At 70.6% G+C, this 56,900-nt stretch carries 50 protein-coding genes and 1 pseudogene (2 of these 51 cut by a window edge); 28 read left to right on the forward strand and 23 right to left on the reverse strand.

All coding sequences use genetic code 11. The annotated features are described in order from the left end of the window. The 12 genes and pseudogenes from OO69_RS42190 to OO69_RS42245 all read left to right on the forward strand — a co-directional run. Nucleotides 1-526, forward strand: partial view of a DUF5685 family protein gene (locus tag OO69_RS42190; RefSeq protein ID WP_199811137.1) — the 3' end only. It extends 638 nt beyond the left edge of the window; only the last 526 of its 1,164 coding nucleotides appear in the window; the start codon falls outside the window, past its left edge; the stop codon is at nt 524-526. Nucleotides 527-731: 205 nt separating this feature from the next. Then, nucleotides 732-2,993, forward strand: a complete 2,262-nt coding sequence (locus OO69_RS42195; protein WP_051801626.1) for an ATP-binding protein — start codon at nt 732-734, stop codon at nt 2,991-2,993. Beyond that, nucleotides 2,990-3,418, forward strand: coding sequence for a roadblock/LC7 domain-containing protein (locus OO69_RS42200; protein WP_033286269.1), 429 nt, complete (start codon nt 2,990-2,992; stop codon nt 3,416-3,418). The genes OO69_RS42195 and OO69_RS42200 overlap by 4 nt, the downstream gene beginning before the upstream one ends. After that, a complete protein-coding gene (locus OO69_RS42205; RefSeq protein WP_033286270.1) occupies nt 3,415-3,771 on the forward strand; it encodes a DUF742 domain-containing protein in 357 nt (118 codons plus the stop codon). Before OO69_RS42200 ends, OO69_RS42205 begins: the two co-directional genes overlap by 4 nt. After that, nucleotides 3,755-4,357, forward strand: coding sequence for a GTP-binding protein (locus OO69_RS42210; RefSeq protein ID WP_033286271.1), 603 nt, complete (start codon nt 3,755-3,757; stop codon nt 4,355-4,357). Before OO69_RS42205 ends, OO69_RS42210 begins: the two co-directional genes overlap by 17 nt. 388 nt (nt 4,358-4,745) lie before the next feature. Further along, entirely contained in the window at nt 4,746-6,563 is a 1,818-nt protein-coding gene (locus tag OO69_RS42215) for an FAD/NAD(P)-binding protein (RefSeq protein ID WP_051801628.1), read from the forward strand. An 83-nt stretch (nt 6,564-6,646) separates the two neighbouring features. Next, nucleotides 6,647-7,723, forward strand: coding sequence for an LLM class flavin-dependent oxidoreductase (locus OO69_RS42220; protein WP_033286272.1), 1,077 nt, complete (start codon nt 6,647-6,649; stop codon nt 7,721-7,723). After that, nucleotides 7,720-9,024 carry an NtaA/DmoA family FMN-dependent monooxygenase gene (locus tag OO69_RS42225; RefSeq protein WP_033286273.1) on the forward strand — a complete coding sequence of 435 codons (1,305 nt, stop codon included), beginning with the start codon at nt 7,720-7,722 and terminating at the stop codon, nt 9,022-9,024. Before OO69_RS42220 ends, OO69_RS42225 begins: the two co-directional genes overlap by 4 nt. Before the next feature lie 44 nt (nt 9,025-9,068). Beyond that, nucleotides 9,069-9,863: a DUF1684 domain-containing protein gene (locus OO69_RS42230; RefSeq protein WP_033286274.1), complete on the forward strand. Its 795-nt coding sequence runs from the start codon at nt 9,069-9,071 to the stop codon at nt 9,861-9,863. Nucleotides 9,864-10,104: 241 nt separating this feature from the next. Further along, nucleotides 10,105-11,004 carry a S1 family peptidase gene (locus OO69_RS42235; protein WP_033286275.1) on the forward strand — a complete coding sequence of 300 codons (900 nt, stop codon included), beginning with the start codon at nt 10,105-10,107 and terminating at the stop codon, nt 11,002-11,004. A gap of 248 nt (nt 11,005-11,252) precedes the next feature. Beyond that, nucleotides 11,253-11,759, forward strand: a pseudogene (locus OO69_RS42240) (SPFH domain-containing protein); the annotation flags it as partial. 355 nt (nt 11,760-12,114) lie between these two features. Further along, nucleotides 12,115-13,197 (forward strand): S1 family peptidase, encoded by a 1,083-nt coding sequence (locus OO69_RS42245; RefSeq protein WP_033286276.1) that lies wholly within the window; start codon nt 12,115-12,117, stop codon nt 13,195-13,197. 78 nt (nt 13,198-13,275) lie between these two features. Here OO69_RS42245 and OO69_RS42250 read toward each other — a convergent pair whose 3' ends face one another. Both OO69_RS42250 and OO69_RS42255 read right to left on the reverse strand, forming a co-directional pair. After that, entirely contained in the window at nt 13,276-14,475 is a 1,200-nt protein-coding gene (locus tag OO69_RS42250; protein ID WP_033286277.1) for an AAA family ATPase, read from the reverse strand. Beyond that, the gene (locus OO69_RS42255) at nt 14,472-15,554 is read right to left on the reverse strand and encodes an ABC transporter permease (RefSeq protein WP_033286278.1); all 1,083 of its coding nucleotides are present in this window, start codon (nt 15,552-15,554) and stop codon (nt 14,472-14,474) included. Before OO69_RS42255 ends, OO69_RS42250 begins: the two co-directional genes overlap by 4 nt. A gap of 280 nt (nt 15,555-15,834) precedes the next feature. On the opposite strand from OO69_RS42255, the gene OO69_RS42260 reads away from it, so the two are divergent. Together OO69_RS42260 and OO69_RS42265 are read left to right on the forward strand one after the other, a co-directional pair. Then, nucleotides 15,835-19,284, forward strand: coding sequence for a DNA polymerase III subunit alpha (locus OO69_RS42260; protein WP_033286279.1), 3,450 nt, complete (start codon nt 15,835-15,837; stop codon nt 19,282-19,284). Then, on the forward strand, nt 19,281-20,261 hold the full coding sequence (locus OO69_RS42265) for a DNA polymerase Y family protein (RefSeq protein WP_033286280.1): 981 nt from the start codon (nt 19,281-19,283) through the stop codon (nt 20,259-20,261). Before OO69_RS42260 ends, OO69_RS42265 begins: the two co-directional genes overlap by 4 nt. 38 nt (nt 20,262-20,299) lie before the next feature. Here OO69_RS42265 and OO69_RS42270 read toward each other — a convergent pair whose 3' ends face one another. Both OO69_RS42270 and OO69_RS42275 read right to left on the reverse strand, forming a co-directional pair. Further along, complete coding sequence (locus OO69_RS42270) at nt 20,300-20,500, reverse strand: hypothetical protein (protein WP_033286281.1); 201 nt, start codon at nt 20,498-20,500, stop codon at nt 20,300-20,302. Between the two features lie 158 nt (nt 20,501-20,658). Next, nucleotides 20,659-21,435: an alpha/beta fold hydrolase gene (locus tag OO69_RS42275; protein ID WP_033286282.1), complete on the reverse strand. Its 777-nt coding sequence runs from the start codon at nt 21,433-21,435 to the stop codon at nt 20,659-20,661. A 184-nt stretch (nt 21,436-21,619) separates the two neighbouring features. Between OO69_RS42275 and OO69_RS52205 the strand changes: the two genes are divergently transcribed. Continuing rightward, entirely contained in the window at nt 21,620-22,204 is a 585-nt protein-coding gene (locus OO69_RS52205) for a TetR/AcrR family transcriptional regulator (protein ID WP_234444672.1), read from the forward strand. Nucleotides 22,205-22,343: 139 nt separating this feature from the next. Continuing rightward, nucleotides 22,344-23,861 carry an MFS transporter gene (locus OO69_RS42285; RefSeq protein WP_033286284.1) on the forward strand — a complete coding sequence of 506 codons (1,518 nt, stop codon included), beginning with the start codon at nt 22,344-22,346 and terminating at the stop codon, nt 23,859-23,861. A gap of 21 nt (nt 23,862-23,882) precedes the next feature. Here OO69_RS42285 and OO69_RS42290 read toward each other — a convergent pair whose 3' ends face one another. After that, entirely contained in the window at nt 23,883-24,257 is a 375-nt protein-coding gene (locus OO69_RS42290; RefSeq protein WP_033286326.1) for a cupin domain-containing protein, read from the reverse strand. A 95-nt stretch (nt 24,258-24,352) separates the two neighbouring features. Between OO69_RS42290 and OO69_RS42295 the strand changes: the two genes are divergently transcribed. Both OO69_RS42295 and OO69_RS42300 read left to right on the forward strand, forming a co-directional pair. Next, the gene (locus OO69_RS42295) at nt 24,353-24,796 is read left to right on the forward strand and encodes a MarR family winged helix-turn-helix transcriptional regulator (protein ID WP_033286285.1); all 444 of its coding nucleotides are present in this window, start codon (nt 24,353-24,355) and stop codon (nt 24,794-24,796) included. A gap of 146 nt (nt 24,797-24,942) precedes the next feature. Beyond that, the gene (locus OO69_RS42300; protein WP_033286286.1) at nt 24,943-25,803 is read left to right on the forward strand and encodes an esterase/lipase family protein; all 861 of its coding nucleotides are present in this window, start codon (nt 24,943-24,945) and stop codon (nt 25,801-25,803) included. A 69-nt stretch (nt 25,804-25,872) separates the two neighbouring features. On the opposite strand, the gene OO69_RS42305 is transcribed toward OO69_RS42300, so the two are convergent. Then, nucleotides 25,873-26,907, reverse strand: coding sequence for a lytic polysaccharide monooxygenase auxiliary activity family 9 protein (locus OO69_RS42305; RefSeq protein WP_033286287.1), 1,035 nt, complete (start codon nt 26,905-26,907; stop codon nt 25,873-25,875). 207 nt (nt 26,908-27,114) lie between these two features. Between OO69_RS42305 and OO69_RS42310 the strand changes: the two genes are divergently transcribed. After that, nucleotides 27,115-27,567 (forward strand): GNAT family N-acetyltransferase, encoded by a 453-nt coding sequence (locus OO69_RS42310; RefSeq protein ID WP_033286288.1) that lies wholly within the window; start codon nt 27,115-27,117, stop codon nt 27,565-27,567. A 20-nt stretch (nt 27,568-27,587) separates the two neighbouring features. On the opposite strand, the gene OO69_RS53645 is transcribed toward OO69_RS42310, so the two are convergent. Then, nucleotides 27,588-27,722 carry a hypothetical protein gene (locus tag OO69_RS53645; RefSeq protein ID WP_106971207.1) on the reverse strand — a complete coding sequence of 45 codons (135 nt, stop codon included), beginning with the start codon at nt 27,720-27,722 and terminating at the stop codon, nt 27,588-27,590. 134 nt (nt 27,723-27,856) lie between these two features. On the opposite strand from OO69_RS53645, the gene OO69_RS42315 reads away from it, so the two are divergent. Further along, complete coding sequence (locus OO69_RS42315) at nt 27,857-28,465, forward strand: class I SAM-dependent methyltransferase (protein ID WP_033286289.1); 609 nt, start codon at nt 27,857-27,859, stop codon at nt 28,463-28,465. Between the two features lie 16 nt (nt 28,466-28,481). Here OO69_RS42315 and OO69_RS42320 read toward each other — a convergent pair whose 3' ends face one another. Together OO69_RS42320 and OO69_RS42325 are read right to left on the reverse strand one after the other, a co-directional pair. Next, nucleotides 28,482-28,982 (reverse strand): DUF402 domain-containing protein, encoded by a 501-nt coding sequence (locus OO69_RS42320; RefSeq protein ID WP_033286290.1) that lies wholly within the window; start codon nt 28,980-28,982, stop codon nt 28,482-28,484. Next, the gene (locus tag OO69_RS42325) at nt 28,963-29,892 is read right to left on the reverse strand and encodes a GNAT family N-acetyltransferase (protein WP_033286291.1); all 930 of its coding nucleotides are present in this window, start codon (nt 29,890-29,892) and stop codon (nt 28,963-28,965) included. The genes OO69_RS42320 and OO69_RS42325 overlap by 20 nt, the downstream gene beginning before the upstream one ends. Nucleotides 29,893-30,003: 111 nt before the next feature. On the opposite strand from OO69_RS42325, the gene OO69_RS42330 reads away from it, so the two are divergent. Continuing rightward, nucleotides 30,004-30,372 (forward strand): GntR family transcriptional regulator, encoded by a 369-nt coding sequence (locus OO69_RS42330; RefSeq protein WP_033286292.1) that lies wholly within the window; start codon nt 30,004-30,006, stop codon nt 30,370-30,372. A 12-nt stretch (nt 30,373-30,384) separates the two neighbouring features. On the opposite strand, the gene OO69_RS42335 is transcribed toward OO69_RS42330, so the two are convergent. After that, on the reverse strand, nt 30,385-31,479 hold the full coding sequence (locus OO69_RS42335) for a DUF5925 domain-containing protein (protein WP_033286293.1): 1,095 nt from the start codon (nt 31,477-31,479) through the stop codon (nt 30,385-30,387). 250 nt (nt 31,480-31,729) lie between these two features. Here OO69_RS42335 and OO69_RS42340 point away from each other — a divergent pair, with 250 nt between their 5' ends. Next, nucleotides 31,730-33,145 carry a GH39 family glycosyl hydrolase gene (locus tag OO69_RS42340; protein WP_033286294.1) on the forward strand — a complete coding sequence of 472 codons (1,416 nt, stop codon included), beginning with the start codon at nt 31,730-31,732 and terminating at the stop codon, nt 33,143-33,145. Between the two features lie 24 nt (nt 33,146-33,169). On the opposite strand, the gene OO69_RS42345 is transcribed toward OO69_RS42340, so the two are convergent. The 5 genes from OO69_RS42345 to OO69_RS42365 form a co-directional block, all read right to left on the reverse strand. After that, entirely contained in the window at nt 33,170-37,024 is a 3,855-nt protein-coding gene (locus OO69_RS42345; protein WP_033286295.1) for a lipopolysaccharide biosynthesis protein, read from the reverse strand. Beyond that, entirely contained in the window at nt 37,017-37,817 is an 801-nt protein-coding gene (locus tag OO69_RS42350) for a polysaccharide deacetylase family protein (protein ID WP_199811138.1), read from the reverse strand. Before OO69_RS42350 ends, OO69_RS42345 begins: the two co-directional genes overlap by 8 nt. A 141-nt stretch (nt 37,818-37,958) precedes the next feature. Continuing rightward, nucleotides 37,959-39,014 (reverse strand): glycosyltransferase family 2 protein, encoded by a 1,056-nt coding sequence (locus OO69_RS42355; protein ID WP_033286297.1) that lies wholly within the window; start codon nt 39,012-39,014, stop codon nt 37,959-37,961. Continuing rightward, nucleotides 39,011-39,874 carry a glycosyltransferase family 2 protein gene (locus OO69_RS42360; RefSeq protein WP_033286298.1) on the reverse strand — a complete coding sequence of 288 codons (864 nt, stop codon included), beginning with the start codon at nt 39,872-39,874 and terminating at the stop codon, nt 39,011-39,013. The genes OO69_RS42355 and OO69_RS42360 overlap by 4 nt, the downstream gene beginning before the upstream one ends. A gap of 369 nt (nt 39,875-40,243) precedes the next feature. After that, on the reverse strand, nt 40,244-40,732 hold the full coding sequence (locus OO69_RS42365; protein WP_234444674.1) for a hypothetical protein: 489 nt from the start codon (nt 40,730-40,732) through the stop codon (nt 40,244-40,246). Between the two features lie 145 nt (nt 40,733-40,877). On the opposite strand from OO69_RS42365, the gene OO69_RS42370 reads away from it, so the two are divergent. Then, a complete protein-coding gene (locus tag OO69_RS42370) occupies nt 40,878-41,684 on the forward strand; it encodes an SGNH/GDSL hydrolase family protein (protein ID WP_063744494.1) in 807 nt (268 codons plus the stop codon). Nucleotides 41,685-41,688: 4 nt separating this feature from the next. On the opposite strand, the gene OO69_RS42375 is transcribed toward OO69_RS42370, so the two are convergent. The 4 genes from OO69_RS42375 to OO69_RS42390 all read right to left on the reverse strand — a co-directional run bounded on the left by OO69_RS42375 (nt 41,689) and on the right by OO69_RS42390 (nt 48,449). Next, entirely contained in the window at nt 41,689-43,314 is a 1,626-nt protein-coding gene (locus OO69_RS42375; RefSeq protein WP_033286300.1) for a serine/threonine-protein kinase, read from the reverse strand. Between the two features lie 45 nt (nt 43,315-43,359). Beyond that, nucleotides 43,360-45,039, reverse strand: coding sequence for a sulfite exporter TauE/SafE family protein (locus tag OO69_RS42380; RefSeq protein WP_033286301.1), 1,680 nt, complete (start codon nt 45,037-45,039; stop codon nt 43,360-43,362). Then, on the reverse strand, nt 45,036-46,784 hold the full coding sequence (locus OO69_RS42385; RefSeq protein ID WP_033286302.1) for a tetratricopeptide repeat protein: 1,749 nt from the start codon (nt 46,782-46,784) through the stop codon (nt 45,036-45,038). Before OO69_RS42385 ends, OO69_RS42380 begins: the two co-directional genes overlap by 4 nt. Nucleotides 46,785-46,907: 123 nt before the next feature. After that, the gene (locus tag OO69_RS42390; RefSeq protein WP_033286303.1) at nt 46,908-48,449 is read right to left on the reverse strand and encodes a DUF4331 domain-containing protein; all 1,542 of its coding nucleotides are present in this window, start codon (nt 48,447-48,449) and stop codon (nt 46,908-46,910) included. 229 nt (nt 48,450-48,678) lie between these two features. Here OO69_RS42390 and OO69_RS42395 point away from each other — a divergent pair, with 229 nt between their 5' ends. From OO69_RS42395 to OO69_RS42405, 3 genes are all read left to right on the forward strand, one after another. Further along, nucleotides 48,679-49,221, forward strand: coding sequence for a sigma-70 family RNA polymerase sigma factor (locus tag OO69_RS42395; RefSeq protein ID WP_019059221.1), 543 nt, complete (start codon nt 48,679-48,681; stop codon nt 49,219-49,221). Next, a complete protein-coding gene (locus OO69_RS42400) occupies nt 49,218-50,057 on the forward strand; it encodes an anti-sigma factor (RefSeq protein ID WP_033286304.1) in 840 nt (279 codons plus the stop codon). The genes OO69_RS42395 and OO69_RS42400 overlap by 4 nt, the downstream gene beginning before the upstream one ends. A 128-nt stretch (nt 50,058-50,185) precedes the next feature. Further along, nucleotides 50,186-50,452 (forward strand): hypothetical protein, encoded by a 267-nt coding sequence (locus OO69_RS42405; RefSeq protein WP_033286328.1) that lies wholly within the window; start codon nt 50,186-50,188, stop codon nt 50,450-50,452. Nucleotides 50,453-50,494: 42 nt separating this feature from the next. On the opposite strand, the gene OO69_RS42410 is transcribed toward OO69_RS42405, so the two are convergent. After that, complete coding sequence (locus OO69_RS42410) at nt 50,495-51,703, reverse strand: CaiB/BaiF CoA transferase family protein (RefSeq protein WP_199811139.1); 1,209 nt, start codon at nt 51,701-51,703, stop codon at nt 50,495-50,497. A gap of 83 nt (nt 51,704-51,786) precedes the next feature. Here OO69_RS42410 and OO69_RS42415 point away from each other — a divergent pair, with 83 nt between their 5' ends. Beyond that, nucleotides 51,787-53,433: an amidohydrolase gene (locus tag OO69_RS42415; RefSeq protein WP_234444673.1), complete on the forward strand. Its 1,647-nt coding sequence runs from the start codon at nt 51,787-51,789 to the stop codon at nt 53,431-53,433. Nucleotides 53,434-53,437: 4 nt separating this feature from the next. Here OO69_RS42415 and OO69_RS42420 read toward each other — a convergent pair whose 3' ends face one another. Both OO69_RS42420 and OO69_RS42425 read right to left on the reverse strand, forming a co-directional pair. Beyond that, nucleotides 53,438-54,220 (reverse strand): ABC transporter permease, encoded by a 783-nt coding sequence (locus tag OO69_RS42420; RefSeq protein ID WP_033286306.1) that lies wholly within the window; start codon nt 54,218-54,220, stop codon nt 53,438-53,440. Continuing rightward, nucleotides 54,217-55,185: a daunorubicin resistance protein DrrA family ABC transporter ATP-binding protein gene (locus tag OO69_RS42425; protein WP_033286307.1), complete on the reverse strand. Its 969-nt coding sequence runs from the start codon at nt 55,183-55,185 to the stop codon at nt 54,217-54,219. The genes OO69_RS42420 and OO69_RS42425 overlap by 4 nt, the downstream gene beginning before the upstream one ends. A gap of 63 nt (nt 55,186-55,248) precedes the next feature. Between OO69_RS42425 and OO69_RS42430 the strand changes: the two genes are divergently transcribed. Next, nucleotides 55,249-55,962, forward strand: coding sequence for a TetR/AcrR family transcriptional regulator (locus OO69_RS42430; RefSeq protein ID WP_033286308.1), 714 nt, complete (start codon nt 55,249-55,251; stop codon nt 55,960-55,962). A 73-nt stretch (nt 55,963-56,035) separates the two neighbouring features. Here OO69_RS42430 and OO69_RS42435 read toward each other — a convergent pair whose 3' ends face one another. Further along, a protein-coding gene (locus tag OO69_RS42435) for a type ISP restriction/modification enzyme (protein WP_033286309.1) crosses the window boundary here: on the reverse strand, nt 56,036-56,900 show its 3' portion. It continues 302 nt past the right edge of the window; the window shows 865 of its 1,167 coding nt (coding positions 303-1,167); its start codon lies off the right edge, out of view; the stop codon is at nt 56,036-56,038.

Raw genomic sequence — 56,900 nt, forward strand, 5'->3', positions numbered from 1 at the left:
GGACGCCGTGGAGGACAAGGAGTCCGACGCCGCGTCGGGCGCCTGGAACCCCCTCACCGCGACCGGCACCCCGCTCCCCGAGGCCCGCCGGCTCGCCGACGACGCGCTGCACGGAATACGGCTCGCGCTGCGCGAGGCGGAGTTCGTCGACGCCAAGCTCGCGCATCTGCTGCTCGCGCACGAACTGGGGCGCTCGGTGGACCGGGCCTTCGGCACCCAGTCGTGCGGGCACGGGCCGGAGAACGCCTTCGGGCCGCCGCGGACTCCGTATCTGCCGGGCGATCCGCGGCACGACGGCAATCCCTACGGTGGTGAGCCCCCGCGGCCCGACGGGCGCGGGTTCTGGGCCGGGTGCGCCGTGGCCCTCGGGCTCTGCTGCACCTGCAAGGTGTGCTGCGCCGACGAGTTCGAGGGGCCGTGGTCGGGGCGGCGGCGCGAGGGATGCTGCTCCAGCTGTGACTGCTCGTGCTGTGACGCGTGCGAATGCTGCGAATGTTGTGAATGTGTGTCGTGCTGCGACTGCTGACCATGACGGGCTGTCACCACCGTTGTATACGTGCGACACGGGGATCATGACCGACCTGCGGTGTCCGGCGGACGGTGTTTCAGAGCGGTAAAACAAAAACATGATCCGGTGACCGGTGTGCCATGAGTGTCGTTGGTCGGGAGCAGAACCATTTCTGCCCCAGGTTCGACTTCTGATCAACTCGCCACCCACTTAAGGCACTTCAGTGGACGTCACAACAAAAGCGACCACCAGCATCCGCGCCAGGCTGCTGAGGATTCTCGTCCTCGCCCTCGCGGTCCTGCTCGCCCTGCTCGGTATCGCGGCCGCCGACCAGATCTCCGCCTATCGCAACGCCTCCGCGACCGCCGACAACGCGCGCCTGGAAATCACCCTCCAGGGGCTCGTGCACGAACTGCAGAAGGAGCGCGGACTCACCACCGGATACGTCGGCGGTGTCCAGCAGTTCAGCGCCAAGCTGCCCGCGCAGCGCAAGGCGACCGACACCGCGCGCCAGCAGCTGGACGTGGCCCTGAAGGGGCGTGAGGACTCCGCCGCCGGTTCCGTGCGCGAGTCCCTCGGCCGGCTCGACGGCCTCGCCGGCATCCGCAAGGACGCCGACGACGGCACCGGCGTGGTGAAGGACACCTTCGACTACTTCACCACCACCATCACCGTCCTCGACCGGCTCGACCTCGGCCTCGAGGACGTCCACGACGGCACCCTGCGCGACGCCTACCAGGCGCTCCAAGTCCTCGGCAACGCGAAGGAGTTCACCGGCGAGGAGCGTGCCATCGTGCTCGGCTCGGTGCGCGCCGGGAAGTTCCGCGGCGACGACTACAGCCGGTTCATGGAGATCCGCGCCGGACGCCTGGCCGCCCTCGACGCCTTCCCCCGTTCGGCCACCGCCGTACAGGAACGGCGTCTGAACACCGCCCTCACCACGCCCGACGCCGAGCGCGCGCTGACGTACGAGAGCAAGGCGGTGCACGGCACCGGGAAGCTCAAGTCGAGCGCGATCCCGCCCATGGCCTGGTGGGACGCCATGACCTCCACCATCAACGGGATGCGGAACGTCCAGATCACCCTCGGCACCGATGTCGAGAACAGGGCCGCCCAGCTGGAGAGTTCGGCCCAGCGCGACCTGCTGCTGTTCCTGCTGCTCGCTCTCGCCACGGTCGTCGCGCTCGGCGCGCTGGCCCTCGACTGCGTACGGTCCGTCTCCACGCCGCTCGTCGAACTCGCCCGGCAGGCACGGGAGGTGGCCGGCAGCCGGCTGCCGCAGGCCGTGGCCGCCGTACAGGACGGGTCGTCCGGGGCGGCGCCGACGCCGCCCGCTCCGCTCGCCGTCGCCGACAGGGCGGGGGCCGAAGTGCGGGAGGTGGCCGACGCGTTCGACCGGGTGCAGCGGTCCGCCTTCGAACTCGCCACCGAGCAGGCCGTGTTGCGGCGCAACGCCACCGACTCCCTGGTGAGCCTGGGGCGTCGCAACCAGAACCTGGTGCGCCGTCAGATCAGCTTCATCAACAAGTTGGAGCACGAGGACGCCGATCCCGCGACCCTCGCCAACCTCTTCGAACTCGACCACCTGGCCACCCGTATGCGCCGCAACGCCGAAAGCCTCCTCGTGCTCGCCGGGGAGTCCAGCCCCCGCCCCTGGTCCACGCCGCTGGCCGTCAACGACGTGCTGCGCGCCGCGCTGTCCGAGGTCGAGGAGTACCGCCGGGTCACCCTGCGCCGGATCGAGCCCGCGTTCGTCACCGGCTCCGTCGTCGTCGAAATCGCCCATCTGCTCGCCGAGTTGGTGGAGAACGCGCTGAGCTTCTCGCCGCCGGACTCCGACGTGGAGATCGAGGGGCGGCGCACCAGCGCCGGGTATCTGGTCGCGATCGTCGACCACGGCTTCGGCATGGACAACCAGGCCCTCGCCGAGGCGAACGTACGGCTGTCCGGCACGGCCAGCTTCATGGCCGAACCCACCCGGTTCCTGGGCCACTTCGTGGTCGGCGCGCTCGCCCGCAAGTGCGGTATCGAGGTACGGCTCGGCGAGGCACCGGCGGCCGGTGTGGTCGCCCGAGTCCTCATCCCCGCGGGGCTGTTGACGGAGAAGGGGGTCGAGGAGGGGCCGGCGGTTCCCGCCCCGAGGAAGGCGGAGGCGGAGACGATGGAGAGCCCGGAGCCGGAAGCAGTGGTCCCCCCGGTCGCCGCCAAGGGCGGTTCGTCCGCCGCGCGCACCCGCAACGGCCTCGTCAAGCGGCCGCAGCGCAGCGGTATCGCGGCGGCGGTGAGCGAGACCGACCGGACCGGACGGCCCGCCCCCACCACACCGCCCAACCCGGAACGGACCCCCGAGCAGGTCTCGGGGATGCTCTCCACCCTGCGCAGCGCCCACATGCGGGGCGGGATCAGCGTCGAGAAGGAGAAGCAGCAGAAGACCGGGAAGAGTGCCGCGAAGAACGCCGACACGAACGAGGGTGCCGCCAAGTGACCACCGTCGACACCCCGCACGACTCGCAGACCTTCAACTGGCTGCTCGCCAACTTCGTCAAGAGCACCGACGGCGTACGCGACGCGGTCGCCGTCTCCTCCGACGGGCTGCTGATCGCCGTCTCGGACGGGCTCGGGCGCACCGAGGCCGACCATCTCGCCGCGATCGTCTCGGGGTTGAGCAGTCTGGCCCGCAGCGCGTCCAAGCGGTACAGCTTCGACGGGGTCAAGCTCATCATGATCGAGATGGGCCGGGGTTTCCTGCTCGTCTCGGCGATCCGGGACGGCAGCTGCCTCGGCGTCCTCGCCGACAGCAGCGGTGAACTGGGCCTGGTCGGCTACGAGATGGCGGTGCTCGCGGAGCGGGCGGGTGATCTGCTCACCCCGACGCTCATCGCCGATCTGCGGCAGGCGTTGCCACGGTGAACGGTGAACAGCCCAGGGACGTAGAACCTGACGAGGACGCGACGTTCGTCCGGCCGTTCATCATCACCGGCGGCCGGTCCGAGCCTCTCCAGGCCGATCTGCGGCTGGAGACGCTGGTCGTCGCCGTCGGCGTGCCGGATCCGTCGCTCGCGTTCGAGCGGCGCCACATCGTCGCGGTGTGCGAACAGCCGACGACCGTCGCCGAGGTGGCGCACCGCGTCGGCGTACCCCTCGGAGTGGCCAAGGTGCTCATCTCCGACCTCGTCGTCGCCGGGCAACTCGCCTGCCGGCAACCCGCGGAGCTGCCGCTCCCGATGCTCGAAAGGATCAGGGACCATGTCCGGGCGCTCTGACAAGATCGTGCCGCTGGCCGTGAAGATCGTGGTCAGCGGCGGCCTCGGGGTCGGCAAGACCACGTTCATCGGGGCCATTTCGGAGATCGAACCCCTCGACACCGAGGCGGCGATCACCGAAGTCTCCGTAGGCGTCGACTCGTTGGAGGGCGTCGAGGCGAAGACCACCACGACCGTCGCCCTCGACTTCGGGCGGATCACGCTCGACCCGACGATCGCGCTGTACCTGTTCGGGACGCCCGGGCAGGACCGGTTCTCCTTCCTCTGGGACGACCTGGTGGAGGGCGCGCTCGGCACGGTGGTCCTCGTGGACACCCGGCGGATCGAGGACTGCTTCCCGGCGGTCGACTACTTCGAGTCGCAGGGCGCGCCCTTCGTCCTCGCGGTGAACCGGTTCGACGGGGCGGAGCGGTTCGACGTGGACGAGGTCCGGGAGGCGCTCGGGCTGGGCGCGGACGTGCCGGTGCTGGAGTGCGACGCGCGGAACCGCGATTCCGTACGGGACGTGCTGGGAGCGCTGATGGACCGGGTGATCGGGGTCCGGGCGGCACCACGGCGCCGTACGACGGCGGCGCTGGCGCGGTGAAGGAGACATACGAGGAGGCAAACGCGAGGGGAGGGGTGCGCGTGTGAAGGCGGGAGAGCGGGAGAAACGCCCGATCAGGCGGGAGAACCGGGGATCAGGGCGTGCAGTGGGTCAGCTCAACAGGAGGAGGACCACACTCGACCGAGGTCGATGTGGGAGCGCTTGACCAGCCACTGCTGTGGATGCATGGGGTAAGTGGAACAGGCATCCGGTTGGGCGTCAACCGACTTGAGACGTAGCGCCCACAGTATGGACAACCTTGACAGCAAGGGGAAACGGCGCCGTACCCTCGGTGGACGGCCCTGCTGAGGGGCTCGGCCGTACGGTGCCGCCCAGGCGCCCTGTGTGAAGGCATTCGCCCGTGTTGCTCACGTCACGGAGTCTTCGCATGTCTTCCGACATACCCACCCCCGTATCCGCCGCCCCGGGCACAAGGCTCTCGCTCGTGATCGTCGGGGCCGGACCGCGGGGGACCGGCCTGATCGAGCGCATCGCCGCCAACGCGCCCGAGCTGTACGCCAGTTCGGGCGCCGAGAGCGTCGAGGGCCTCGACATCCACCTCGTCGACCCCCATCCGCCGGGCGCCGGACGCATCTGGCGCGCCGCCCAGTCGCCGCTGCTGTGGATGAACTCGCACGCCGAGGACGTCACCATGTTCACCGACGAGACGGTGGTCATGGAGGGTCCGGTACGCCCCGGTCCCACGCTGCACGAATGGGCGGACATCGAGGGCAGCACCTTCGCCGACCGCCAGCTCCAGGGCTCCTATCTGCGCTGGGTGCACGAGCGGTCCGTGGCCGCGCTGCCGCCCGGCGTCACCGTCCACCACCACCCGCGGCGGGCCCTCAGGATCAGTGGCCCGCGCGACGGACGCCAGCAGGTCTGGCTGGAGGGCGGCCCGGACCCGCTCCCCGCCGACCTCGTCGTCCTCGCCCTCGGCCACCTCGACGCCGAACTCGACCAGGACCAGCGCGAGTTGGCGGCCTACGCCCGCGCCCACGACCTGGTCCATCTGCCACCGGACTTCACCGCCGACAGCGACCTGTCCTCCCTCGCCCCCGGCGAACCCGTCCTCGTCCGCGGCTTCGGCCTCGCCTTCGTCGACCTGATGGTCCTGCTCACGGAGGGCAGGGGCGGACGCTACGACGGCGACACCTACGTCCCCTCGGGGCAGGAGCCGGTGCTGTACGTCGGGTCGCGGCGCGGAGTGCCGTACCACTCGAAGATCGGTTACGAGTGGAGCGGTGAACGGCCGCCGCTGCCACGGTTCTTCGGGCCCGCCGAGGTCGACGCGGTGCTCGCGCTGCCGGGGGGCTTCGACTTCCGGCGGGACGTATGGCCGCTGATCGAGAAGGAGTTGGGGTTCGCGCACTACCACCGGCTGTTCGGTGTGCACCCCGAGCGGACGAGCGTCGCCTGGACCGACTTCGAGGAGAAGTACGCGGCCGGGGAAGTGGCGGACCGCGAGGCCCTCGTGGCGTCCGCGGTGCCCGACCCCGCCGACCGGCTCGACCTCGCGGCGCTCGACCATCCGCTGGACGGGGTGCGGTACGGGTCGCACGAGGAGTTCCAGGAGGGGCTACGGGCCTATGTGGAGGGCGATCTGAGTCGCCGTCACGACCCGTCCAACAGCCAGGACCTGGCTGTGTTCCTCGGACTGCTCTCCGTCTACGGGCAGTTGATCCGGCTCGGTGACGTCGGGCCCTGGTGGCACGGCTTCTTCAGCTACCTCGCCTCCGGGCCGCCCGGACCCCGGCTGCGCCAACTCCTCGCGCTGTCCCGGGCCGGCGTCGTGCGGTTCGTCGGTGCGGACATGGCCGTAGCCGCCGAGGACGGGGTGTTCAGCGCGTCGAGCGCGACCGTGCCGGGGGTGACGATCGAGGCGCGGGCGCTGGTCGAGGCGCGGCTGCCGGAGCCCACGGTCGGGCGGTCCGTCGATCCGCTGCTGCGTCAACTCCACGCGGACGGGGCCGTGGTGGAGAGTCCCGAGGGGCTGCTGCGGGTGGACCGCGCCGACGGGCGGACCCTCGACCGGGACGGGCGGCCGCATCCCCGGCGGTTCGCGCTCGGGCCCTACACCGATGTACGGACGCCCGGCGCGTTCACCCGGCCGCGCACCGGCGGGCCGGCCTTCCGGCAGAACGACGCCACCGCGCGAGCCGTGCTGGCGTTCCTGCGCGACCTCGCGTGTCGGGCTGCCGCGTAGTCCCGAGCTTGTGAAGTCCCGGGCTTCATCGAGGACTTGGCCCTCTCCGAGGCGCTCCCGAACGACAGGAAGGCTTTCCTCCCATGACCTCCTCGCACGGCCGGGGCCTGCATCTGGCCGCCGCCGTCGACCAGCGGTCGGCCTACGACGCCGACTCCTACGTCGAGTTGGCGCGGCTCGCCGAGAGCGGCGGGCTCGACTTCGTGACGCTCGACGACACCTTCGCGCGCCCCGGACCCGACGCCCTCGCCGTCCTGTCCCGTGTCGCCCCGGCGACCAACCGGGTCGGCCTGGTGCCGACCGTGACCACCACGCACACCGAGCCCTTCCATGTGCAGGCCGCGGTCGCGACCCTGGACTGGGTCAGCCGGGGCCGGGCCGGCTGGCGGCTCGACGTGTCGACCACCGAGGGCGAGGCCCGCCTCTTCGGCCGCCGGCACGCCGCGGCCGCCGACGCGTTGTGGGCGGAGGCCGGTGAAGTCGCCGAGGTGGCCGCCCAGTTGTGGGACAGCTGGGAGGACGACGCCGAGATACGGGACACGGCCACCGGCCGTTTCGTCGACCGCGACAAGCTGCACCACGTCGACTTCGAGGGCTCCGAGTTCTCGGTCAAGGGCCCCTCGATCGTGCCCAGACCACCGCAGGGCCACCCCGTCCGCGTGGTCGACGCCACCGAGGGCCAGGCCCGGCGGACGGCCGCCCGGTACGCCGACGTGGCCCTCGTCCGCGCGGCGAGTTCCGCGCAGGCCGGGGCCGTACGGTCCGAACTGCGGGCGTCCGCCGAGAAGGCGGGCCGCGATCCCGACACCCTGCGGGTCCTGGTGAGCCTCGTCGTCGACCTCGGCGACGGCGAGCACGCGGCCGAACCGGGCCACGGCGGGGGCGGCCCCCGGCAGACCGCGCACGGCCCGCTGTACCGGGGCGGCCCGGTCGACCTCGCGGAGCTGATCGCCGGCTGGCACGGCGACCGTACCGTCGACGGCTTCCACCTCACGCCCGTCGAACCCCGCCGCGACCTGGAGCGGCTGGTCAACGGCACGGTCGCGCTGCTCCAACACCGGGGCCTGTTCCGCACGTTCTACCCGGGCAGCACCCTCAGGGAGCACCTGGGCCTGGCCCGGCCCGCCAACCAGTACGCCGTGACCGGGGGAGCGTCATGACCGTACGACCACGGAGGAAGATCCATCTGGCCGCGCACTTCCCCGGCGTCAACAGCACCACCGTGTGGGCCGATCCGCGGTCGAGGTCCCAGATCGCCTTCTCCTCCTTCGAGCAGCTCGCCCGCACCGCCGAACGCGGCCGCTTCGACTTCTTCTTCCTCGCCGAGGGGCTGCGGCTGCGCGAACACAAGGGCCGTATCCACGACTTGGACGTCGTCGGCCGCCCCGAGTCCCTCACGGTCCTCAACGCGCTCGCCGCCGTCACCGAACGGATCGGGCTGGCCGCCACGGTCAACGCGACCTTCAACGAACCGTACGAACTCGCCCGCAGACTCGCCACGTTGGACCACCTCAGCGGTGGCCGCGCGGCCTGGAACGTGGTGACGTCCTCCGACGCCTTCACCGGTGAGAACTTCCGGCGCGGGGGATACCTGGACCGCGCGGACCGGTACACCCGGGCGGCCGAATTCGTCGACGTGGCACGGGAGTTGTGGGACTCCTGGACCCCGGACGGAGTGTCCCGGCCCTTCGCCCACCGGGGCCGACACTTCGACATCGCGGGCGAGTTCACCGTGCCGCGCTCGCCGCAGGGGCATCCGGTGGTCATCCAGGCCGGGGACTCGGGGGAGGGGCGGGAGTTCGCGGCACGCACCGCCGACGTCATCTTCACCCGGCACGGCACGCTGGAGGACGGCCGCGCCTTCTACGCCGACGTGAAGGGACGCCTCGCCAAGTACGGCCGCAGCGTGGACGATCTCAAGATCATGCCCGGTGTCAGTGTCGTCCTCGGCGATACCGCGGCCGAGGCCCAGGAGCGCGCCGCCGAGATCCGGCGGCAGCAGGTCTCCCCGCAGAACGCGATCCTCGCCCTGGAACAGATCTGGGGCACGGACCTCTCCGCCTACGACCCCGACGGCCCGTTCCCCGACATCGACCCGGTGCCGGAATCGTCGATCACCCAGGGGCGGACCCGGCGCGGCGACACCGTGGCGATGGCCGAAAAGTGGCGGGCGCTCTCCCGCGAGAAGGGGCTGTCCATCCGGCAGACCGTGATCGAGGCGAGCGGCCGGCAGTCCTTCATCGGCACCCCGGAGGCGGTCGCCGCCGAGCTGGAGACCTTCGTACGCCAGGACGCCGCCGACGGCTTCATCCTCGTCCCGCATCTCACCCCCGGCGGCCTCGACGAGTTCGTGGACCGGGTGGTGCCGCTGCTCCAGGAACGTGGCGTGTTCCGTACGGAATACCGGGGCACGACCCTGCGCTCACATCTCGGGCTCCCCGACCCGGCCGGGAAGGGGTGACCGTACGACGACAGGATCGAGCGCACGACGATGGAGCTGACGGCATGACTTCGGACGCGGCCGACGAGTGGAGGCAGTGGCACGAGCACCGCATGGAGACGGTGTCGGGTCCCTACGGACCCCTCGCCCTGACCGGCACGCACTGGCTGGAGGACTACACGGATGGCCAACTTCCGGACATTCCTGGCGTATGGGTCGTCGACGGTGACGTGGTGGTCCTCACCGCGACGGCGGCCGACGGGCTGACCGTCGACGGGAAACCCTTCACCGGCTCGGTCCGCCTCGGCGCGGACACCGGCCCGGTGGGCGCGGCCCGCGTAGGCCTCGGCGGGCGCCGACTGGTCGTCCTGGTCCGCGAGGGCGTCTGGGGAGTGCGCGACTACGACCCCGACTCGGCGGCGCGGCGCGCGTTCCCGGGCGTCGAGGTCACGCCGTACGACCCGCGCTGGTCGGTGCCGGGACGCTTCACGCCGTACGACGCGCGGCGCACCGTACGCGTCGACACGGTGGACGGTGTCGAACGCGGGCTCGGGCTCGCGGGTGAACTCGCCTTCCGGCTCGACGGGTTGGAGGCGACCTTGCAGGTGGCGGTGCAGGGCGACGGGAAGTTGTGGGCGGTGTTCGCCGACTCCACGAGCGGGGACGGCAGTTACCGGTTCCGGTTCCTGTACCCGGCGGCGCCCGACGCTGAGGGGCGCACGACGGTCGACTTCAACCGGGCCGTGCTCCCGCCGTGCGCGTTCGCCGACCATTTCATCTGCCCTTTCCCGCCGCCCGGGAATACGCTGGGCCTCGCGGTCGGGGCGGGGGAGCGCACCCTTCGGCAGACGGAGCGTTGACCTGCGGCGGACCGGGTTTCGGCCCACTGCGTCCGGGTGATCAACTCGCGTAGACCGTGGGCCAGTTGAAGGTCGTACGGCCGAAAGGCGCCCTTGCGCCCATCGGCCGGGCGGCCGAATACTCCCCCACAGCGCTTGTCAGGAGCACGGCGTGTTCGGAAACCGGACGCCCGACCCCGACTGCGCCTCACGGGCCCCGACCCCACGCGGGCCCCCGAATTCCCCTAGGAGGGAACGAAACGTGAGGATCAAGCGCACCACCCCGCGCAGCGGAATCGCGAGACGGACCAGGCTGATCGCCGTGGCCACCGGATTCGTCGCCGCTGCCGCGTTCGCCGTCCCCACCGCGAGCGCCAGCGACGCCCACACGTTCAGCGCCACCCAGCTCTCCGCGGCCAACTCGTCCGTGCTCAAGGCCGATGTCCCGGGCACCGCCTGGGCGGTCGACAGCACGACGAACCGTGTCGTCGTCACCGTCGACAGCACGGTCTCCCAGGCCGAGATCGCGAAGATCAAGTCGCAGGCGGGCAGCACCGCCGACGCGATCACCATCAAGCACACGGCCGGTCAGTTCAAGAAGCTGATCACCGGTGGCGACGCCATCTACGGCGGCGCGTACCGCTGCTCGCTCGGCTTCAACGTGCACAGCGGGAGCACGTACTACTTCCTGACCGCCGGTCACTGCGGTGAGGTCGCCTCCACCTGGTACTCCAACTCCGGTCACACCACGGTGCTGGGCACGAACGTCGGCTACAGCTTCCCGACCAACGACTTCGCGCTGGTCAAGTACACCAACACCTCGATCGCCCACCCGAGCGCGGTCGGCAGCCAGACCATCTCCAGCGCGGCCACGCCGAGCGTGGGCACCACCGTCTACCGGCGCGGCTCCACCACCGGCACGCACAGCGGCCGGGTCACCGCCCTGAACGCCACCGTCAACTACGGCAGCGGCGACATCGTCTACGGCATGATCCAGACCACGGTCTGCGCCGAGGGCGGCGACAGCGGCGGTCCGCTCTACGGCGGCACCGTGGCCTACGGTCTGACCTCGGGCGGCAGCGGCGACTGCACCTCCGGCGGCACGACCTTCTTCCAGCCGGTCACCGAGGCGCTGAGCTACTACGGCGTGAGCGTCGGCTGACGCCCGCCTGAATCTCCTCCGCTCGGACTGCAGCCGGCGGCGGGTCTGGGTGACCCTGTACAGCTGAGAAAGCGTGACACTCTCGCGAGAAGTGTCACGCTTTTTCGGCGGGGTGCCCCGGCCGCACCGGATTCGCCCACAGCATCGCAACTGGCGTGCGGGGGCTCGCTCTTGTGCGTGGCACGGAGTTACCGTCGTTGTATCGAAGCAGGCACCTGATGCGCCACGTCGGACCCTGGGGGGCCGTGATGGTCGAGGAGCTGGTGACGGCGGGAGTGACGCTCGCGTCCGTCGGAGTGGTGTACGCGATGGCGGCCGCGCGGGTCGTCAAACAGTACGAGCGGGGCGTGGTGTTCCGGCTCGGCAGGCTGCGGCCCGAGGTGCGCGGGGCCGGCTTCACGATGGTCGTCCCGTTCGTGGACAAGCTCCGCAAGGTCAACATGCAGATCGTGACGATGCCCGTGCCCGCGCAGGAGGGCATCACCCGGGACAACGTGACGGTCCGGGTGGACGCGGTCGTCTACTTCAAGGTCGTCGACGCGGCGGACGCGCTCGTGCAGGTCGAGGACTACCGGTTCGCCGTCTCGCAGATGGCGCAGACCTCGCTGCGGTCGATCATCGGCAAGAGCGACCTGGACGATCTGCTCTCCAATCGCGAAAAGCTCAACCAGGGACTGGAGTTGATGATCGACAGCCCCTCCATCGGCTGGGGCGTGCAGATCGACCGCGTCGAGATCAAGGACGTGTCGCTGCCGCGGTGCCCGCGGCACCCGTGACGCCGGTTGCCGCTGTGGCGCCGCAACCGGTGCAGGAGCAACTTCCGCCCGCCGAGCCCCAGTCGGATCCGGACTCCGGCGGGGCGATTTCAAGACAGGACTAGACCTCACCGGCTGATGAGCGTTGCTCGCGCCCAGTGTTTGCAGTGCGAACGGCCTGGGGTGACCGTGAACATTCAAAGCGAGGGGGCGTGCAACCGCGTTCCGCGCTCGACCTGAAGTCGACCTTGTGCGCTCCCTGTGCGATTAGGAAGAGTAGGCGCTCGTCAACCTACCTTTCGGCCGGTCGGGTCCCCATAACCTGACGGGCCGACCCCCCACAGGAGGACACGAGTTGAAGCACCGACGCATACCCAGGCGCCGGGTGGCCGTGGCGGGTGCGGGCATAGCCGCACTGGTCGTCGCGGGAGTCACCTTGCAGAGTGCGAACGCCAGCGAGACCGCACCGGCGGCCGCACCCCACACCCTCTCGGCCCTCGCGGCCGGAAAGCTCGCCTCGACGCTCGGCAAGAACCTCGGCACGGACGCGGCCGGCACGTTCTACGACGCGAAGACCAAGAGCCTCGTGGTCAACGTGCTGGACCAGAACGCGGCCGACACCGTCGAGGCGGCCGGCGCCAAGGCGAGAATCGTCGAGAACTCCCTCGCCGAACTGGCGGGCGCCCGCACGACCTTGAAGCAGGACGCCACCATCCCCGGCACCTCGTGGGCGACCGACCCCACCACCAACAAGGTCGTCGTCACCGCCGACCGCACGGTCTCCGACGCCGAGTGGACCAAGCTCACCAAGGTCGTCGACGGGCTCGGTGCCAAGGCCGAACTCCAGCGCACCCAGGGGGAGTTCAAGCCCTTCATCGCGGGCGGCGACGCCATCTCCGGCTCGGGCGGGCGCTGTTCGCTCGGCTTCAACGTGGTCAAGGGCGGCGCGCCGTACTTCATCACCGCCGGGCACTGCACCGAGGCCATCTCCACCTGGTCCGACTCCAGCGGCAACGAGATCGGCACGAACGAGCAGTCCAGCTTCCCGGACAACGACTTCGGCCTGGTCAAGTACACCTCGGACGTCGCCCACCCGAGCGCGGTCGACCTCTACAACGGCTCGTCGCAGACCATCACCCACGCCGCCGACGCCACTGTCGGCGAGAAGGTGACCCGCAGCGGCTCGACGACCCAGGTGCACACCGGGACGGTCACCGGCCTGGACGCCACCGTGAACTACGGCAACGGCGACATCGTCAACGGCCTGATCCAGACCGACGTCTGCGCCGAGCCCGGTGACAGCGGCGGCTCGCTGTTCGACGGCGACGCGGCGATCGGCCTCACCTCCGGCGGCAGCGGCGACTGCACCTCGGGCGGCGAGACCTTCTTCCAGCCGGTCACCGAGGCGCTGTCGACGTTCGGGGCGCAGATCGGCTGACCTGCCCGTACGGCACCGTGAAGTCCCGTCCCCGCGCGCGAGGGGGCGGGACCTTCGCGTACGGATGAAGAGGTCGGCTCAGCGTGTGGGCCAGTACCACAGCGGTTCGTCGAGCGGGCCCTCGCGGCCCGCCACCGTCGTCTGCCCGAACTCCTTCACCAGCTCTATGGAGTTGACGTCGAGACGGTGCCGTATCGCGCCCTTCTGGAGGGCGTCCGCGAGCGGCCGGGCGTGGGTGACCACGACGATCTGGGTGTCCTTGGTGGCGGTGAGGATCAGATCGGCGAGGGGCGGGATCAGGTCCGGGTGGAGGCTCGTCTCCGGCTCGTTCAGCACCAGCAGCGACGGCGGCCGGGGTGTCAACAGGGCCGCCGCCCACAGGAGATAGCGCAGGGTGCCGTCCGACAGCTCGGCGGCGGTGAGCGCGCGCAGCAACCCGTGCTGACGCAGGGCGAGTTGGAAACGTCCGCCGAGGTCGGCGATGTGGACCTGGCTGCCGGGGAAGGCCGCGTCCACGGCCGCGTCCAGCGCCTCGGCGTCACCGACCTCACGGATCGTCTGCAGGGCGGCGGCCAGATCGGAGCCGTCACCGCTGAGCACGGGCGTGCGGGTGCCGATCTGGGCGGCGCGGGCCGGGGCGTCCGCGTCGGTGCGGACATGGTCGTAGAACCGCCAGGACCTGATGAACTCCCGTACCGCCAGGACGTCGGGGGCGTGCTGGGGGTCGGCCAGTTCGCCGAGCATGCTGTCGTACGGGCGCAGGGTGCCGTGGGCGCGGGACCAGCCGCCGCCCGCGCCGCGCAGCTTGACGGCGGCTCCCGCGCGGTCGGAGAGCACCGAGGCCGGGCGCAGGACGGGGCCGCTCCAGATGGACTCGCGTTTGATCTCCGGGTCGAGGTTGAACATGGACGCCACACGGTCGGTCCCCGGGGACGGGCTGGGGTGCCCGAAGTCGATCGCGTACCCGAACTCGTCGCCCGCGAAGCCCAGTTGCAGACTGACCGGGCCCGAGCGGACCGTGCCCTGCACGGGGTGTCTGCCCTCGCGCACCGCGCGGCCGATCTTCTCCGGGCCCGCCCACAGGACCGACGGCAGCCCGCCCTCCTGCGCGAGCGCGGCGACGGCGCCGCCGCGCGCGGACGAGGCGAGCAGGCGCAATGAGCGGTAGAGGCTCGACTTGCCCGTGCCGTTCGCCCCCGTGATCACGTTCAGTCGCGTCAGCGGGACGATCAGGCGGCGCAGGGAGCGGTAGTTCTCGACGGCGAGGGTGCTGATCATGCGTCCAGCGTTGCAGACGGGTCTGACAATCCCGGTCGGTCCAGCAGGTCCGCGTGCTTCCGGCGCAGCGTCGCCGCCAGCAGGGTGACCACGATCCCGGCGAGCGCCCAGGCCGACAGGACCAGCAGCGGGCCGGTCACGGCGTTGCCCTTGAAGTAGGCGATCGAGCGCGCCACCCAGGTCCCGGCGCCCGGTGGCAGCGCGGGCCCGATCGCGTTCCAGAACGGCGGCAGCAGCGGCAGCGGGAAGGCACCGCCCGCGCTCGGGTTGCCCGCGATCACCACCAGCAGGATCGCGAGCCCGATGCCCACGACCCCGAAGACCCCCTGGAGGGCGAGGGTCGCCGCGCCCACGGCGAACGTGACCAGCGCGCCGAGCGCCCAGAACGCCATGACGCTGCCCGGCAGCGCGCCCAGGACCGGCCCGACGATCACCGCGCCGCCGAGGCCGCCGACGATCGCGACCAGTGCCATCACGATCAGCCGGATCATCGCGCGGCGCGGGTTGGCGGGCCGGGCGCCGGTGCTGATCGCCAGGATCGAGGCGCACAGATAGCCGCCGACACACCAGCCGACGACCAGGTAGAACGACGACAGCCCGTCGAAGTCCTGAGTGGAGGCCGGCGCCACGTCCACCGTCCGGACCGTGCGCTGCTCCGTCCTCTCCAAGGAGGAGGTGATGGTCTCCAGGGTGGTCGCGAGGACGGTACCGCTGCCGGTGGCGACCAGGAGCGTGTCCTTGGTGCCGCGCGGGTCGATGACGAGGGCGCCGTCGATGTCCCGGTTCAGGATCTGCCTCCGCGCGGTCGCCGCGTCGGACACCGCGCGCGGGGCGAGCGGTGAGCCGGGCAGTCGCTTCAGCCTGGCCACCGTCTGCTCGGCCGTGACCTGGGGAGCGACCACCCCGAAAGACACATCCCGGGGCTTCGGATTGTGCAGCGCGCCTACGTAGGAGGCGATGAAGAGCAGCTGAAGACCGACCACCCCGATGACGAGCAGGCTGGCCCGCAGGGTGACCGCGTCCTTCACCTCACCGAAGAAGGACGTACGGGACGTACCGGCACCCGGGGTCGCTGTCATGTCCCCACGGTCTCGGTGGCGGGGTCTTCGCGCAGGCGGGAAGGGGCCGAACGGATGTCGTACGCGTGTTCGGAAAAGTATTTCTCCGCCAACTGCCCGGCCCGGGCGGGGAGCTGACGGAGTGGTGTCTGTTTCGGCCACCGCACACCTCCCCAGAGAATCGTTTACGTGTTCGAATGAGGTCGCTGACCGGGGCTGATGAGGCTAGAGTAATCGAACGGGCGTGCGATGAACATATCGGGTGGATGGCCGAAAAGGGGTGGAGTGATGGAGGTGCGGCATGGCGGGCTTCGCCCATCTGCATGTCGCGTCCGGTTACTCCGCCCGCTACGGCGCCTCCCACCCCGAACAGCTCGCCCGGCGGGCGGTCGGGCAGGGCATGACGGCGCTCGCGCTCACCGACCGGGACACGGTCACGGGGATCGTCCGCTTCGCGCGGGCGTGCGCCGGAACAACGGTCCGGCCGATCTTCGGCATCGACCTGGCGGTGGAGGCCCTCGCACCCCCGCCGCCCGCACAGCGCCCGCGCACCCCCGCCCGCGGCGGCGCGCACGTGGTCGAGCCGCCCCTGCGGTTCGTACTGCTGGCCCAGGACCGGGCGGGCTGGGCGCGGCTGTGCCGCATCACGTCGGCGGCGCACGAGGGTGCCCTGTCCGGTACGGCGCCGGTGGTGCCGTGGGAGGCGCTGCGCGAGTACGGCGGCCCCGGCCTGACCGTGCTGCTGGGCCCGCTCTCGGAGCCGGTGCGGGCGCTGTCGGTGGGCCGGGAGGACGTCGCGATGAAGCTGCTGGCGCCCTGGCGGGAGATCTTCGGGAGGGGAGTGCGGTTGGAGGCCGTAGCGCAGAATCGTTTCGGCACAGCTCCGGGCTCTCTCCGTCTGGCCGCCCGCACCCTCGCCCTGGCCGACCGCACCCGCACCACCGCCGTGCTCTCCAACGCCGTCCGCTACGCCGACCCCGACCAGCACCGCCTCGCCGACGTCCTCGACGCGGCCCGGCTGCTGCGCCCCATCGACCGGCGCCGCCTGGACAGCGGGCAGCGCTGGCTCAAGGACGAGAGGGAGATGACGGTCGTGGCACGGATGATCGCCGAGTGCGCCGGAGCGGACGTCCGCCGGGCCCGCCGGCTGCTGGCGGACACCGCGAACACGGCGGAGGCCTGTGTCGTGGACCCTGTGGACCTCGGCCTCGGCAGGCGGCACTTTCCGGAACCGTCGCTCTTCGGCGCCGGACCGGAGACGGGCGGCGCGGCCGGGCTGCTGCGCCTGCGGTCGGAGGAGGGCCTGGCCCGGCGCGGCCTAGACCACGACCGCGCGGCACGCGACCGGCTGGAAGAGGAACTCGCCGTCATCTCCCACTGGAACTACGACGCGTACTTCCTCGCCGTCGGCCAGGTCGTCGCCGACATCCGGGCCAAGGGCATCCGCGTCGCCGCCCGCGGCTCCGGCGCCGGATCGCTGGTCTGCCACGCGCTGGACATCGCCACCGCCAACCCGCTCGACCACAGCCTGCTGTTCGAACGCTTCCTCAGCACCCGCCGGGAGTCACTGCCCGACATCGACATCGACGTGGAGTCCGCCCGCCGCCTGGAGTGCTACGACACGATCTTCGAACGCTTCGGCAAGGAGCGGGTGGCGGTCACCGCGATGCCCGAGACCTACCGCGCGCGCAGGGCACTGCGCGACACCGGCCTCGCGCTCGGCATCGCGCCCGCCGACGTCGACCGGATCGCCAAGAGCTTCCCGCACCTGCGCGCCTCCGACATCACCGGCGCGCTCGCCGAACTGCCCGAACTACGCCAACTGGCAAGGGAGATGGGGCGGTTCGGCCCGTTGTGGGAACTCGCCGAAGGCCTCGACTCCCTGGTCCACGGCATGGCCATGCACCCCTGCGGAGTCGTCATCAGCGACGCCACCCTCCTGGACCGGCTGCCGGTGCAGCCCACTCCGCAGGGCGACTACCCGATGGCGATGGCCGCGAAGGAGGAGATCGAGGCGCTGGGCAACATCAAACTCGACGTCCTGGGCGTCCGCATGCAGTCCGCGATGGCCCACGCCGTCACCGAGATCGAACGCGCCACCGGCAACCGCATCGACCTCGACGACCCCCAACAGGTGCCGCTCGACGACGTGTTCGCGTTCAAGCTCATCCAGGAGAGCCAGACGCTGGGCCTGTTCCAACTGGAATCCCCCGGCCAGCAGGACCTGTTGTCTCGGTTGCAACCCCGTGACGTGCAGGACGTCATCGCCGACATCAGCCTCTTCCGTCCGGGGCCGGTCGCCGGAGGCATGCCCGAGCGGTACATCGCGGCCCGCCATGGCGGCACACCGTCGTACGCGCACGAAGACCTCGAACCCGTGCTCGCCGACACCTACGGCGTGACCATCTGGCACGAGCAGATCATCGACACCCTGCATGTACTGACCGGCTGCGAGCGGGCCTTCGCGGAGGTCACCCGGCGGGCCCTCGGCGACAAGGAGCAACTGCCCCGGATCAAGGAGTGGTTCCACAAGCTGGCACGCGCGCGTGGCTACAGTCCGGCCGTCCGGGACGAGGTCTGGAAGACCGTCGAGGCCTTCGGGGCGTACGGCTTCTGCCGCGCCCACGCGGTCGCCTTCGCCGTACCGGCCCTGCAGAGCGCCTGGTTGAAGGCCCACCATCCGGCGTTCCTGCTGGCCGGGTTGCTCGAACACGACCCCGGGATGTGGCCCAAGCGCGTCCTGGTCTCCGACGCCCGCCGGCGCGGTGTGCCGGTGCTGCCCGTCGACATCAACCGCTCCAGGGTGAAGCACACCGTGGAGATGACCGAGAAGGAGGAGTGGGGCGTGCGGCTCGCGCTGTCCGGGGTGCGCGGTATCAGCGAGGAGGAGTGCGCGCGGATCGAGGAGGGGCAGCCGTACGGATCGCTGTCGGACTTCTGGCAGCGGGGCCGTCCCAGCAGGCCGGTCGCCGAACGGCTCGCGGAGATCGGCGCGTTGGCCTGTCTGCACGACGGCCGTCTCACCCGGCGCGATCTGCTGCTCCAGATCACCGAGTTGCACCGGCAGTCCCGCAACCGGAGCGCGGGGGCCGGTCAACTGCCCATGGACACGGGCGCTGTTGGGGGAGCGGAGCCGAGCGGGTTGCCGGAGATGACCGGACGCGAGGCGCTGAGCGCCGAGTTGGGCACGCTCGGCATCGATGTCTCCCGGCATCTGATGGAGCATCACCACCGGCTGCTGCGCGAGATCGGCGCGACGGACGCGGCCCATCTGGCCGAACTGCGCGCGGGGCAGCAGGTGTTGGTCGCCGGGGTGCGGGCCTCCACGCAGACCCCGCCGATCGCGAGCGGCAAGCGGATCATCTTCGTGACGTTGGAGGACGGCTCGGGTCTGGTCGACCTGGCCTTCTTCGAGGACTCCCACCCGGCCTGCGCGTACACCGTCTTCCACAGCGGGCTGCTGCTGGTGCGCGGCACGGTCCAGGTGCGCGGCACCCGTCGTACCGTCGTCGGTTCCATGGCCTGGGACCTGGACGAGATCGCGGGCGCCCGTCGGGACGACGGCCCGGAGGCGGCGCTCGCCCTGCTGGGCGCCGACCGCCCGCATCCGACACCCGCCCAGCCGCAGCGCACCTTGGCCAACGGCACCACCGGCGCCCGCCTCCACCCCTACGCCGACCTCCAGCCCGCGGGCACCCGTTCCGCCGACCTGAAGAAGTTCGGCCACCGCAGCCCGGGGAGTGCGGGATGAGCGCGCGGCAGCGGCACATCGCCCACCTTCACCTGCACACCGCGCTGACGGAGACCCAGTACGGCGACATAATCGAACTGGTGTCCGGATTCACGCCTCACGTCCAGGCCATCCCGCCCAACGCCCTTCAGGTGGACCTGACTTCGGCGCTCCGGTACTTCGACATGTCCGCCTACGACGCGGTCCAGACGGTGAAGATGAGACTGAAGGCCCTCTACGACATCGACAGCAGCGCGGGCCTCGCGGGCAACCGCATGCTGGCGGCGATGGCGGCCGACGCGTCCGCCCCGGGGGACACCACCTGGGTGCCCACCGGTCAGGCGGCCGACTGGCTGTACCCCCGGCCGGTCACCGCGTTGCCCGGGATCGGCCGCGCCACGGCGGACACGCTGCACCGGTACGGCCTGCACACCATCGGCCAGCTCACCGACCTGCCGTCGGCGACCCTGCAACGGCTCCTCGGGGCAGGCCAGGCACGGCTGTTGACCGAGCGCGCCCGCGGCCACGACCCCCGCCCGGTCGTCCCCGCGGAACCGGCGGCACATCTGACCGCCGACCTGGCCCTGAGCCAGGACTGCCTGGACCCGGCCCAACACCACCGATTCGTCCTGGGACTTGCCGACCGGATCGGCCAACGCCTGCGCGGGGAAAGGAAGTTCGCGGGCCGACTCACCCTCACGGTGAGATACGCCGACCGCAGCTCCACCACGCGTACGCGGGCGCTGCCGGAACCCACCGACCACTCACCCGCCGTCGCCGCCACCGCCCTGGGCCTGTTGACCTCCCTCGGACTGCAACGCGCCCGCGTCCGGGGCTTCGTGCTCCACGCCGACGACCTGCGTCCGGCGGGCCGTGCCTACCGTCAACTCTCCATGGATCCCGGGGACGCCCGCGCCCGCGCGGTCGAAGCCGCCGCGGACCGTGCCCGGCGGCGCTTCGGGCAGGAGGCGGTACGCCCGGCGGCGCTGGCCGACTGATCTCCGTGTCGCCGAGAACCGTGGAACTGCCCGTGCGCTCAAGGGCGTTGGCGGGGGGTGTTCCGTATCCGCCAGGCCCGCAGCAGCAGGAAGAGCCCGATCAGCGCGACCACCACACCCAGCACCGCGTACTGGCCGTGGCCGGACATGGCCGAGCCGTTCATCGCGCCGACGCCCTGCGCGATCCAGACCGCGCCGAGCACGACGAGGATGATCCCGCCGACACCACGGACCACCATGGTCACTCCATTCCCCGCACCGGTACGTCACATGGGCGTTGGCCGCCCACGTCCATCGCTCAGCTTCGTCCTGTTCGGCGCGCTCGGGGCGGTCGAAAACCTTACGGAACGGGAACGTCGTACCGGCCGGGGTGTTGGAGGGCGTGGGCGCAGGGGAGTCAACTGTTCGCCGCGGCGCGCAGGATGAGCCTGGTGATCACTTCCGGGTGTGTCACGAGCGACAGGTGGCCGGAGTCGACCTCGATGGTCGTGGCGTTCATGCGCCGGGCCATGAAGCGCTCCAGGTCGGGGTCGATGGTGCGGTCGTTCTTCGAGACCGCGTACCAGGACGGCTTCCGGTGCCAGGCGGCGACGCTCGTGGTGGGCGGAGCGGTCGAGAGCGGACCCTGGGCCGCGTAGAGCACGAGGGCCTCCTTCCTGGGCACGCCGTTGGCGAAGTCATCGAGGAACGCCGACCGGCCGATCCACTTGAATCCGCCCGAGGTGACGATCCCGGCGGTGACCGGCGAGGTGGGGAACTTCGCGGCGAGCGCGGCGTAGTCCTCGCCGGCCTCCGGGGCGCGGGCGGCGACGTAGGCGAGCCCGGCGACGTTCGGGGCGAGCCCGGTCTCGGAGATGACGGTGCCGCCGTAGGAGTGCGCGACCAGGATCGTGGGGCCGTCCTGCTGCGCCAGCGCGAAGTTCGTGGCGGCGACGTCGTCGGCGAGGGACGTCAGGGGATTCTGTACGGCGGTGACGTTCATGCCCGCCGCCTGGAGCAGGGGGATGACCTTCGCCCAGGAGGAGCCGTCCGCGTAGGCGCCGTGCACGAGGACGACGTTGCGTACCGCGGGCCGGGGGCCACGGGTCGCCGCCCTGGCTGCCGGGGCTCCGGAAACCGTGGCTGCTGCGACTCCCGCGCCGAGCGCGGAGAACTGACGACGACTGAATGCCATGACTGTCTGCTTTCTCTTTCACCAGGGGCATCGGGGACGTCGGGGTCTCGGACGTCGAGGTTTCGATTCGACCATACTGGCTCTTACTGCCATGTGGCGGTGTCCGCCACATGGCAAAATGTGCGGCGACAAGGACAGCGGGCCGGCGTGCGGAGGGTGTGGAGTGGGACTTCGGGAGATCAAGATGGAGCGGACCCGTCAGCTCATCGCGGACACGGCCATCGCGCTCTTCGAGGAGCACGGGTTCGACGCCACGACGGTCGATCAGATCGCCGCCGCGGCGGAGGTCGGTCCCCGGACGGTGTACCGCTACTTCCCGACCAAGGAAGCGCTCGTCGTCCGCTTCACCGAGGACACCTTGAACACCGCGCTGGAGGAACTGCGCGGCCTGCCCGAGGAAACACCGCTGCCGCAGGCCCTGCACCAGGTGGTCGAGAGCGTCCGGCGCACCATCGAGGGCGACTCGGAGCGGCGCAGGGTCGTCTACCGGATCATCGTCAGGACCCGGTCCCTGCACGCGGAGCTGCGTGCCGTGAACTGGCTGTGGCGCGAGAGCCTCGCGGAGGAGATCGGCCGGCGCGCCGGGGGCCGTACCTCTGGCATGGTCGCGGCCCTCGCCGCCGCGAACATCGCGGCCGTCGTCGAGATCGCGATCGCGGAATGGGCGCGCGGCGAGGAGCCCACCGCCCTGGGGGCGGCCATCGAGCAGGCCCTCGAACTTCTCCGCACCGGCGATGTCCCCATCCCGGCGCCCGGCCCGGTGGGGTGACGCCGGCGCCGACCTCAGGGATGTGACGAGCACTGCCTCACGGCAGATGGAGCCTAGTGGCAGTTACTGCCACGATATGCGTACACTGGCGTACCGAAACGGCTCCGTTTCGCTTTCTTCCCTTGCCCCGGAGAGTCCCATGTCCACATCGCCCAAGTCCCTGACCGAGGAAACGGCAGCGCCCCCGCCCCAGGTCCCCCTCGCGGTCGACGACGCGTCCGACCGTCGCCGCTGGTGGGTGCTGATCGTGATCGCGATCGCCCAGCTGATGGTGGTGCTGGATGTCACGATCGTGAACATCGCCATGCCGTCCGCGCAGCGCGACCTGGGGTTCAGCGACGGGAACCGGCAGTGGATCGTCACGGCCTACGCCCTGGCCTTCGGCAGTCTGCTGCTCCTCGGCGGCAGGCTCGCCGACCTCTTCGGCCGGAAGATCGCCTTCCTGGTCGGTATCGCGGGCTTCGCCGGCTCCTCCGCGCTGGCCGGTGCGGCGCCGAACTTCGAGGTGCTGGTGACCGGGCGGGTCCTGCAGGGGCTCTTCGGCGCACTGCTCGCCCCGGCCGCCCTCGCCGTCCTCAACGTCACCTTCACCACGGCGAAGGACCGGGCCCGCGCCTTCGGTGTCTTCGGGGCCATCGGCGGTGCGGGAGGCGCCTTCGGACTGCTGCTGGGCGGACTGCTCACCGAGCACCTGAACTGGCGCTGGACCCTCTACGTCAACCTGCTCTTCGCCGTCATCGCGTTCACCGGCGGACTCGTCCTGATGCGCAAGGGCGCCCCGGCCGTACGGCCCAAGCTCGACCTCCCCGGCACCGTCCTGGGCTCGGCCGGCCTCTTCGGTCTGGTCTACGGCTTCGCGAACGCCGAGACCTACGACTGGTCCTCGCCGATGACCTGGGCGACCCTGATCGCCGCCGTGATACTGCTGGCCGCCTTCACCTGGTGGCAGACCCGCGCCCCGCATCCGCTGCTGCCCCTGCGGGTGCTGGCCGATCGCACCCGGGGCGCGGCCTTCCTGGTGATGGCCATCGCCAGCGCCGGGCTCTTCGGCGTCTCCCTCTTCCTGACCTACTACCTGCAGTCCTCGCGGGGCTTCACTCCCGTCAGGACGGGGCTCGCGTTCCTGCCGATGATGGGCAGTCTGATGGTCGTCGCCCAGCTGTCCATCAGCGTGCTGCTGCCGAAGATCGGCCCCAAGATCCTGGTGCCCCTGGGCCTGCTGACGTCGGCCGCCGGCCTGGCCCTGCTGACGGAACTCGGCCTGAACAGTGGCTACGCCACCGGTGTGCTGCCCGGACTGCTCCTGATCGGTTCCGGTATCGGCCTGTCGCTGCCGCCCGCGATGAGCCTGTCCATCCATGGGATCAGGGTCGAGGACGCGGGCGTCGGCTCCGCGGCGGTCAACGCGATGCAGCAGGTCGGGGGCGCCATCGGCACCGCTCTGTTCAACACCCTCGCCGCGAGCGCCGCGACCGCCTACCTCGTCGGCAGGACACCCACCCGGGCCACCGTGGCCCAGGCCCAGCTGCACAGCTACTCGACCGCCTACTGGTGGTCGGCCGCCCTCTTCGTCGCCGGTGCCGTGATCGCCGCGCTCATGTTCCGCAAGGGCCGCCCCGAGAGCGGCGAACCGAGCGCCCCGATCGTCCACATGTGACCAAGGCCCCTTGTCCGTACGTCAGTTGGCCCACGGCGCGACGATGCGCGTGCCGTCCGCCAGCTCCGCCTCCAGGCCGATGGTCGTGGTGACCCAGGTGGTCACGGTCCGGTCGGTGGGGTTCTCGACGCCGAAGGCCGCCCCCGGGTTGATGATCAACGTGTCGCCCGCGCCGACCCGCTCAGTACGACCGTCGAGCGTGATCACCAGCTCGCCTTCGAGGACGTGCAGGATCTCCTCGTGGTTGACGGTGTGCAGGGGGGCCTTGGTGCCGGCGGGGATCTCGCCCCGCCACGCGCACAGTTCCTTGCTGCCGGTGCGGGGATGGGCGTACGAGACGAAGCGGGCGCCGTGGATCTCGTGGACGACGGCGTCGGACGGGTGGACGACGGGCACGACTGCCTCCAGGAATAGATAGTCAAGCTGCTTGACCATATCTCCAACATGGTCAAGCAGCTTGACCGGTTCGTCAAGGGTGTTTCAATGCCGTCGTGGAGAACTCCGAGGCCATGGCCCTGACTGCCGCCCTGCTCGCCGCCGCGGGCGACCTGACGAAGCGCATCAACGACGGGGTCGTCGCCCGTGGATTCGAGGGGCGCCCGGCGTTCGGCTTCGCCTTCACGCGGCTCGCGCCGGACGGGGCGACGGCGACCGACCTCGCCGCGCATCTCGGGATCACCAAGCAGGCCGCGAGTCAGCTCGTCGACGAGCTCGTGCGCAAGGGGTACGCGGAGCGGCGTCCGCACCCCGATGACGCCCGCGCCCGGCTCGTCGTGCTCACCGAGTTGGGGTGGGCCTGTACGCGGGCCGCGGAGGAAGCGGCGCTGGAGGCCGTGCAGCCCTGGGTCGAACTGCTGGGGGAGGGTGAAGTGCGCGTGTTGTGTGACCGTTTGCGGCGTATTGCGCCCTACGGTCCCATCAGGCCCACCTGGTGACTGGTTATCACTGGAAGTTTTTACTGACGCGTAACTTCACACTTCACCTACTCGCTCGTAACTTGACGAGTGAACAGCATTCTTGTGATCCGGATCACAGGGCGTAAGGCCGTCGCAACTCCCTTGAGCCGCAAGGAGATCACACGATGCTGCCCTGGAAACGACTGCTCAGACCCCTGACCGCGCTGCTCCTGACCGCCGCGGTCGCCGCCGTTCCCGTCACCGCCGCGCACGCGGCGAGCGCCCCCAGCAGTGGCTGGAACGACTATAGTTGTCGGCCCTCCGCCGCCCACCCCGACCCCGTCGTCCTCGTGCACGGCACCTTCGCCAACGCCACCGACAACTGGCTGACCCTCGCGCCGTACCTGGAAGTCCGCGGCTACTGCGTCTTCTCCCTCGACTACGGCCAACTCCCCGGCGTCCCCCTCGTATACGGCCTCGGTCCCATCGACCAGTCGGCGGCCCAACTCCAGGTCTACGTCGACAAGGTGCTCGCCGCGACCGGCGCAGCCAAGGTCGACCTGGTCGGGCACTCGCAGGGCGGGATGATGCCCCGCTACTACCTGAAGTTCCTCGGCGGCGCCGCCAAGGTGGACACCTTCGTCGGCATCGCGCCCGACAACCACGGCACCACCCTGGACGGCCTCACCAAACTCCTGCCGTACTTCCCCGGCGCCGAGGACGTGATCTCCTCGGCCGCTCCCGGCCTCGCCGACCAGGTCGCCGGCTCGGCCTTCCTCGCCAAGCTGAACGCGGGCGGCGACACCGTCCCCGGCGTCCACTACACCGTCATCGCCACCAAGTACGACGAGGTCGTCACCCCCTACACGAGTCAGTTCCTGAGCGGGTCCGACGTACACAACGTGCTGATCCAGAACCTGTGTTCAGTGGACCTGTCCGAGCACGCCCTGCTCGGGCTCACCGACCGGATCGCCTTCCACGAGGTCGCCAACGCCCTCGACCCCGCGCACGCCACCGCCACCACCTGTCTGTCGGCGCTGAGTTGACCGTAGGCACACCGTGGGGTCTGTCCGACCTGAGCCGCCGGACAGACCCCGCCCCCTGCACGGGCCGTACTAACGGCCGTGCCGTCCACCGCCGTTGGTCGCGCGGCGGCGGACCGAGGCGAACAGGGCCGCCGCGCCGAGGGCCAGGGAGGCCGCGCCGCCCACGATGAGATACGGCGAGCTGTTGTTGGCGCCGGTCTCGGCGAGGTTCGCCGAACTCCCCGCCGCCTGCGGTTCGTTGGCCGTGTCGGAGGCCTGCTCTGTCGCGGCGACCGGCTCCGCCGAGGTGCTCGCGTCTGCGTCCCCGTGGCCGTTGTGGTCGACGGTCGACTTGTCGGCACCGGCCGCGATCTGCTGGCTGGAAGGGGCGGAGGCGGTGGGCGCGGGAGTCGTGGGAGCGGCGGGGGTGGGCTTCGAACTGCCCGTCGCACCACCGCCGTTGGCCCCCGTGCCGCTTCCGTCACCGCTCCCGCCGAAGCTGACGTCCGAGCAGGAGTAGAACGCCTCCGGGCTGTCCGAGCGCTGCCAGATCGCGTACAGGAGCTGCTTGCCCGAGCGTTGCGGGAGGGTGCCGGAGAAGGTGTAGAAGCCGTTCGAGGCGACCGGGTCGGTGGACGTCGCGACCGGGTGGTCCAGGTCCAGGTCCGCCCAGGCGAGCGGCTGGGCGGGGTCGTAGCCGGACTTGGTGATGTACACCTTGAAGGTGCCCTTGTGCGGGGCGGTCACGCGGTACTTGAAGGTGTACGAGCCGCTGCTCACGCTCGTCGCCGGCCAGTCGGCGCGGGCCAGGTCGAGGCCCTTGAACTCCTCGTTGTTCGCGCTGCACAGCTTGCCGTCCGGGATCAGCGTCTGGTGCTGCCCGTTCGCGTCGCCGATCCGGATGCCGTTCCAGTCGTAGAGCGCCTGCGTGCCACCGGCCGCGACCGCCGCCCTGCACGCGTCCGACTTCGGGCTCTCCGGCCCCTCCGCGTAGCACTGTGCGACCCGGCTGACCGGGTCGCCCATCGAACCGTGCGCCGCCGCGGGCGCCGCGGCGAGCGCGGTCAGGGCGAGCGGGGTCATCCCGAGGACGGCGACAGCGGCGACCTTGCGGCGTGCGGGCATGGGGGAACTCCAACTCCTCGGACGGTGCTCGGCGCGGGGACGGATCGCGGGGGACGGATCCCGTGGGGGTGATCAGAAGCTAGCCCCTGGAAACCGCGAAATCGCCTGCTGGAGACGGGAGAGGGAGATCCTTATGGTCGTGTTAAGGCAGGGCTAACTGAGGGCTCAGGCAGGGACGGTCCCCATGAGTCCGGAGAGGTGTCGCGGATGAGTGGAGCGGACGGGGTTCGTGTCGCCGTCGTCGCCGATGTGCCGGCCGTGAAGGCCGTGACCGATATGGCGTACCGGCACTACATTCCGCGCATCGGTGTGGTGCCGCAGCCCATGGAGGCGGACCACATGGCGAATGTGGTCGCGGGGCGGGTGTTCGTGACGGGGGAGCCCGTGATCGGGCTGGTGGTGATCGAGGAGCGCGGCGATCACCTGTTCCTCGACAGCATCGCCGTCCACCCCGACGCGCACGGCACGGGGGTGGGACGGCGGCTGCTGGAGTTCGTGGAGGCACGCGCGCGTGCGCTCGGTCTGCCGGAGGTCAGGCTCTACACGAACGCGCTGATGTGGGAGAACCAGGAGATCTACCCGAGGTTCGGGTACGAGGTCGTGGAGCGGCGCGTGGATGGGCCGTACGACCGCGTCCACTACCGGAAGCGGCCGGGCTGACCAGGGGGGGCCGACCGGGGTCAGCCGTCCGGCCACCACGTGCGGGCGATGTCCTTTCGGACCTCGGGGCGCTCGGCGGGGCGCTCGTCGGTCTCGTCCCGTACCCGGCGGGTGTCCGACTTCTTCAGGGGCTTCTGCACGGTCACGCGGCGCATGGCTGCCTCCTTGTGTCCACCCGGGTCGTGTTCTCACGGGGTAGACCGTTTCCGGGAGGGTGACTCATCGGCGCGGGTCTGTCTGTGGCGGCTGTCACGATCGGACTGTCAGTGGCGGGTGTCACCCTTGGCGCATGAGTGAACCTGTAGCGAACTTCGACTGGGACGCGGAGGCGGCCGCCTTCGACGAAGAGCCTGATCACGGGCTGCGCGACCCGGAGATCCGGCGGGCCTGGGCCGACCGGCTGCGCGGCTGGCTGCCCGACAGCGCCGCCGACATCCTCGACCTCGGCTGCGGCACCGGCAGCCTGTCGCTCCTCGCGTCCGAGCAGGGGCACCACGTCACCGGCGTCGACCTCTCCCCGGCGATGGTGGACCTGGCCCGCGCGAAGCTGGCCGGCCGTGACGCGGCGTTCCTGGTCGGTGACGCGGCCGCGCCCCCGGTCGGCGAGCAGCGCTTCGACGTCGTCCTCGTACGGCATGTGCTGTGGACGCTGCCCGACCCCGGCCGGGTCCTGCGGCACTGGCGCGGGCTGCTGCGTCCCGGCGGCCGGCTCGTGCTGATCGAGGGCGTGTGGGGCACGGTCAACCCGGCCGGCATACCCGCCGACCGCCTCACCGAGCTCCTGGCGCCCCTGGCCGGATACGTGCACCTGGAGCGGCTGTCGGACGACCTGCTGCTGTGGGGGAAGGACGTGGCCGACGAGCGGTACGCGGTGGTGGCCATCCCCGCCATCCCCTGAGCGAGCCCGCCCGCCGTCACGCCACCAGCGCGTCGAACCCGCCCTCACTGGCCAGCCTCTCCAGCTCGTCGAGCGCAGCCACGGCCGCCGCCGCGGCTGCGGGGTCCGACGCGGCCAGCCCGCTCTCCTCGAACTCGTCCTCGTCCAGGCGCCGGACGTCCGTCCCGTCGGCGGAGATCCACAGGTCCAGATCGAGATCCTCTACGACGAGTTCGGCGCCGGAGAGCGTGGCGGGGCGGGTGATGTCGCAGTACCAGCCCTTCAACTGCCCTGCGCCGTCCCGGACTTCCTTCACGGCATACCAGCGGTCCCGCCAGTAGTACTCGGTGAAGACGTCACCGCGCTCGAAGCGCACGAAGCCGAAGTCGCGGACGCCGTCACCGGCCCAGGGGGCGCGGACGGCGAGGTGGGTGCCGTCGTCGAAGAGGAGTTCCGCCGTGTAACGGATCTTCGTTCGGCCCGCCTTGACGAGGACGACGTCCAACTGGCGTGCGGGGTCAGACGAGTTCGCGGACATAGCGCACCTCCGTGGCGCAGGCCTCGTAGCCGAACCACTTGTTGATCGAGAGCATCGGGCCGTTGCCCGTGTCGTTGCCGGTGAACGCCTCCGTGTATCCGGCGGCGCGGGCCCGGTGCAGGGAGTCGTTCTTGGCGAGCTTGGCGAGGCCGCGGCCGCGGTGGGCGCGGGCGGTGCCGGTCATCACCGTGCCGTAGCGGCCGTCGTCGTCCGTGCGGGCGGCGCTGAAAGCCGCGGGGCGTCCGTCGACGAGGGCCACGGACGTCAACTCCTGGCTGAACAAAGGGTGTTGCCAGGTGCCGTCCAGCCAGGCCTGGTAGTCCGTGAACTCGACGCCGATGTCGCTGGGTTCGTCGGCCATCGTCTCCGCGTCCAGCTCGAACAGGGGGCGCGGGTCCCCGGCGAAGTCCGAGCCCGGGCGGATCTCCACGTCCGGCGGCGGATCCTGGAGCGAGGGCAGGGTGCCGTGCGCCAGGTCCAGACGGAGGAAGTACGCGGAACGGCTCGCTGTATAGCCGAGGCGTTCGGCGAAGGCGCGGTTGGCCGGTTCGTCCAGGACCCAGGCGTAGAGCCTGGTCGCGCCCTGGGCTGCCAGGTGCTCCTCGGCGGCGCGCGCCAGGAGCGAGCCCGCGCCCCGGTGGGTGCGCTCCGGGTGCACGTACACGTTGACGAAGCCCCGGTCGGGTTCCGGGCTGTCGTAGGCGATGCCCGCCTGGGCCGTGCCGATGATCTCGCCGTCCTCCTCCGCGACCAGCCTGCGCAGCGCGGCCTCCGGCTGGGCGTGGGCGATGTCGTGGGCGACGGACTCCGGGGTGAACAGCATGTAGGGGAGGGCGAGTCGGCGTACCTCGACGAAGCCGTCCAGGTCGGCCCGGACATCGGGACGCAGGTCGCGTGCGATCACGGTCATGGGGCCGCACGCTACGGCGGAGCCGCGCCGGAGTGCCTCCTATTTTCCGGCGGGTGCCTTCGCCGCATTTCCGGCGGGCGCGTTCTCCGGCGGGTGCGGGACAATCGGGCCGTGACCTTGAAGATCCACATCGATGACAGCGCCGCCCCCTACGAGCAGATCCGCGCCCAGATCTCGGAGCGGGCCCGCTCCGGAGCACTGCCGGTCGGCTACAAGCTGCCCACCGTCCGAGGGCTGGCCGAGTCGCTCGGTCTCGCCGCGAACACCGTCGCCAAGGCGTACCGGGCGCTGGAGACGGACGGCGTGATCGAGACGCGCGGCCGCAACGGGACGTTCGTCGCGGCCGCGGGCTCGGCGGCGGAGCGGGAGGCGGCGACCGCAGCGCAGGCCTACGGCGAGCGGGTACGGCGGCTCGGGCTCTCGGAGTCCGACGCGCTGGCCGCCGTACGGGATGCGCTGCGGGCGGCCTACGAGGCGTAGCGGGACCGGGGTCTACAGATACAACCCCGCGTCCGCGCCCTCCCGTTGGTCCGGTACCGAGGTCGGCTGGGTGCCCCGGCGCAGGGCGTACAGCTCCGCCAGGGTCGCGCCCTCGCGGCCCACTCCCTCCTCCGTGCCGAGCCAGTCGACCGACTCCTTGCGGGTGAGGGGGCCGACCTCGATGCGGGCGAGGCAGCGGCCGGGGCGGACGACGGCGGGGTGGAGGCGCTCCAGGTCCTCGTTGGTGGTGACGCCGACCAGGACGTTGCGGCCCTGGCCGAGGAGGCCGTCGGTGAGGTTCAGGAGCCGGGACAGCGCCTGGCCCGCCGTGTGCTTCGCCTCGCCGCGGATCAACTCGTCGCAGTCCTCCAGCAGGAGGAGCCGCCAGCGGCCCTTGCCCGTCGTGTCGTCCTCGCCGATCGCGATGTCCATGAGGTAACCGACGTCGCTGAACAGCCGCTCCGGGTCCAGTACGCAGTCCACCTGGCACCAGTCGCGCCAGGAACGGGCCAGCGTGCGCAGCGCCGAGGTCTTGCCGGTGCCCGGCGGGCCGTGCAGCAACAGGAGCCGGCCCGCGATGTCCTCCGGGGTCGTCTTCATCAGGGTGTCCATCGCATCGGCCACCGGACGCGTGTAGTTGGGACGCACCTCGTCCCACGTGCCCGCCGAGATCTGCCGGGTCGTCCGGTGCGGGCCGCGCCTGGGGGAGACGTACCAGAACCCCATCGTCACGTTCTCCGGCTGCGGTTCGGGTTCGTCCGCCGCGCCGTCGGTCGACTGGTCGAGGACCTTCTCGGCGAGCTCCTCGCTGGTCGCCGTCACCGTGACGTCGGCGCCGCGGTTCCAGCGGGAGATCAGCAGGGTCCAGCCGTCGCCCTCGGCGAGGGTCGCGCTGCGGTCGTCGTCGCGGGCGGCGCGCAGCACGCGGGCGCCCGGTGGGAGCAGGGTCGCCCCGGTCCGGACGCGGTCGATGTTCGCCGCGTGCGAGTACGGCTGCTCGCCCGTCGCGAAGCGGCCGAGGAACAGCGCGTCGACGACGTCGGACGGGGAGTCGGAGTCGTCGACGTTGAGCCGGATCGGCAGAGCGTCGTGTGGGTTAGCGGACATGGGGCCATGATCCGGCACAGGGACGCCGTGTGCACCCGCTTTCCGCAGTGCGCCCCCGAGTGTCGGCGAACCGCTCCGCTGGAAAAGCGGCGAGGGGCCGTCGTTCGGCTGCGGCGCCGTCGTGGCTGGTCGCGCAGTTCCCCGCGCCCCTTTGGGGCACGGCTCACGCCGTTACGCCCCCGACCTGTTACAAGCCTGTGCGCGTACGGATCTGCCCCACCTGCTCCCCCCGCCGTTACTGTTGCCCTTGATGGGACGTCATGGGTGGAATTCGGGGGCACTGCGGTGGCGGCTCACCGCGCTGCTCGGCGTGGGTGTCGCCGCACTGGCGCTGATCGTGACCCTGATCAACACGCTTCCCGGCGGCGGAAGCACCACCGGCACCTCACGCGACGGCGACAAGGTGCACGGCATCCCGGCGACCCCGCCCGACCAGGGCCGGCCCGAGGTCGGCTGGGGCTTCACCCACACCCAGTACAGCGCCGACGAGGGCAGCGGCGCCGCGACCGAGCGCGTCGAGGGGCTGCTGGCGAAGTCCCAACTCCCGCAGGACCAGGCCATCATGGGCTGGGGCGCCGACAACCCCGAGCCGGTGAAGGGGCGTTACGACTTCGGCGCCCTGGACCGCCGTATCGACTTCATGCGCAAGTCCGGCGGCACCCCGGTCATCACGCTGTGCTGCTCGCCGGACTGGATGAAGGGCGGCAAGTCCGGTGTGGGCAACACCGATTGGAGCCAGGCCTCGCTGGAGACGGCACCGAAGCCCGACCACTACGCGGACTACGCGGCGCTCGCCGCGACCGTCGCCAAGCGGTACCCGGACGTCACCCACTTCATCGTGTGGAACGAGTTCAAGGGCTTCTGGAACGACGCCAAGCAGCGCTGGGACTACGAGGGTTACACCCGGCTGTACAACCTGGTCTACAAGGCGCTGAAGAAGGTCAACCCGAAGATCATGGTCGGCGGTCCGTATCTGGTGATGGACAGCGTGGACCCGCGTGACGCGAACGCCTCCAGTACGTTCAAGGGCAGTTGGGGCGCGATGGACCAGCGGATCATCGACGCCTTCGACTACTGGAACGAGCACAAGGCCGGCGCGGACTTCGTGGTCGTCGACGGCTCCAGCTACACCAACGACGACGACCTGCTGCCGGACGAGTTCGGGGCCACCGACAAACTCACCGCCGTGAGCGAGTGGGTGCGGCAACAGACGCACGATCTCCCGCTCTGGTGGGCCGAGTACTACGTCGAGCCCGCCGACGGCAACGACGACCGCAAGGGCTGGTCCGAGACCCACCGCGTCGCCGTCCAGGCCACCGGCATGATCGCCCTGGCCAAGGGCGGCGCCAGCTCCGGCTTCTACTGGAACCCGGAGGAGGAGAAGGGCACGGACTGCCCGGGCTGCCTGTGGACCCCGACCGACAGCTCCGACGGCGGGCAACAACTCCCCATGTACGACCTGGTGTCCCGCTTCGACGCGGCCTTCGGGCCCGGCGCGAAGTACGAGACCGTGCCGGTCGCCGCCGACGACGTGCCGAACGTACGGGTCCTCGCCACCGACAAGACGATCCTGGTCGTGAACACCCTGGACCGGCAGATCAGCGCGAACGTCGACGGCAAGCAGTTCGACATGGCGGCCTACGGGGTCAAGTGGCTTACCCGATAAGCCACTTGACCCCCTAAGCCCCTGCTACTTCATTGTCAGGAACCGCTGCACCAGCGAGGCCAGCACCACCGCCAGCAAGGGCAGCGAGAACCAGAAACTGCTCTGCAGCCACCGCAGTTGACGCACGCTCGGCCGCACCGCGACCCGGACGACCTCGCGGGCCGTCAGCATCAGGATCAGGGCGAGGGCCGCGAGCGCGCCCACCACCGACCACGGCGTCCAGGTGATCTGCGGTCCGATCGGCCCGGGATCGGGCTGGGGGACCGCACCCGCCGGCTGCTCGCGCAGGGAGTACATGGTCACGTCGGCGTTGACGAGCACCTTCTTCAACTCCTGCCGGTTGTCCAGGTTCTGGATGAGCCGGGACTCCCAGGTCGCCGAGTAGCCCGCGTCCAGCTGGAGCGAGACGACCTGGCTCTTGTTGAGCATCAGATACGAGTTCGGGCCCGCGTCTTTGAGTGCCTTGACCAGACCGGACACCAGCACCGGGTCCGAAGGAGCCAGCGTGGGCACGTAGTTGACCCGCTCCATGTCCTTCGCGCCCCACGGCATCGCCGGCGTCACGTCGTTGACCGTGTCGTCGCTGAGCCACAGCAGCCGTACCGTCGGCTTGTCGTGGGCGTACACGTAGTTCATGGCCGCGACCTCGCCGGGCCGGACCCGCTCGAAGCCCTCGTTGCCCCAACGGGCCACCAGGAAGCCGCCCATGAGCAGCAGCCCGGCGAGCAGGGCGGCCAGCGGGGCGAGGCTCACGCGGTCCTTCTCGCGTTCCTTGGCGGTGGCGCCGGTGCGCGGGAAGAGGGCGAGACCCGCGAGCAGGGCCGCGCCCGGCACCGCGAACATGAAGACGCGCAGCGCCATCTCGCCGCCGTAGGACTGCATGCCGAAGCCCAGGAACGGGACGAAGGTGAGGACGAGCAGGGAGCGTTCGCGGTACTTGTGGTCGCGGCGGCGCCACCAGCCCCAGCAGGCGAAGGCCATGACGCCGCCGGCCAGCAGGACGCGGGTGTAGAGGACCAGCTTGTGGGTCGAACTGCCGCCCTGGATACGGCCGGAGACGGACGTCGAGACATTGCTGCCGACGCCGCCGACCCCGCCGAAGAGGTCGTTGAAGTGTCCGGACCAGTACGGCTCGGCCATGAAACCGAGCCAGACCGCGACCAGCACCCCGAACAGGATGGGCAGGCCCCGGAGTTCGGAGCGGCCGATCAGGACGAGGGCCGTGAGCACGCCCAGCATCACGAACGGCGTGAGCTGGTGGGCCGGGACGCTCGCCGCGAACAGGCCGATCAACACCAGGAGCAGGACGGCCTGTTGGCGCCGGTCGGTGGGTTCGACCTCCGCCTCGCCGGGCCGCATCCTCGTCCACAGGACGTGCGGTGCCCGGAACCAGACCAACAGGATCGCCACGAAGGCCAGGTAGAGGAGGAAGGTGAAGCCCTGCGGGGAGAAATAGTCCTGGCCTACCCAGCCGCTGAGCACGAAGATCCAGACGCCGGTCCACTTCGCCCGCCAGCTCGCCCGCAGGGAGCGTACGAGCAGGAACATCGGTGCCAGGTAGGCGAGTTGGATGGCCGTGGGCCACCAGCGGATGACCTCGGACCAGTCGGTGACCCCGCACGCCTTGCCGACGAACGCGGCCACCGCGAAGAAGCCCGGCCAGCTCCAGCGGGCGTCCAGGTCGGGTACGGCCGACCCAGTACGGTCGATGTAGTCGATGAACCCGAGGTGCTGCCAGGCCGTCGGGAAGCGCGGCTCGGGCTCGATCACCGCGGGCAGCGCGTGCAGCGAGACCACCGTCGCGAGCAGGGTGATCAGCAGCAGTGCCTTGTGTTCGCGGCCCAGCCACAGCAGCGCGGCGAACACCACGATCAGCAGCGCGGCCCCGGCCAGCGTCGGCAGCGGCAGCACCGAGATCAGGCCGAGCCCGCCCATGCGGTCCAGGTCGGACTCGCCGAGCCGCGCCGCGGGCACCCAGTACAGGAGCAGCGCGGCGACCAGCAGACAGCCGAGCACGACTCCGGGGCGTGTGGGCACGAGGCGTTCGCGGAGGGACAATGGGCGTGCGGGCGGCGGGACTTCGGACTCCCGCGCCTCCCGGTCCTTCTCCGCCGCGTCCTCACGGGCCTGTTCCCGTACGAGCGACTCTTCCGGTACGACCACGCGGTCGGAGCCGTTGGCGGGCTCGAACGGCGCGTCCACCTCCGGCTCGGCGGACGGGCTCAGCGAGGACTCCGAGCCGGGTTCACGTTCCTCCACGGGCAGCCCGACGATCTCGGACCGCTTGATGCCGAGGGCCCAGGTCGGCCGTTGCTCGCCGGAGACGATGGGCGTGCCGGTGGGCGGGGTGCCGGGGCCCGGGCGTACGTCCGGCCGGCGTTCGAGGTGGTCGAAGTCGACGTGGATGCCGAGCGCGAGGGTGTCCGAGTCGAGCGCCCAGGCCGGGCCGCGACGGCGCGGTGCGGCGGCGGGGACCTCGCGCGCCCCCAGGTCGGCGAGGTCGCCGTCCGGTGCCGCGTCCTCGGGCAACTCCGCGGCCGGGGCCGCCCGTAGCGTCTTGAAGAGTCTGGGCGCGGCGATCGCCACGATCACCGCGAGGCTGGAGATCTCGGCGACGCCCGCGCCGGTCAGGCCCATGCGGGGGAGCAGCAGCAGCGTCAGACTGAGCACCAGGACGCACAACAGGCCCTGCAGCCAGGCGAGTCCACTCGTGCGGCTCTGCGCGCGCAGCACCGCGAAGTACGTCTCCATGAGGACCCGCAGCAGCGCGCCCACCGCGAACCAGCGCAGCAGCGGGGTCGCCGCGTCCGCGTAGCCCGCGCCGAACACGCCCAGGATGTACGGGGCGCCGATGAACAGCAGCCCGCAGATCGGCAGCATGATCCGGGCCATGCGCTTGAGCGCGGCCCTGGTGTTGGCGGCGATGCGCGCCGGGTCGTGGGAGCCCTCGACGGTCAGGGAGGCGCCCATGTTGATGGCGAGCAGGTTGACCGTGCCGCCTATCGTCGTGGTGATGTAGAAGTACGCGTTGTCCTCGGAGCTGACCTGCGAGGCGATGATCACCGGCACGAGGTAGACCACGGCGAGTGAGAACAGCGAGCCGGTGTAGTCACCGGCGAGGAACCTGCCGATCTCCCGCAGCGTCGGCGGCCTCGCGTGCTCCTCGGTCGCCTTGATGTGCCGGGGCACCAGCCGCCGGAACACCAGCCAGCCGAGCGGCACCACGGAGAACGCGATCGCGGCGACCCAGGACACGAAGACACCGCTCGCGGCGAACACCGACGCGAGCCCGACGAGCAGCGCCAACTTCACTGCCGAGAACACGGTGTTGCCCACCGGCACCCAGGGCGCGCTGCGCAGCCCGGTCAGCACCCCGTCCTGCAGCGTGAGCAGGTTCCAGGCGACGACGGCGACGACGAAGCCGAGCGCGGGGACCGGCCCGTGCAGGAAGCGGTACGAGGGTCCCCAGTCGTTCAGCGTCAGCAGGAAGATCCCCGCCCCGAACGCGACGACGATCGAACTGCCCGCGTACGTACGGAAGATGAGGCGTCCGGTGGCTCGTCCGGCGACCGGGATGAAGCGGGCCAGGGCGCCGGTCAGCGTGACCGCCGTGAGTCCGGCGAGGAGCTTCATCGCCGCGATGGCCGCCGAGCCCTGGCCGACCGCGGTGGGGGAGTAGTAGTGGGCGGCGATCAGCCAGTAGCCGAGCCCCAGCACCGCGGAGATCCCGGTGTTGAGCATCAGGGCGTAGGCGTTGCGGAACAGCGGGCTGCCGCCGGGGGACTTGTTCCTTCCCGGCAGGCGCAACCGGCGCCCCGTCTGCTGGGGCGCCTCGGTCTCGGGCGCCGCGTCCTGGGTGGTGGTCGTCGTGTCAGACACGGGAACGGCTGGCCTTCCGGCGGACCTGTCGAGCTCTGCGGACCATGGCGTACCCCTGGGTGAGGGCACGGTCCCTGGCGAAGTTGCGGGCGATCGCACGGCCCTCCACGAGCCGCGCGAACTCCTCGACTCCCGTACTGCGGCGCACGGTTACCCGCCGCAGCGCGTACGGTCCCTGGCGGCGCCGGGCGAGGTCGTTGCCGACGGCGAGCGCCTGGGCGAACCCGGTCTCCCGCACCGCCTGGCGCACCCGGCCGCTGGAGTAGCCGTACGGATACGCGAACGAGACGGGTACGGCGCCGAGTTCGTCGGCGACGATCTCCTTGCAGCGGACCAGCTCCGTGCGCAGGGTGTCGTCGTCGAGCTGGTCGAGCTGCGGGTGGGTGTGGCTGTGGCCGCCGATCTCGACGTCCGCGCCCGCGAGTTCGCGCACCTGGTCCCAGTCGAGCATGGTGTCCAGGCCGCCGCCGGTGTCCTGGTCCCCCCGGATCCAGCCGGTGGAGACGAACAGGGTGGAGGCGAACCCGTGTTGGGCCAGCGCTGGCAGCGCGTGCCGGTGCACGCCCTCGTAGCCGTCGTCGAAGGTGATCAGCACCGGACGCTCGGGCAGCGGTTTGCCGGAGCGCCAACTCGCGGCCAGTTCAGCCGTGTTGACGGGGGTGAAGTTCAGGTCGCCGAGGAGTGCCAGCTGCTCGGCGAACGCCTCGGGCGCGACGGACAGTTCGCGGGTGGCGTCGTTCGGGGCGGCGGCGATCGAGTGGTACATCAGGATCGGCACCGGTGTGTCACTCATGTCCGACCCCCGCGCTCGTTGCGGCCACCGCGTCCGTTTGCGTCCCCGCGCCCGTGCCCGCTCCCGCGTTCGGGTGCCTCCCCGCGTCCATGTGCGTCCGCGCGCCCATGTCCGCTCCGGCGTTCGCGTGTCTCCCCGCGCTCATGTCCGCCCCCCGCGCTCATTACCGCCTCCACCCCCACCCTCACGCCCGTCCCCGCGCTCGCGTGCGTCCCCCTCGATCTCCACCACCGCGTAAGTGGCCCCGCCGCGCCGCGCCCGCACGCTCCCGACGACATACCCGCCCGCCGCGCCGAACACCCCGGCGACGATCGCGCCCGCGCGGCCCGCGCCGCCCGGGCGGGCGAGCACGGCGTCCCGCAGCCCGCGCACCACTCCGGCCGGCAGGACCCGGGTCGTGTAGCGGCGCTCCGACTCAAGTCCCTTGTCGGCGCCGACACTTCGGGCCACCAGCGCCTTGGAGAGACCCTCGGCGTACGTGCGCGTGCGGAAGTACCCGAAGTGCTCACGCACCGGGGGCACCCGGTGGTGGATGACCGCGCGGTCGTCGATCAGCAGTACCGCGTCCGGCCTGGCGCGGGAGAGGCGGATGCAGAGTTCCGTCTCCTCGCCGCCCAGCGGACGCCTGTCGCCGTCGCGGCCGATGCCGGTCGCGAAGCCGCCGGCCGCGTCGAACGCCGTACGGCGGAAGGAGGCGTTGCCGCCCAGCACGTTGCGCACCCGGACCCGGCCCGGCGGCAGGCCCTTGTACGTGCAGCCCACCACCCAGTCGAACTCCTCGGGGAACCAGGCCGGCCGGCGGCCCGACGCCCAGATCGGCATCGTGCGGCCGCCGACGGCCATCACCTTCGGGTCGGTGTACGCCTCGGCGAAGTACCGCAGCCACTCCCGCTCGGCCACGGCGTCGTCGTCGAGGAAGGCGATGACCTCGCCGCGGGAGGCGGCGATGCCGGTGTTGCGGCCCGCGGACAGACCGCGCGGGCCCGCGTTCGCCAGCACGCGGACCTCGCCCGTCTCCTCGATGTCCTTGTACTCCCTGGTGAGCCGGTCCAGGAGAGCGGGGTTGTGGTCGACGACCAGCAACGTCTCCAGCGCGGGACGCGACTGCGCCCGCACCGAGGAGACCGCCGCGAGGATGTCCTCCCAGCGGTCCTCGGTGTAGACGCAGATCACGACGGAGATGTCGTGACTGCTCAAGACACCTCTCCCCGGACCGAGTTGAGCTGCGAATCGAGCTGAGGATCGCGTTGCGGGTCGAGGGTGTCGATCATCGTGGAGTGCGAACGACGGCGCAGCGCACGCCGGTTGGAGCGCTCCTTGAGGATCACCTTGAGCACCCGGATCCCGTCCCGCACGGCACGCAGATTGCTCGTGCCGTGGATACGGAGGTACTCGTGACTGGGGATCTCCTGCACCTTGAGACCGGCCTTGACCACCCGGATGTTGATGAGCGTCTCGATCTCGAAGCCGGTGCAGTCGAGGTCGATCTTGTCGAGGCAGTGCCGCCAGAACGCGTTGTATCCGTAGCAGAGATCGGTGTAGCGGGCGCCGAACTTGCGGTTGACGATCGTGCACAGCGCCCAGTTGCCGAGTTTGCGGATGAACGTCATGTCGTCCGTGCCGCCGCCGTTGGCGAAGCGCGATCCCTTGGCGAAGTCCGCGCCCGAGACGAGGGCGGAGACATAGCTGACGATCTCGTGCCCGTCGGCCGAGCCGTCCGCGTCGACCATCACGATGATGTCGCCGCTGCAGGCCTCGAACCCGGTGATCAGGGCATCCCCCTTGCCCTTGCCCTGCTGTTCGACGACCTTGACCCCGGGCCACAGCTCGCGGGCCACCTCGACGGTGTTGTCGGTGGAATTGCCGTCCACAAGAACCACTTCGTGTATCCACGCAGGAAGTGTCTTGAAGACGTAGGGAAGATTCTCCGCCTCATTCATGGCGGGAATCACCACGCTCACCGGCGGTGTGATCGCCAGGTGAGAGGAGATCGGCCGGTATTTGGCCGACATTAACGGATCTTCGCCCGATGTCGCTGGGCGCAGAACAGAACTCACGAGTCTGATCCCTCTCGTCCGGCGGACCGCCCGCCCCTGGGCGGCCCGGCTCTGTGCTCCGGTTCGAAAGGGGGGTTCTCACGGGCGCCACGGAGAATAAGGATCTCCGTGCACGCGTGGTGAGCTGGCAAAACTGGTCGACCCCCGAAAGACATGAAAGCCGGCCGCGCGGACGACTCGGTCACAGAAACGGTCACCGAGCACGGCACCCCCCTACCGCGCCCCGCCCCGGATCCATCGCGGTCCTTGAGCCCTCCCCTGGAGCCGCTAGATGATGAACCAGTGCGGGTGAGATGTACGACGGTATTGACAATTGAACCTGTATGGCAAGGCCTGGAACGAGGCCTCACCTTTTTGTTGGTTTGACCGTTACACAACTTTGTCAGCCGTTGTACGGCCCGGCATATGCCGTATGAATACCGATAGCGAAATCAAGCCACTGATCACCGCCACCGCGACGATTCCACCGTCGACCGACCACCGGTGCACGGCCAGCATTCCCTGGGCCACCAGCATGTCGACGACCACCGCGCCCGCCACCGAGGTGAGAACACGGCCGAAGGGATCAAGTCCGCGCAATACCGCGGCAATTGCCGAAGCCGGCGCCGCGAACAGGAAGAACAGCGCGAACGGACCACGCAACGGTGATCCCGAGTCGATGAGCGCGAGCAGCGCCCCGACCCCTCCCACGGCAACTGCCGCGCCCGCGAGCAGTGGCGCCAGGTCCCTCTCCGGCCCTGACCGCACCCGCTCGACGCTGTCCGTGGAAGCTCTGTTGGTACCTAAGGTCTGCATTGGCGACTTTGCCCCCCAGCGCGCCGGATGCCGGACTTCAATGTGACTCAGCCCGGCCGCCATCGTCAAGACGCGCAGGGCGCCCGTCCCGGTTCGGATGCACAGGTGAACACCTGTTCCCAGCGGCAAACCCTTGGCATGCACACTTCCCGTCAACGCGCGTCACTGCTACGACAGTTGTGGCAGAGATCCTGCTAAGGGAGGTTCCATGAGACGTTCCCGATTTACGGCATACGTGACCTCGCTCCTCCTGGCCGCCGGCCTCGCCCTCACCGGGGCGATGACGGCGCAGGCGTCCCAACTCGCCGCCACCGGCGGCTATGTGGCCCTCGGCGACTCCTACTCCTCCGGGGTCGGCTCGGGCAGTTACATCAGTTCCAGCGGGTCCTGCGACCGCAGCACCAAGGCCTACCCCTACCTCTGGGCGGCCGCGCATTCACCCTCGACGTTCGACTTCATGGCCTGCTCGGGTGCTCGTACGGGTGATGTTCTCGCCAACCAGCTCGGCACCCTCAGCACCTCGACGTCCCTCGTCTCGATCAGCATCGGCGGCAACGACGCCGGCTTCAGCGACGTCATGACGACCTGCGTCCTGCAGTCCGACAGCTCCTGCCTGACCCGGATCGCCACCGCGAAGGCGTACGTCGACTCGACGCTCCCCGGCCTCCTCGACAAGGTCTACTCGACGATCAGCGCCAAAGCCCCCGCCGCGCACGTGGTCGTGCTCGGCTACCCGCGCTTCTACAAGCTCGGTACCACCTGCCTCGGCCTCTCCGCGACCAAGCGCTCCGCCATCAACGGCGCGGCCGACTACCTCGACGCCGCCCTCGCCAAGCGCGCCGCCGACCACGGCTTCACCTACGGCGACGTGCGCACCCCGTTCACCGGCCACGAGATCTGCTCAGGCAGCTCCTGGCTGCACAGCCTCAACCTGCTGAGCATCACCGAGTCGTACCACCCGACCGCGGCCGGCCAGTCCGGCGGCTATCTGCCGGTCCTGGCCGACGCGGCCTGACGCTCTAGCCGTCAGAGGGCGTTGCCGAGTCCGACGCGGAGGCCCCGTCCGACGGGGTCTCCGCCACGCAAGTCACCGAGAACGGCACGGAGTTGGACTCCCCGTTCACCGGGCTGCGGATCTCGACGCTGATCTCGTTCTTGAACGTCCCGCTGTTCGAGTACGTCGTGAGGAACACCCGGTCCTGCTTGGTCTTCCCGCCGCCCGAGGGGAACGACAGCGTCTTCCAGCCCGGGTTGGAGACCGAACCGGTCTTCGTCACCCACCGGTAGGACACCTCCGCGGGCAGCTTGCCCACCGTGATGCTGGCCGTGAAGGTCGGCGCCTTCGTGTTCGGCGGCGGACAGCTGCCGGAGTACTCGGTGTTGGCGCCCTCGACCGTCGCCTTCACCGACTGCGGCGCCGACGAGGACTTGCTGCTGCTCGGGCTCGGAGTGTCGCTCGGCGCCGTGGTCTTGCTGCTCGGACTGGGCGAAGTCCCGTCCGAGGGCTGGCTCTTGGGCGTGCTCGCGCCTTTGCCCGCGTTCGAGTCCTTGTCGCTGTTCCGGTTGATCAGCGTGTACGTCAGCCCGCCGATCGCCAGCGCCAGCGCGACCAGCCCCGCGACCAGCACGACGGCCGCACGCCGGTTGCGGTGCGGCTCGTCCGCGGCCGCCGGCGTCGAGTAGGAGTCGGGCGGCGGCCCGAAGCCCTGCACGGGCTGCGGCGGCGTCCGCGAGTCCTGCTGGGAGTAGCCGTCCTGCGGATACCCCGCCATCGCCGGCGAGTACGGCGTCGTCGGCGCGGTGTACGCGTGGGGCGTACCGCCCGCCGCGACCAGCCGCAGATCCCGCTCCGCCTGTTCCGCGGACATCCGCTCGGCCGGGTCCTTGCGCAGCAGCCCCTCGATGACCGGGGTGAGCGGCCCCGCCAGCCGCGGGGTCGGCAACTCCTCGTCGACGATGGCCCGCAGGGTGCTCAGCGGGGTGTTCTGACGGAACGGCGAGTGCCCTTCGACCGCCGCGTACAGCAGCACGCCGAGCGCCCACAGATCGGACTCGGGACCGGGCGTACGGCCCAACGCCCGCTCCGGGGCGAGGAATTCGGGCGACCCGATGACCTCGCCGGTCATGGTGAGCGCCGAACTGCCCTCGACCATCGCGATACCGAAGTCGGTCAGGACGACCCGGCCGTCGTTCGAGATCAGCACGTTGGCCGGCTTCACGTCCCGGTGCAGCACCCCGGCGTCGTGCGCGGCCCGCAGCGCGGCCAGCACCTCGGCACCGATGTGCGCGGTCCGCTGCGGGGTCAACGGCCCCTCGGCGTCCAGGAGATCGGCCAGGGACATGCCCCGCACCAGCTCCATGACGATCCAGGGGCGGCCGTCCTCCGTGGCCACGTCGTACACCGTCACCACGTTGCGGTTGGCGACCCGCGCGGCCGCCCACGCCTCGCGCTCCAGCCGGGCGTACATCCGCTCGACGTCGTCGGACGCCAGTCCGCCGGGCGCGCGCACCTCCTTGACGGCGACCTCGCGTTGCAGCACCTCGTCGCGGGCCCGCCACACCGTGCCCATCCCGCCCTCACCGAGGGGGGACAGGAGCCGGTAGCGGCCCGCGATCACACGTTCAGTGCCCGGATCTTCGGACATGGGCTCCCCCCATTCGCAGCCGGGCGAATTCTCGCCAAACGTAACTCAGCCGAGCGCTGATGCCGCCCCCTTGAGCACCAGTCCGACCCCGAGGGCCACGACGACGAGCGCCGATCCCAACGGCAGGGTCCGGCGGACCAGGAACGCCATGGGGCTGGTGGTCCAGCGGGGGCGCCGGTCCAGCACTCGGTTCATCCCTGTACCCAGCTTGACGACGGCGAATCCGGCGGCGGTGAGGGTGAGGGCGAGCCCGACGCCGTACGCGACGACGAGCAGCAGCCCGAACCACGCCTGACCGAGCGCCGCGGCCCCCACGAGAACGACCACGGCGGACGGACTCGGCACGAGCCCACCGGCGAAGCCGAGCAGGATCGTGCCGCGGACGGTGGGGGCGGTCTCGTGCGTGTGGGTGAAGCCGCCGTGCGTGTGTTCTACGGCGTGGTCGTGGCCGTGCGTGTGGCCATGGTCGTGGGGGTGGTCATGGCCGTGGTCGTGATCGTGACTGTGCGTGTGGTCGTCGTCGTGGCTGTGCGGGTGCGGGTGTGCCTCGGTGTGGGTGGACCCGGCCTCGGCGTGCGCGGAGACGAGGACCAGGGCGCGCTCGGGGGCCTTGGCGGTCTCGTGCCCGTGGTCGTGGGGATGGGGATGCGGGTGGGGGTGTGAAGTGGCTTGTGGGCGTGGGCGGTTGCGCCAGGCGCGGCGTACGAGGTTGGCGCCGGCGAAGAGGACCAGGACGCCGCTCGCGATGCCGAGCCAGGCGATCACCGAGGGGGTCGCGGCGGACCCGGCCGTGACCAACAGGCCCAGGGCGACCACGCCGAGGGTGTGGGTGACGGTGACCGAGGCGGCGAGCGGGAGGACGTCCTTGAGGCGGGCGCGACCGCCCCGCGCGGCAGCCGTGGCCGCCATCAGGGTCTTGCCGTGACCGGGCGCGAGCGCGTGCATCGCGCCCAGGGCGATCGCGATGAGCAGGGCGACGGCGGCGAAGCCGACGGTGAGGTGGTGGCGGGCCACCAGGTTGTTCAGGGCCTCCGTCCAGCGGTCGGCGCCGCGCGGCAGCACGGAGGCTGCGGGCGGTTCCGACGTGGACTGGTCGGCGTCGGTGAGCGCCGGGCCGCCCGGGCGCGCGTGCAGGGACGCGGTCGTGGTGTCGTCGGGGGAGGAGAGCAAGTCCTTGGGGTAGCTGGTGAGTTCGTGCGAGTTCGACTTCTTCGCCACGTCCGACTTCGTGAGCGTCATCCGGTCGGCCCGCGCGGTGATCTCCCGCCAGCCGGGGCCGGTGGTCAGCCCCGCGCTGTGGAAGCCGAGGGCGACCGTGCTCCCCTTGGGCAGCGCGGCCGTCGAACTGCACTCCACGCGCAGGGTGTTGAGCCCGGCCTGCCCCGGCCGCAGCCGCGCGGTACTGGCACCGGGCGTGAGCGCGACCGTACGGCCGTCGACGGTGACCTTGCTGCCCTCGGCGGCCTTGTCGCAGCGCTGCCGGGCCCACTCGGTCATGCCCAACTGCTTGATCTCCGGCTTGACTTGGGTGGCCGGGATCTCGGCGAGATCCTCGATGTGGGTGACGCGCAGCTGGCCCGGGGCGACGACGAGACCGTCGTAGCGGTTGACGGTGAAGTTGCCGAGGGGGTGCGCGCTCGCGGTGGCCGTGGGGACCAGCAGGAGCGCGCCGGCGGCCGTGAGGACGGCCGCCGCGGAGGCCAACAGGCGGCGGACCGGCGTCACTTGGTCGCCTCCAACGCCTTACGGGCCTTGCTCGCGCCCAGCGGCGAGAAGCCCGGGTTCAGCTTCAGGGCCTTGGTCAGGTGGGCGCGGCCGTCGGCCTTGTGGCCCGTGGCGAGCTCGATCATGCCGAGGTGGTAGATGAACGAGGCGTTGTGGTAGTTCGTGGCCGTGGCCCGGCGGGCGTAGGGGAGGGCCTCCTTGTCGAGGCCGTTGACGTGCAGGGCCCAGGCGAGGGCGTCGGCGGTGTGCACGGTGTGGCGGCGGGCCCATTCGGCGCGGGCGGCCTTCAGAGCCGACTTGATGTTGCCGTGGTCGGCGGCGGCGAGCGCGGTGTCCAGGTCGGCGTTGACTCCGTTGGCACGGGCCAGCGCGATCCAGGCGTCGACGAGGGCGTACTGGTCGTCGGCCTTGGCCTTGTCGCCCGCGGCGCCCCGGCTCTCGTACAACTCGCCGAGTTCCACGAGGGGTTGGGGCAGCGGGTAGCGGGAGACGACCAGCTCCATGCCCTTGATGGCCTCGGCGCGGTCGCCCAGGGCGGCCTGGGCGCGGGCGCGGCCCTCCAGGGCGGGGAGGTAGTTCTCGTCGGCGGCGAGCGCACGGCCGTAGTCGGTCAGGGCGGTCTTGTAGTCGCCCTGGTTCCAGGCGAGTTGACCGAGCGTGCCGGCCACGTACGAGATGTCGCCGGGGGAGGTGGCGGCCGCGAGGGCCTGCTCCAGGACCTTGCGGGCCGTGGTCACGTCCCCGCGCAGCTCGTGCACGTACGCGTAGCGGGTGAAGACCGGGACGCCGGGCTTGCGGGCGTCCGCGAGGTCGGCGGCCTTCTCCGCATCGGCGTAGCGGCCGAGTTCGACGAGGGCGTCGATCCGCGAGCACAGGGCGCGTTCGCTGTACGGGTTCTCCTTCAGCACCTGGTCCGCGTAGGTCAGCGCCTGCGCGAACTCGTGCCGGGCGGCGGCGAGCGCGGCGCGGCCCTCCAGGGCGTTCTCGTTGCCGGGCGAGATCTTCAACGACCGCTGCAAGGCGGCCTGCGCCTGCGGATACCGGGACGGGTCGCCCTTCGTCCGCGCCTGCTCCACATACGCGAGCCCGAGCGTCGCCCACCCGTCGAAGTCCTTGGGCTGCGTGCGCAGATGAGCCTGTAGCGAGGCGATACTCGCGTCCAGACTCCCGCTGGCGAGCAGCTCCGGCGACACGGCACTGGAGGCGGCGACAGCGGTGGCACCGCTGTCCTTCGCCGCGCCGATGGCGATCGCCCCGGCGGTCATCGCGACGGCCAACAGGGCGGCACACCCGGCGAGTTGGACATTCCTCCAGCGACGGCCCGCGGCGGCTACTCGGCGGACGGCGGCGACGCGTTCGTCGTCGACGTGGGGGTGGGGGTGTGTGTGGCTGTGGGGGGCGGTGGATCCATCGGTGTGATCGGGATCGTGATCGTGGTGATGGTCATGATCGTGGTCGTGGTCGGGGCCGTGACTGTGAGAGTGGCCCGGCTCATCTGCGCTGTCCTGCGCGGGAGTTGGGGCCTGGTCCGCGTCGTCGCCGACGGTGGGGGTCGGCTCGGCGGAGTCCGCGGCGGTGTCCGTGTCCGCGTCCCGCTCACCCTCCGGCCCGGCGCCTTCCTTCGTGCTGCCCCCGTCCTCGCCCCCCGAGTCGTCGCCCTGTTCCCACAGCCGCTCCCACTCCCGCTGGGTCGCCGCCGGCTGCTTGTCCTCCGTCGGCTTGTCGTCGTTCTCGCGCGGGGCCATGCCGTTCCTCCATCGCCTGGGGGTGGTTCAAGTGCTGTGGTGCCGGGGGGTGTTGGTGCGTGGGGGTGGCGCGGCCCGCACCGTGGGGGAAGGTGAAGTGCGGGCCGCGCCAGTTCGGGGGGTTTAGTACGGGCGGTGGGTCATCCGGCGGCGCCACCATGCGACGGCCGCGCCGATCAGCAGGACACCGGCGACACCGGAGGCCGCCGAGGCGACCATCAGCATCATGTTGTTGCTGTCGGAGGAGGATCCCGCCGGCTGCAACGCGTCGCCCAGCTGGTTCTTGACGTCGCTGCCGCTGGTCGTGCCCTTGGCGAGCGGGCCGCGGGAACCCGAGGTGGGCTCGGCGACGTACGGGAAGTACTTCTCGAAGCCCTTGTCGTTCTTGTCGACCGCGTCGCCCAAGTCGTTCTTGGAACCGACGAGTTCACCCTCCATGACCTGGAGCGCGGAGTCGATCACGTCGTCGGTGAGCCGACGGCCGTTCGGGAAGCCCGCGTTGTCGCCGTCGAGGACACCGAGGCGCTTGGGGTGCGCGGCCGGCTTGATCGACGTGTTCAGGCGCAGCATCTCCGACGGCTTCGCGTACGGCTGCTCGGTGTTGAGGCCCTTGACGCCCGTGAGGAACACGCTGACGAGGTCGTTGCGCGGCTCGCTCGGTGCCTTGATCTTGTAGATCGACTCGATGAGCTTGGGGATCTCGGGCTCGGTCACGTTCTTCAGGAACTGCGCGTCGTCCTTGGGCTCGGACGCGTTGAACTTGTCCTTGTCCTTCTGCGGGTTGACGACCTCGTTGACCAACGGGTTGCCCAGCCGCGAGACCTGCGTGTAGTACCCCTGCGCGTTCTTGCGCTGGGTCGTGGAGTAAATACCCACGGTCGGGCGGGACTTGGACTGCCGGATCAGGTCGTTCGGCACCTGGAGGGCGATCGTGTTGACGTTGTAGCCCTTGAGGGTGTCGTTGCCGACCTCGCTCAGGTTGCCGCCGTAGAGCAGGTCGAAGACGCGCAGGTCCGCGAAGAACGGGTCGTCGGCCTGGCCCGCGAAGGTCGCGCCGCCGTTGGTCGTCTTGTAGATCGCCTGCGAGCGCAGCTTGGCGTAGTCCGGCATCGACGCGTCGCCGACGTCCGAGGGCGCCGCCGGGATGTCGTCGGCGATCTTCGTCTTGTAGACCGCCTTGCCCTTCTTCAGCTTGATCAGCTCGACGTCGTACGACTGCGTGATGTTGAGGTCGGGGTCGGTGAGGCTGGTGACCGGACCCGTGTTGTAGAGGAACGTCTTCTTGTTCTTGATCTGCGTGCTGAAGGTGTAGCGGAAGATGAAGTCGTCCAGCGCGTCACCGTTGTTGTCGATGTGCAGGTCGTACTGGGCGTCGTCCGCGAACTGGTAGAAGTTCGGGCCGCCGGCGGGCTCCTCGAACGGTATCCAGTTCGCCACGATCGTCGTGGTGTCCGGCTTGTCCGGGCTGACGAACGCGTACAGGTCCGTGTTGTCGTACTGCGGGGTCCCCGAGATCAGGGGAGCCTCCCGGTGGGAGGAGGCCGCGGCCACTCCCGGTTCCAGCGCGGCCGTACCGGCGGCTGCGAGCCCCCCGGCGGCCAGCGCGCCACATACGAGGGCCGCGAGCTTCCTGCGTCCCGCACCGCTCCTGGAGATAGGTGTCATGCCGTCCGTCCTCAGTGCCAACTTGCCTGACGCACGAGGATTCGGAGCAGGTGCCGGGGCGGATTGGTCAAACCTGAAAAGTTTTTTTGGCGCCTTCCAATCCGTCCCTTGACCCGCGTTTTGGGCGCCCTGATCCGTAACCCATCCGTAGAGGTGTTCGCTACGAACGCCTCGTGTGACGGGATGTGATGAGGGGATGGGCCGCGTGCGGTCGAAGAGTGGGGGACGGGTGGAGGCCGACGAGCTCCTGGTGCAGGTCGCGGCAGGTGATCAACGGGCCTTCGAGGAGCTGTACGGACTGGTGTCCGGGCCGGTGTTCGGACTGGTGCGCCGCGTGGTGCGCGACCCGGCGCAGTCCGAGGAGGTGTCCCAGGAGGTGCTGCTGGAGATGTGGCGGTCCGCCGCCCGCTTCGACCCCGGCCGGGGCAGCGCCCTGTCCTGGGTCCTCACCCTCGCCCACCGCCGGGCCGTCGACCGGGTGCGCAGCGCCCGCGCGGCCGGTGAACGCGAGCAGCGCGAGGCCCGCCGCTCCCACCACCCCGCCTTCGACCAGGTGACCGAGGAGGTCGAGGCAGGCCTGGAACGGCAGTTGGTGCGCCGCTGCCTGGACCGCCTCACGGCGCTGCAACGGCAGTCCGTCACCCTCGCCTATTACGACGGCTATACGTACCGTGAAGTGGCCGAGCGGCTCTCGCTGCCGCTGGGCACGGTCAAGACCCGCATGCGTGACGGACTCACCCGGCTGCGCGACTGCCTGGGAGGTGTCGCATGAGCGCTCTCGCCCGACTGTTCGGCCGGGGGGACGTCCACTCGCTCGCGGCCCCCTACGCCCTGGACGCCCTGGAACCCGGTGAGCGCCGCCAGTTCGAGAAACACCTCAGGGGCTGCGACCGCTGCGCCGAGGAGGTGCGCGCGCTGACCGAGGACGCGGTCCGGCTGGCCTGGTCCACGGCCGCCCAGCCACCGCTCGCCATGCGCGACCGCGTGCTGGCCGCCGTACGGCAGACGCCGCAGGAACCCGGACCCCTTCGGGAACATGTGCGGGAACCACAGGCGCGGGAGTACACACCCCGGCTGCCGGCACATGTGTGGGGCACACAGCCGCAGGCGTCGCGCGCCCGCGTGCCCCAACGCCGCCCGTTCTTCGTGCCGTTCGCCACCGCGACGGCCACCGCGGCCCTCGTCGTGGCCTCGCTCTTCGCCGTGCAGGCGAACAAGACACAGGACAAGCTGGACGCCGCGCAGGCTCAGTCGCGTGACATCGCACACGTTCTCGCAGCTCCCGACGCCCGTGCGACCACCGGCGCGGACACCGCGGGCCGGAGCATCGGCGTGATCGCCTCCGCCTCCGAGGGGCGCGCGGTCGTCACCCTGAGCGGATACGGCGCGCTGCCGAGCGGGCGCGTGCATCAACTGTGGCTGATGCGCCCCGATGTGCAACCGCGCTCCCTCGGGCTCTTCAAGGACGACACGCCCTTGGTGGCCACCGGACTCGACAAAACTGCAACATCACTCGCAGTGACCGTCGAGCCCGACGGGGGCTCAGCGCAGCCCACAACTCAGCCAGTTGTCCAACTCGCCCTGAAATCGGTCGGATTCGGAGAGTAATCAAGGAGGGGTCGTCAACACCCTTACGGGGAAGGTGAATCCCGAGACCTCGATACACGAGTGCTCGGTTGGGGCGATAGGGTTACCCTGCCCGGGCCGGGTGGAGTCGTACGCGGGTGGGGAGTGACATGGAACAGATAGTGCGCAGCAGGGCAAGGGTCCCTGCGATCACGTGCGGGAGCAGCGCGACCAGTTCGCGCCTCGACCGCCATCTCTCGGTGCTGGGCGGCCCTGTCGTCCCGCAGCGCGAGACGGCAGAGGCGACCTCGCTGATGCGTGAGCTGACCTCGCGTGACACCACGCAGGAACGCAGCGCCACAGGTACCCGAGTGAGCCGCGTCAAGCTCTTCGCGCCACTGCGCAGGCTGCGCCGCTCGCTGTTCGGCGGGCGCTGAGCAACTCCTCGGCGCCCCCGGGGAGTTCCCGGGGGCCCGCGCTCAGGCGACCACGCCGTCCCGGCGCAGTGCTGCGATCTCTACGTCCGCCATCCCCACGGCACGCAGCAGCGCCACGGTGTGCTCCCCGAGCGCGGGCACGTCGCCCATTCGTGCCTCGCCTCCGCCCGGCAAGGTGATGGGCGGCAGCAGCGCCCGCAGCGGCCCGACCGGCGAACCCACCTCCCGCCACCGCTCCCGGGCTGCCAACTGCGGGTGCTCCGCCAGCTGTTGTACGTCCCTGAGCCGCGCGCAGGCCACCCCCGCGCGCTCCAGCAGCCCCACGGCCTCGTCGGCGCCGAGCCCACCCAGCGCCTCGCCGACGAGGGCGTCGGTGCGCTCCCGGTTCACGACCCGCGCCGCGTTCGTCGCGAAGTCGGGATCGGTCCCCAACTCCGGCCGCCGGACGACCTGTTCGGCCAGGCGCCGCCACTCCCGGTCGTTCTGCACCGACAACAGCACCCGCCCGCCGTCGGCCGTGGGATAGGCGTCGTACGGCGCGATGACGGCGTGCGCAAGTCCCGTGCGCGCCGGGGGAGTTCCACCGTGCATCGCGTGGTGCAGGGGATGCCCCATCCACTCCGCGAGCGCGTCCAGCATCGACACCTCCACCGGCCCACCGCGCCCGCTCACACCCCGGCGCACGAGCGCCGCGAGCACACCGGAGAAGGCGTACATGGCCGCCGCGATGTCGGCGGCCGGAATCCCGGCCTTCACGGGCTGCTCCGGCGTCCCGGTCACCGACACCAGCCCCGCCTCGCACTGCACGAGCATGTCGTAGGCCCGCTTGCCGGCGTACGGCCCGCTCGGCCCGTACCCGGAGATGTCCACGGCGACCAGCCGAGGATGCGCGGCACACAGCGAGGCCGCGTCGAGCCCGAGCCGGGCGGCGGCTCCGTGCGCGAGGTTCTGCACGAACACGTCGGCGTCGGCGATGAGTTGACGGACGACGTCGACCCCGCGCGGGTCCTTCAGATCCAGCGCGATGGACTCCTTCCCCCGGTTGCACCACACGAAGTGCGAGGCCAGACCGCCCGCCGCGGTGTCGTAACCGCGTGCGAAGTCACCGCCGTCGATCCGCTCGACCTTGATCACCCGGGCGCCGAGATCGGCGAGTTGGCGGGTGGCGAAGGGGGCGGCGACGGCCTGTTCGACGGCGACGACGGTGATGCCCTCCAGGGGCAGCGGCAAGGGCTCCATGCCGGGGATCATGTCCCGCGTCTGACACCTTTGTCATGTGGGGAGCATGATGCGTATGGCTGATGCACCGATCCCCGCCGCTCCCGGAGGCGCCCGTGTGTGACCCCCACGACCAGCACGAACACGAGACGACGACCGCCGCCGACCCGGTGATGGCGGCCTCCGCCCACATCGCGGCGCCCACCTACGTCCCACCCACGGGCCTCGCCCGGGACAGCCCCGCGAAGACGACCGCGCTGGACTGGATCGCCGACCACACGGACCGCATCACCGGCCTCAACGCCGAGATCTGGGAGTACGCCGAACTAAGCCTGCGCGAGTGGAAGTCGTCGCTAGCCGTGGCAGCGTTCCTCGAACAGGCGGGATTCCAGGTCGAGTTCGGCACGGCCGGCTTCCCCACGGCCTTCACCGCCACCTTCTCCCACGGCACCGGCGGCCCGGTCCTCGGATTCAGCGGCGAGTACGACGCGCTGCCCGGCCTCTCCCAGCACAGCGGCGTCGGCCACCACGACCCGCGCGAGTACGTCCACGACCCGTTCGCACCCGGCTACGGTCCAGGACACGGCTGCGGCCACTGCGCCCTCGGCACGGCGGCGGCATCGGCCGCGGCGGCCGTCGCGCAGGCCGCACAACGACACCAACTCCCCGTCACCGTCCGCTTCTTCGGCTCGACCGCCGAGGAGAACCTGATCGGCAAGACCTACGCGGTCAGCCAGGGCGTCTACGACGGCCTCGACGCCTTCCTCGACTGGCACCCCTCGACCTCCAACGCCACCGGCTGGGGCAGCAGCACCGCGATGACGGCGGTGACCTTCACCTTCCTGGGCGTGGCCGGTCACGGCGGCCACGCGCTCGGCAACAAGAGCGCGTTGGACGCGGCCGTGATGATGGCGACCCTCTCCGAGTTCCTCCGCGAGGAGAACCTGGCGCCGAGCGGACGCCTCCACTGGGTGATCAACAACGGGGGTGACATCCCGAACGTCACCCCCGAGATCGCGGAGATCAGTTACTACGTCCGCGAGGGCAGCCCCGCCCGCGTCCAGGTCCTCCTCGACAAGGTGATCGCCGTCTCCGAGGCGGCGGCGAAGGCCTCGCAGACGTCGGTACGGCACCGCATCACCGCGGCCTGCTGGAACCAACTACCCTCCAGGGCCTTCGCGGAGCTGATGTACGACAACATGCGGCAGCTCGGTCCGCCCGAATTCACCGAGGAGGCCCAGCAGTTGGCGCGGGACCTGCAGGAGTCCCTCGGCCTTCCGCAGCAGGGCCTGCACACCGAGATCGCCGAACTCACCCCGCCCAACCCCGTGTTCCTCGGCGGCGGCTCGACGGACGTCGCCGACATCAGCTGGAACGTCCCGACCGTCTCCATGGGCGCCGCCCTCGCCCCCATCGGCAGCAAGCTGCACACCTGGGCCCTCACCTCCTGCGCGGCGTCGGCCCCCGGCCGGGCAACCGTCATCGCCGCCGCCCGCTACCTCACGGCGACGGCGATCGACCTCCTCACCCAGCCGGAACAACTCGGGGCGATCAAGGCCGAGTTCGAGGAACGCAGGGAGGGCGTCGATTGGCGGACCGCGCTACCCGACGGCTACGAACCGCCCATGTACGAACCCCCGGAGTGGTTCCTGGAGCGGACGGGCCAGACCTGGCCGCCGGACAACATCACCTGGCCGCCCCAACGGGTGGTGTCCCAGGAGAAGTTCTCGTCCTTGGGGCCCGAACTGCCGCCTCAGCGGTAGCGATTCAGCGCTCGCCGTGCGCGTACCGGTGTACGGCGAGCGGGGCGAACACCGCGATGAGTGCGGCGCACCAGGCGAGCGACCCGGCGATCGGATGGGCCACGGGCCAGGCAGCGCCCTCAGGGATGGGGGAGTTGCCGAACAGGTACCGCAGGGCCGTTGTCACCGCGCTGATCGGGTTCCACTCGGCCAGCGTGCGCAGCCAGCCCGGCAGCCGGTCGGTCGGGATGTACGCGTTGGACAGCAGCGGCAGCATGAAGGTCGCGCTGCCGAGCTGCCCGGCCGCCTCCTCGCTGCGCGAGGCCAGCCCGAGCAGGATGCCGACCCAGGCACAGGCGAACCGGAACAGCAGCAACAGGCCCACAGCGGCGGCCGCTTGGAGTGCCGACCCCTCGATACGCCAGCCCACCGCGAGGCCGACCAGCAGGAACGGCACGGTACCGGCCGCCGTGACGACCAGGTCGGCGGTCGCCTGCCCGAGCGGTACGGCCGCCCTGCTCATCGGCAGGGTGCGGAAGCGGTCCGTCACGCCCCGGTGCGAGTCCTGGGCGGCCTGGAACATGCCCGTCATGATCCCGTTGGCGGCGGTCGCGACCAGCAACCCGGGGACGAGATAGGAGCGGTACGCGTCACCCGGCATCGCGAGCGCGCTGCCGAAGACGTACCCGAAGAACAGCAGCATCGTGATCGGCATGGTCTGGGTGAGGATCACCAGCGCCGGATTGTTCCGCACCCGCCGCAACTGCCGGCCGAGCATCGCGCTGCCGTCGTACGCCAGGGTGCTCACGCGGCACGCTCCTCGAGGTCGGCGGGGGTGCCCCGTTCCGTGTCGGTGAGGCGGAGGAACACGTCGTCCAGGGTCGGCGGTCGCATGCTCGCGTCGAGCAACGGCACGCCCGCCGCGTCGAGTTCGCGGACGAGCCGGGGCAGCGTGAGTGTCGGGTCGCCGGTGACCGCGCCGACGGCGTTGCGCTCGTGGTCGAACGACGGCTCGGCGCCGGTGAGTTGGTCGAGGACACCGGCCGCCTTCGCCAGGGCGTCCGCGTGTGCGACGACGACCTCGGCGTACGTCCCGATGAGCGCCTTCAGCTGGGCCGGTGAACCGCTGTGCGCGACCCGCCCCTTGTCCACCAGGGCGATGTCGTCGGCGAGTTGGTCGGCCTCCTCCAGGTACTGCGTGGTCAGCAGCACGGTCGTACCCTCCCCCTTCAGGTCCCGTACGGCGTCCCAGATCCGGTTCCGGCTGGCCGGGTCGAGCCCGGCCGTCGGTTCGTCGAGGAACAGCACGTCGGGGCGTCGTATGAGACTCGCCGCGAGGTCGAGGCGGCGGCGCATCCCGCCCGAGTAGGTGGACGCGGGCCGGTCGGCGGACTCGGTCAGGCCGAAGCGGTCCAGCAGCTCGGCGGCGCGCTCGGCAGGACCCCGCACCCGGTGCAGCCGCGCGAACAGGCGCAGGTTCTGCCGGCCGGTGAGGTCGCCGTCGACCGACGCGTACTGCCCGGTGACGCCGATCCTGCGCCGTACGGCCGAAGCCTCCCGGACGAGATCGTGCCCGGCGATCCGCGCGGAGCCGGCGTCGGGCCGCAGCAGCGTGGTGAGCAGTCGTACGGCCGTGGTCTTGCCCGCGCCGTTCGGCCCGAGGACCCCGCAGACCGTGCCCTGCGCCACCGCCAGGTCCAGCCCGCGCAGGGCGTGCACAGCGCCGAAGCGCTTCTCCAGACCTTCACTAAGTACAGCGTACGTAGTAGTCATGGGGTGACCATAGCGCACTACGTACGCTGTACGTAACTAGGATGGTCGTCGAGGTGATGATCAATGGCGGACCGAGCGGCCGTACCCGAAGTGATCTGGGCGCGCCCCGAGCGTGCGGGGCGGGGGCCGAGGCCGGCGTTCCGCCGCGCGGACATCGCGGCGGCGGCCGTGCGGATCGCCGACGGTGGGGGGCTGGACGCGGTCTCCATGCGGCATGTCGCGGCCGAGTTGGGGTGCGGGACGATGTCGCTGTACAACTACGTCCCCCGCAAGGAGGACCTGTACGAGCTGATGGTTGACGCGGTCAGCGGTGAGCACGAGGAGTGGGAGCCGTCGGGAGACTGGCGGGCGGACATGATCCGGGTGGCCCATCAGACGCGGACGTTGATGCACCGGCATCCGTGGCTGCCGCGGTTGATGTCACCGGTGTACGGGTTCAGCCCCAACGCGCTTCGGTATCTGGAGCATTGCCTCGCCTGTCTTGATCCGGTCGAGGCGACGTACGGCACGAAGATGCAGCTTGTTGGGATGCTCAACGGGGTGGTGACGATGTATGTGAGCAATGAGTTGGCTACTGCTGAGCGGGTTCGGGCGTTGCCGTGGTCGGAGGATCAGGAGAACGCGGTGCGGATCGCGTACTTGGGGAGTCAGATCGCGGGTGGGGCTTATCCGCGGATGGCTGCGGCGTTCATGGAGGATCCGGGGCCTATTGATTTGGACGCGGTGTTTGATATGGCGTTGGGGAAGGTTTTGGATGCGTTTGCGCCGCGGGGCTGAGGGTTGTAGGCGGCTGCGGGTGCGTTGTGGCTGGGCGCGCAGTTCCCCGCGCCCCTGGGGGTTGCAGGTGGCCTCAGATCAAAGCGAACTGGCCTTCCGGGCCCTCCTCGTGGTGGTCCAGGACCGATGCTGGGTGGCGGGTCCACTCCGGGGCCGGTAGGATGTCCGCCTTGCGTAGCTCCGCCGCCGTGATCTGGTCCGTCACCTCCAACTCCTCCTGCTGGGGCCGCAGTTCTGCCAGCAGGGCCAACACCGTGATCAGCTCCAGCAGTTCCGATGTCCACGTCTGTTGCCAGGTCGTCGGCCGGATCGCCGTCAGCGTGCCCGGATCGGCCTCTGCCGTGCGGGAGTTGAACCACTGCTCCAGGACCCGTACTCCGCTCACCTCGAAGTCCCAGGACTCGGGTGGTACGGGGGAGATGCGGCCCTCGTCGAGGTGGAGGGTCTCCTCGTCGCGGTCGTAGTGGAGGGTGAGGGGGAGGGGCGGCAGGGGGGCGCGGACGTAGGGGCGGCGGCCGCCGGGGAGTTTGGGGCGGTCGCCGTTGCGGCGCATCAGCCAGAGGAGGCGGTGGCCCAACTCGACGCCGCGTGCCCAGAGTTCGGGGTCCCGGGTCAGGGGTACCGCCGGGCCGGGGCGGGCCGTCGTCACCGTCCAGGCGAGGACGTCCGCCGGGGTGGGGGAGTGGCCGAGGTGGGTGGCGAGGTGGGGCAGTAGGCCTGGGGCCAGGTTCGGTTCCTCGGCTGCGGGGCGGCGGTAGAGGGGGCGGACGCGGCCGGGGCGGACCAGGGGGAGGATCGTGGACGCGAGGAGGACGGGGCCGGAGGTGCCGGGGACACCCGGTGTCTCCACCACGAAGATCTGGCGTTCGTCCGCCACCCGCCACAACTCCGGGCGGGCCACGTCGATCAGACGGTGGTCGGGGATCAGCCACTGTTCG

The sequence above is a fragment of the Streptomyces sp. NRRL F-525 genome (assembly GCF_000716605.1).
Classification (GTDB): Bacteria; Actinomycetota; Actinomycetes; order Streptomycetales; family Streptomycetaceae; genus Streptomyces.

What these genes read in the sequence shown, in the direction of transcription:
- OO69_RS42250 (WP_033286277.1), bottom strand. Translation starts at nt 14,475, where the DNA reads ATGATCAGCACCCTCGCCGTCGAGAACTACCGCTCCCTGCGCCGCCTG.
- OO69_RS42275 (WP_033286282.1), bottom strand. Translation starts at nt 21,435, where the DNA reads ATGGCATTCAGTCGTCGTCAGTTCTCCGCGCTCGGCGCGGGAGTCGCA.
- OO69_RS42210 (WP_033286271.1), top strand. Translation starts at nt 3,755, where the DNA reads ATGTCCGGGCGCTCTGACAAGATCGTGCCGCTGGCCGTGAAGATCGTG.
- OO69_RS42310 (WP_033286288.1), top strand. Translation starts at nt 27,115, where the DNA reads ATGAGTGGAGCGGACGGGGTTCGTGTCGCCGTCGTCGCCGATGTGCCG.
- OO69_RS42215 (WP_051801628.1), top strand. Translation starts at nt 4,746, where the DNA reads ATGTCTTCCGACATACCCACCCCCGTATCCGCCGCCCCGGGCACAAGG.
- OO69_RS42400 (WP_033286304.1), top strand. Translation starts at nt 49,218, where the DNA reads ATGAGCGCTCTCGCCCGACTGTTCGGCCGGGGGGACGTCCACTCGCTC.
- OO69_RS42325 (WP_033286291.1), bottom strand. Translation starts at nt 29,892, where the DNA reads ATGACCGTGATCGCACGCGACCTGCGTCCCGATGTCCGGGCCGACCTG.
- OO69_RS42425 (WP_033286307.1), bottom strand. Translation starts at nt 55,185, where the DNA reads ATGACTACTACGTACGCTGTACTTAGTGAAGGTCTGGAGAAGCGCTTC.
- OO69_RS42305 (WP_033286287.1), bottom strand. Translation starts at nt 26,907, where the DNA reads ATGCCCGCACGCCGCAAGGTCGCCGCTGTCGCCGTCCTCGGGATGACC.
- OO69_RS42225 (WP_033286273.1), top strand. Translation starts at nt 7,720, where the DNA reads ATGACCGTACGACCACGGAGGAAGATCCATCTGGCCGCGCACTTCCCC.
- OO69_RS42265 (WP_033286280.1), top strand. Translation starts at nt 19,281, where the DNA reads ATGAGCGCGCGGCAGCGGCACATCGCCCACCTTCACCTGCACACCGCG.
- OO69_RS42285 (WP_033286284.1), top strand. Translation starts at nt 22,344, where the DNA reads ATGTCCACATCGCCCAAGTCCCTGACCGAGGAAACGGCAGCGCCCCCG.
- OO69_RS42300 (WP_033286286.1), top strand. Translation starts at nt 24,943, where the DNA reads ATGCTGCCCTGGAAACGACTGCTCAGACCCCTGACCGCGCTGCTCCTG.
- OO69_RS42320 (WP_033286290.1), bottom strand. Translation starts at nt 28,982, where the DNA reads ATGTCCGCGAACTCGTCTGACCCCGCACGCCAGTTGGACGTCGTCCTC.
- OO69_RS42365 (WP_234444674.1), bottom strand. Translation starts at nt 40,732, where the DNA reads ATGGCGGCCGGGCTGAGTCACATTGAAGTCCGGCATCCGGCGCGCTGG.
- OO69_RS42255 (WP_033286278.1), bottom strand. Translation starts at nt 15,554, where the DNA reads ATGACAGCGACCCCGGGTGCCGGTACGTCCCGTACGTCCTTCTTCGGT.
- OO69_RS42315 (WP_033286289.1), top strand. Translation starts at nt 27,857, where the DNA reads ATGAGTGAACCTGTAGCGAACTTCGACTGGGACGCGGAGGCGGCCGCC.
- OO69_RS42390 (WP_033286303.1), bottom strand. Translation starts at nt 48,449, where the DNA reads ATGACACCTATCTCCAGGAGCGGTGCGGGACGCAGGAAGCTCGCGGCC.
- OO69_RS42335 (WP_033286293.1), bottom strand. Translation starts at nt 31,479, where the DNA reads ATGTCCGCTAACCCACACGACGCTCTGCCGATCCGGCTCAACGTCGAC.
- OO69_RS42230 (WP_033286274.1), top strand. Translation starts at nt 9,069, where the DNA reads ATGACTTCGGACGCGGCCGACGAGTGGAGGCAGTGGCACGAGCACCGC.
- OO69_RS42405 (WP_033286328.1), top strand. Translation starts at nt 50,186, where the DNA reads ATGGAACAGATAGTGCGCAGCAGGGCAAGGGTCCCTGCGATCACGTGC.
- OO69_RS42370 (WP_063744494.1), top strand. Translation starts at nt 40,878, where the DNA reads ATGAGACGTTCCCGATTTACGGCATACGTGACCTCGCTCCTCCTGGCC.
- OO69_RS42375 (WP_033286300.1), bottom strand. Translation starts at nt 43,314, where the DNA reads ATGTCCGAAGATCCGGGCACTGAACGTGTGATCGCGGGCCGCTACCGG.
- OO69_RS53645 (WP_106971207.1), bottom strand. Translation starts at nt 27,722, where the DNA reads ATGCGCCGCGTGACCGTGCAGAAGCCCCTGAAGAAGTCGGACACCCGC.
- OO69_RS42220 (WP_033286272.1), top strand. Translation starts at nt 6,647, where the DNA reads ATGACCTCCTCGCACGGCCGGGGCCTGCATCTGGCCGCCGCCGTCGAC.
- OO69_RS42260 (WP_033286279.1), top strand. Translation starts at nt 15,835, where the DNA reads ATGGCGGGCTTCGCCCATCTGCATGTCGCGTCCGGTTACTCCGCCCGC.
- OO69_RS42340 (WP_033286294.1), top strand. Translation starts at nt 31,730, where the DNA reads ATGGGACGTCATGGGTGGAATTCGGGGGCACTGCGGTGGCGGCTCACC.
- OO69_RS42430 (WP_033286308.1), top strand. Translation starts at nt 55,249, where the DNA reads ATGGCGGACCGAGCGGCCGTACCCGAAGTGATCTGGGCGCGCCCCGAG.
- OO69_RS42410 (WP_199811139.1), bottom strand. Translation starts at nt 51,703, where the DNA reads ATGATCCCCGGCATGGAGCCCTTGCCGCTGCCCCTGGAGGGCATCACC.
- OO69_RS52205 (WP_234444672.1), top strand. Translation starts at nt 21,620, where the DNA reads ATGGAGCGGACCCGTCAGCTCATCGCGGACACGGCCATCGCGCTCTTC.
- OO69_RS42350 (WP_199811138.1), bottom strand. Translation starts at nt 37,817, where the DNA reads ATGAGTGACACACCGGTGCCGATCCTGATGTACCACTCGATCGCCGCC.
- OO69_RS42385 (WP_033286302.1), bottom strand. Translation starts at nt 46,784, where the DNA reads ATGGCCCCGCGCGAGAACGACGACAAGCCGACGGAGGACAAGCAGCCG.
- OO69_RS42270 (WP_033286281.1), bottom strand. Translation starts at nt 20,500, where the DNA reads ATGGTGGTCCGTGGTGTCGGCGGGATCATCCTCGTCGTGCTCGGCGCG.